This is a genomic window from Bacillus sp. PDNC022, assembly GCF_016919285.1.
Taxonomy (GTDB): domain Bacteria; phylum Bacillota; class Bacilli; order Bacillales; family Bacillaceae; genus Bacillus; species Bacillus safensis.
Genome location: NZ_CP070345.1, coordinates 2244980 through 2300407, shown reverse-complemented (window position 1 = coordinate 2300407; position 55428 = coordinate 2244980). Strand labels below are relative to the sequence as shown.

General features: G+C 41.1%; 58 protein-coding genes, 11 tRNA genes, 3 rRNA genes and 2 pseudogenes (2 of these 74 only partly in view). 54 read left to right on the top strand and 20 right to left on the bottom strand.

What is annotated here, in order from left to right; all coding sequences use genetic code 11:
- The 8 genes from JVX94_RS11955 to JVX94_RS11920 all read left to right on the top strand — a co-directional run.
- Positions 1-1753, top strand: partial view of a sigma-54-dependent Fis family transcriptional regulator gene (locus JVX94_RS11955; RefSeq protein WP_205183255.1) — the 3' portion only. Its footprint begins 95 nt before the window's first position; the window shows 1753 of its 1848 coding nt (coding positions 96-1848); the start codon falls outside the window, past its left edge; the stop codon is at positions 1751-1753.
- Between the two features lie 221 nt (positions 1754-1974).
- Positions 1975-2049, top strand: a tRNA-Asn gene (locus tag JVX94_RS11950).
- Between the two features lie 4 nt (positions 2050-2053).
- A tRNA-Ser gene (locus JVX94_RS11945) sits at positions 2054-2144 on the top strand.
- 9 nt (positions 2145-2153) lie between these two features.
- Positions 2154-2225, top strand: a tRNA-Glu gene (locus JVX94_RS11940).
- Between the two features lie 20 nt (positions 2226-2245).
- A tRNA-Gln gene (locus JVX94_RS11935) sits at positions 2246-2320 on the top strand.
- Positions 2321-2351: 31 nt separating this feature from the next.
- Positions 2352-2427 (top strand) — tRNA-Lys (locus tag JVX94_RS11930).
- Between the two features lie 7 nt (positions 2428-2434).
- Positions 2435-2517, top strand: a tRNA-Leu gene (locus JVX94_RS11925).
- Positions 2518-2566: 49 nt separating this feature from the next.
- A tRNA-Leu gene (locus JVX94_RS11920) sits at positions 2567-2650 on the top strand.
- A 361-nt stretch (positions 2651-3011) separates the two neighbouring features.
- Here the strand turns inward: JVX94_RS11920 and JVX94_RS11915 are convergent.
- Positions 3012-3518, bottom strand: coding sequence for a hypothetical protein (locus tag JVX94_RS11915; RefSeq protein WP_095407812.1), 507 nt, complete (start codon positions 3516-3518; stop codon positions 3012-3014).
- Positions 3519-3781: 263 nt separating this feature from the next.
- On the opposite strand from JVX94_RS11915, the gene JVX94_RS11910 reads away from it, so the two are divergent.
- The 5 genes and pseudogenes from JVX94_RS11910 to JVX94_RS19585 all read left to right on the top strand — a co-directional run.
- Positions 3782-4954, top strand: a complete 1173-nt coding sequence (locus tag JVX94_RS11910; RefSeq protein WP_205183252.1) for a sensor histidine kinase — start codon at positions 3782-3784, stop codon at positions 4952-4954.
- 37 nt (positions 4955-4991) lie between these two features.
- Positions 4992-5666 (top strand): response regulator transcription factor, encoded by a 675-nt coding sequence (locus JVX94_RS11905; protein WP_205183249.1) that lies wholly within the window; start codon positions 4992-4994, stop codon positions 5664-5666.
- An 820-nt stretch (positions 5667-6486) separates the two neighbouring features.
- Positions 6487-6653, top strand: a pseudogene (locus JVX94_RS11900) (hypothetical protein); the annotation flags it as partial.
- Positions 6654-6776: 123 nt separating this feature from the next.
- Complete coding sequence (locus JVX94_RS11895) at positions 6777-7322, top strand: HAD-IIIA family hydrolase (protein WP_144557642.1); 546 nt, start codon at positions 6777-6779, stop codon at positions 7320-7322.
- 277 nt (positions 7323-7599) lie between these two features.
- Positions 7600-7677: pseudogene (locus JVX94_RS19585) on the top strand (hypothetical protein); the annotation flags it as partial.
- Positions 7678-7864: 187 nt separating this feature from the next.
- Here JVX94_RS19585 and JVX94_RS11885 read toward each other — a convergent pair.
- The gene (locus JVX94_RS11885; RefSeq protein ID WP_205183244.1) at positions 7865-8428 is read right to left on the bottom strand and encodes a GNAT family N-acetyltransferase; all 564 of its coding nucleotides are present in this window, start codon (positions 8426-8428) and stop codon (positions 7865-7867) included.
- 345 nt (positions 8429-8773) lie between these two features.
- Here JVX94_RS11885 and JVX94_RS11875 point away from each other — a divergent pair, with 345 nt between their 5' ends.
- The 3 genes from JVX94_RS11875 (at position 8774) to JVX94_RS11865 (ending at position 10814) form a co-directional block, all read left to right on the top strand.
- Positions 8774-9568, top strand: a complete 795-nt coding sequence (locus JVX94_RS11875; RefSeq protein ID WP_205183242.1) for an alpha/beta fold hydrolase — start codon at positions 8774-8776, stop codon at positions 9566-9568.
- A 225-nt stretch (positions 9569-9793) separates the two neighbouring features.
- Positions 9794-10300: a GrpB family protein gene (locus tag JVX94_RS11870; protein ID WP_095407816.1), complete on the top strand. Its 507-nt coding sequence runs from the start codon at positions 9794-9796 to the stop codon at positions 10298-10300.
- 310 nt (positions 10301-10610) lie between these two features.
- Complete coding sequence (locus JVX94_RS11865; RefSeq protein ID WP_003214229.1) at positions 10611-10814, top strand: cold-shock protein; 204 nt, start codon at positions 10611-10613, stop codon at positions 10812-10814.
- 275 nt (positions 10815-11089) lie between these two features.
- Here the strand turns inward: JVX94_RS11865 and JVX94_RS11860 are convergent, their stop codons facing one another.
- Together JVX94_RS11860 and JVX94_RS11855 are read right to left on the bottom strand one after the other, a co-directional pair.
- Complete coding sequence (locus JVX94_RS11860; protein ID WP_095407817.1) at positions 11090-11551, bottom strand: CarD family transcriptional regulator; 462 nt, start codon at positions 11549-11551, stop codon at positions 11090-11092.
- Between the two features lie 331 nt (positions 11552-11882).
- Positions 11883-12932, bottom strand: a complete 1050-nt coding sequence (locus JVX94_RS11855) for an NAD(P)-dependent alcohol dehydrogenase (protein ID WP_205183239.1) — start codon at positions 12930-12932, stop codon at positions 11883-11885.
- 218 nt (positions 12933-13150) lie between these two features.
- Between JVX94_RS11855 and JVX94_RS11850 the strand changes: the two genes are divergently transcribed.
- Positions 13151-13552, top strand: coding sequence for a MerR family transcriptional regulator (locus JVX94_RS11850; RefSeq protein WP_095407819.1), 402 nt, complete (start codon positions 13151-13153; stop codon positions 13550-13552).
- Positions 13553-13595: 43 nt separating this feature from the next.
- On the opposite strand, the gene bglS is transcribed toward JVX94_RS11850, so the two are convergent.
- On the bottom strand, positions 13596-14324 hold the full coding sequence (bglS, locus tag JVX94_RS11845) for a beta-glucanase (protein WP_025093569.1): 729 nt from the start codon (positions 14322-14324) through the stop codon (positions 13596-13598).
- Positions 14325-14571: 247 nt separating this feature from the next.
- Here bglS and JVX94_RS11840 point away from each other — a divergent pair, with 247 nt between their 5' ends.
- From JVX94_RS11840 to JVX94_RS11820, 5 genes are all read left to right on the top strand, one after another.
- Positions 14572-15168, top strand: a complete 597-nt coding sequence (locus tag JVX94_RS11840) for a TetR/AcrR family transcriptional regulator (protein ID WP_223250939.1) — start codon at positions 14572-14574, stop codon at positions 15166-15168.
- A gap of 78 nt (positions 15169-15246) precedes the next feature.
- Positions 15247-16686: a DHA2 family efflux MFS transporter permease subunit gene (locus JVX94_RS11835; protein WP_205183237.1), complete on the top strand. Its 1440-nt coding sequence runs from the start codon at positions 15247-15249 to the stop codon at positions 16684-16686.
- A gap of 191 nt (positions 16687-16877) precedes the next feature.
- Positions 16878-17771: an alpha/beta hydrolase gene (locus tag JVX94_RS11830; RefSeq protein WP_205183234.1), complete on the top strand. Its 894-nt coding sequence runs from the start codon at positions 16878-16880 to the stop codon at positions 17769-17771.
- Between the two features lie 156 nt (positions 17772-17927).
- Entirely contained in the window at positions 17928-18305 is a 378-nt protein-coding gene (locus tag JVX94_RS11825; RefSeq protein ID WP_144472917.1) for an MmcQ/YjbR family DNA-binding protein, read from the top strand.
- A 112-nt stretch (positions 18306-18417) separates the two neighbouring features.
- Positions 18418-19179 carry an SDR family NAD(P)-dependent oxidoreductase gene (locus JVX94_RS11820; protein ID WP_205183232.1) on the top strand — a complete coding sequence of 254 codons (762 nt, stop codon included), beginning with the start codon at positions 18418-18420 and terminating at the stop codon, positions 19177-19179.
- 305 nt (positions 19180-19484) lie between these two features.
- On the opposite strand, the gene JVX94_RS11815 is transcribed toward JVX94_RS11820, so the two are convergent.
- From JVX94_RS11815 to JVX94_RS11805, 3 genes are read right to left on the bottom strand one after another with little or no spacing between them, the layout of a single operon-like run.
- A complete protein-coding gene (locus JVX94_RS11815) occupies positions 19485-19841 on the bottom strand; it encodes a hypothetical protein (RefSeq protein ID WP_205183230.1) in 357 nt (118 codons plus the stop codon).
- On the bottom strand, positions 19826-20683 hold the full coding sequence (locus JVX94_RS11810) for an SAR2788 family putative toxin (RefSeq protein ID WP_205183227.1): 858 nt from the start codon (positions 20681-20683) through the stop codon (positions 19826-19828). Before JVX94_RS11810 ends, JVX94_RS11815 begins: the two co-directional genes overlap by 16 nt.
- Before the next feature lie 9 nt (positions 20684-20692).
- On the bottom strand, positions 20693-21478 hold the full coding sequence (locus tag JVX94_RS11805; RefSeq protein ID WP_205183224.1) for a S8 family peptidase: 786 nt from the start codon (positions 21476-21478) through the stop codon (positions 20693-20695).
- A 268-nt stretch (positions 21479-21746) separates the two neighbouring features.
- Between JVX94_RS11805 and JVX94_RS11800 the strand changes: the two genes are divergently transcribed.
- Positions 21747-22895: a type II asparaginase gene (locus JVX94_RS11800; protein ID WP_111289868.1), complete on the top strand. Its 1149-nt coding sequence runs from the start codon at positions 21747-21749 to the stop codon at positions 22893-22895.
- Positions 22896-22931: 36 nt separating this feature from the next.
- On the opposite strand, the gene JVX94_RS11795 is transcribed toward JVX94_RS11800, so the two are convergent.
- Both JVX94_RS11795 and JVX94_RS11790 read right to left on the bottom strand, forming a co-directional pair.
- The gene (locus JVX94_RS11795; protein ID WP_205183221.1) at positions 22932-23825 is read right to left on the bottom strand and encodes an alpha/beta fold hydrolase; all 894 of its coding nucleotides are present in this window, start codon (positions 23823-23825) and stop codon (positions 22932-22934) included.
- Between the two features lie 56 nt (positions 23826-23881).
- Entirely contained in the window at positions 23882-24334 is a 453-nt protein-coding gene (locus tag JVX94_RS11790) for a MarR family winged helix-turn-helix transcriptional regulator (RefSeq protein WP_034284102.1), read from the bottom strand.
- 422 nt (positions 24335-24756) lie between these two features.
- Between JVX94_RS11790 and JVX94_RS11785 the strand changes: the two genes are divergently transcribed.
- From JVX94_RS11785 to JVX94_RS11775, 3 genes are all read left to right on the top strand, one after another.
- Positions 24757-25362, top strand: a complete 606-nt coding sequence (locus JVX94_RS11785; protein WP_095407829.1) for a TetR/AcrR family transcriptional regulator — start codon at positions 24757-24759, stop codon at positions 25360-25362.
- Between the two features lie 31 nt (positions 25363-25393).
- The gene (locus JVX94_RS11780; protein ID WP_024425416.1) at positions 25394-26596 is read left to right on the top strand and encodes an MFS transporter; all 1203 of its coding nucleotides are present in this window, start codon (positions 25394-25396) and stop codon (positions 26594-26596) included.
- A 139-nt stretch (positions 26597-26735) separates the two neighbouring features.
- Positions 26736-27521: a GNAT family N-acetyltransferase gene (locus JVX94_RS11775; protein ID WP_205183219.1), complete on the top strand. Its 786-nt coding sequence runs from the start codon at positions 26736-26738 to the stop codon at positions 27519-27521.
- Here the strand turns inward: JVX94_RS11775 and JVX94_RS11770 are convergent.
- Positions 27516-27989: a GNAT family N-acetyltransferase gene (locus tag JVX94_RS11770; RefSeq protein ID WP_205183217.1), complete on the bottom strand. Its 474-nt coding sequence runs from the start codon at positions 27987-27989 to the stop codon at positions 27516-27518. The two genes, JVX94_RS11775 and JVX94_RS11770, sit on opposite strands and share 6 nt — an antisense overlap.
- A 53-nt stretch (positions 27990-28042) precedes the next feature.
- Between JVX94_RS11770 and JVX94_RS11765 the strand changes: the two genes are divergently transcribed.
- On the top strand, positions 28043-28312 hold the full coding sequence (locus tag JVX94_RS11765; protein WP_205183215.1) for a YesK family protein: 270 nt from the start codon (positions 28043-28045) through the stop codon (positions 28310-28312).
- Here JVX94_RS11765 and JVX94_RS11760 read toward each other — a convergent pair.
- The 3 genes from JVX94_RS11760 to JVX94_RS11750 all read right to left on the bottom strand — a co-directional run bounded on the left by JVX94_RS11760 (position 28309) and on the right by JVX94_RS11750 (position 29932).
- Positions 28309-28848 carry a GNAT family N-acetyltransferase gene (locus JVX94_RS11760; protein ID WP_095407833.1) on the bottom strand — a complete coding sequence of 180 codons (540 nt, stop codon included), beginning with the start codon at positions 28846-28848 and terminating at the stop codon, positions 28309-28311. The two genes, JVX94_RS11765 and JVX94_RS11760, sit on opposite strands and share 4 nt — an antisense overlap.
- Positions 28845-29240 carry a VOC family protein gene (locus tag JVX94_RS11755; RefSeq protein WP_024425420.1) on the bottom strand — a complete coding sequence of 132 codons (396 nt, stop codon included), beginning with the start codon at positions 29238-29240 and terminating at the stop codon, positions 28845-28847. Before JVX94_RS11755 ends, JVX94_RS11760 begins: the two co-directional genes overlap by 4 nt.
- A gap of 68 nt (positions 29241-29308) precedes the next feature.
- Entirely contained in the window at positions 29309-29932 is a 624-nt protein-coding gene (locus JVX94_RS11750) for a GNAT family N-acetyltransferase (protein ID WP_205183213.1), read from the bottom strand.
- Positions 29933-30081: 149 nt separating this feature from the next.
- On the opposite strand from JVX94_RS11750, the gene JVX94_RS11745 reads away from it, so the two are divergent.
- The 6 genes from JVX94_RS11745 to JVX94_RS11720 all read left to right on the top strand — a co-directional run bounded on the left by JVX94_RS11745 (position 30082) and on the right by JVX94_RS11720 (position 34165).
- Positions 30082-30633, top strand: a complete 552-nt coding sequence (locus tag JVX94_RS11745) for a TetR/AcrR family transcriptional regulator (protein WP_095407835.1) — start codon at positions 30082-30084, stop codon at positions 30631-30633.
- 85 nt (positions 30634-30718) lie between these two features.
- A complete protein-coding gene (locus tag JVX94_RS11740; protein WP_095407836.1) occupies positions 30719-31261 on the top strand; it encodes a dihydrofolate reductase family protein in 543 nt (180 codons plus the stop codon).
- A 108-nt stretch (positions 31262-31369) separates the two neighbouring features.
- Complete coding sequence (locus tag JVX94_RS11735; RefSeq protein WP_095407837.1) at positions 31370-31843, top strand: MarR family winged helix-turn-helix transcriptional regulator; 474 nt, start codon at positions 31370-31372, stop codon at positions 31841-31843.
- The gene (locus JVX94_RS11730; protein ID WP_095407838.1) at positions 31827-32450 is read left to right on the top strand and encodes a nitroreductase family protein; all 624 of its coding nucleotides are present in this window, start codon (positions 31827-31829) and stop codon (positions 32448-32450) included. The genes JVX94_RS11735 and JVX94_RS11730 overlap by 17 nt, the downstream gene beginning before the upstream one ends.
- A gap of 17 nt (positions 32451-32467) precedes the next feature.
- Positions 32468-33520: an LLM class flavin-dependent oxidoreductase gene (locus JVX94_RS11725; protein ID WP_095407839.1), complete on the top strand. Its 1053-nt coding sequence runs from the start codon at positions 32468-32470 to the stop codon at positions 33518-33520.
- Positions 33521-33871: 351 nt separating this feature from the next.
- Positions 33872-34165, top strand: a complete 294-nt coding sequence (locus tag JVX94_RS11720; protein WP_024425427.1) for a hypothetical protein — start codon at positions 33872-33874, stop codon at positions 34163-34165.
- Between the two features lie 33 nt (positions 34166-34198).
- On the opposite strand, the gene JVX94_RS11715 is transcribed toward JVX94_RS11720, so the two are convergent.
- Positions 34199-34762 (bottom strand): helix-turn-helix domain-containing protein, encoded by a 564-nt coding sequence (locus tag JVX94_RS11715; RefSeq protein ID WP_095407841.1) that lies wholly within the window; start codon positions 34760-34762, stop codon positions 34199-34201.
- Between the two features lie 108 nt (positions 34763-34870).
- Here JVX94_RS11715 and JVX94_RS11710 point away from each other — a divergent pair, with 108 nt between their 5' ends.
- Positions 34871-35458: a LysE family transporter gene (locus tag JVX94_RS11710; protein ID WP_144472893.1), complete on the top strand. Its 588-nt coding sequence runs from the start codon at positions 34871-34873 to the stop codon at positions 35456-35458.
- Positions 35459-35462: 4 nt separating this feature from the next.
- Here JVX94_RS11710 and JVX94_RS11705 read toward each other — a convergent pair whose 3' ends face one another.
- On the bottom strand, positions 35463-36014 hold the full coding sequence (locus tag JVX94_RS11705) for a GNAT family N-acetyltransferase (RefSeq protein ID WP_205183211.1): 552 nt from the start codon (positions 36012-36014) through the stop codon (positions 35463-35465).
- Positions 36015-36140: 126 nt separating this feature from the next.
- Here JVX94_RS11705 and JVX94_RS11700 point away from each other — a divergent pair, with 126 nt between their 5' ends.
- Together JVX94_RS11700 and JVX94_RS11695 are read left to right on the top strand one after the other, a co-directional pair.
- Positions 36141-36326 carry a CsbD family protein gene (locus JVX94_RS11700; RefSeq protein ID WP_024425431.1) on the top strand — a complete coding sequence of 62 codons (186 nt, stop codon included), beginning with the start codon at positions 36141-36143 and terminating at the stop codon, positions 36324-36326.
- A gap of 148 nt (positions 36327-36474) precedes the next feature.
- Complete coding sequence (locus tag JVX94_RS11695) at positions 36475-37137, top strand: O-methyltransferase (protein WP_095407844.1); 663 nt, start codon at positions 36475-36477, stop codon at positions 37135-37137.
- 35 nt (positions 37138-37172) lie between these two features.
- On the opposite strand, the gene JVX94_RS11690 is transcribed toward JVX94_RS11695, so the two are convergent.
- A complete protein-coding gene (locus JVX94_RS11690) occupies positions 37173-37499 on the bottom strand; it encodes an AzlD domain-containing protein (protein WP_095407845.1) in 327 nt (108 codons plus the stop codon).
- Positions 37496-38221: an AzlC family ABC transporter permease gene (locus JVX94_RS11685; protein ID WP_095407846.1), complete on the bottom strand. Its 726-nt coding sequence runs from the start codon at positions 38219-38221 to the stop codon at positions 37496-37498. Before JVX94_RS11685 ends, JVX94_RS11690 begins: the two co-directional genes overlap by 4 nt.
- Before the next feature lie 297 nt (positions 38222-38518).
- Here JVX94_RS11685 and JVX94_RS11680 point away from each other — a divergent pair, with 297 nt between their 5' ends.
- Together JVX94_RS11680 and JVX94_RS11675 are read left to right on the top strand one after the other, a co-directional pair.
- Positions 38519-39394: a DMT family transporter gene (locus JVX94_RS11680; RefSeq protein ID WP_095407847.1), complete on the top strand. Its 876-nt coding sequence runs from the start codon at positions 38519-38521 to the stop codon at positions 39392-39394.
- A gap of 78 nt (positions 39395-39472) precedes the next feature.
- Positions 39473-40492, top strand: a complete 1020-nt coding sequence (locus JVX94_RS11675) for a S66 family peptidase (RefSeq protein WP_095407848.1) — start codon at positions 39473-39475, stop codon at positions 40490-40492.
- 35 nt (positions 40493-40527) lie between these two features.
- Here JVX94_RS11675 and gltP read toward each other — a convergent pair whose 3' ends face one another.
- A complete protein-coding gene (gltP, locus tag JVX94_RS11670) occupies positions 40528-41778 on the bottom strand; it encodes a glutamate-aspartate/proton symporter GltP (RefSeq protein ID WP_095407852.1) in 1251 nt (416 codons plus the stop codon).
- A 369-nt stretch (positions 41779-42147) separates the two neighbouring features.
- On the opposite strand from gltP, the gene JVX94_RS11665 reads away from it, so the two are divergent.
- From JVX94_RS11665 to tsaD, 12 genes are all read left to right on the top strand, one after another.
- Positions 42148-42224 (top strand) — tRNA-Arg (locus JVX94_RS11665).
- Positions 42225-42235: 11 nt separating this feature from the next.
- Positions 42236-42309, top strand: a tRNA-Gly gene (locus JVX94_RS11660).
- 134 nt (positions 42310-42443) lie between these two features.
- A 16S ribosomal RNA gene (locus JVX94_RS11655) occupies positions 42444-43992 on the top strand.
- Positions 43993-44174: 182 nt separating this feature from the next.
- A 23S ribosomal RNA gene (locus JVX94_RS11650) occupies positions 44175-47105 on the top strand.
- Positions 47106-47166: 61 nt separating this feature from the next.
- Positions 47167-47282 (top strand): 5S ribosomal RNA (rrf, locus tag JVX94_RS11645).
- Together the 16S, 23S and 5S rRNA genes with 4 tRNA genes alongside form the textbook arrangement of a ribosomal RNA operon.
- Before the next feature lie 18 nt (positions 47283-47300).
- Positions 47301-47377 (top strand) — tRNA-Met (locus tag JVX94_RS11640).
- 4 nt (positions 47378-47381) lie between these two features.
- Positions 47382-47458, top strand: a tRNA-Asp gene (locus JVX94_RS11635).
- Between the two features lie 272 nt (positions 47459-47730).
- Positions 47731-48708: a thiamine-phosphate kinase gene (thiL, locus tag JVX94_RS11630; protein WP_144485890.1), complete on the top strand. Its 978-nt coding sequence runs from the start codon at positions 47731-47733 to the stop codon at positions 48706-48708.
- Positions 48709-48721: 13 nt separating this feature from the next.
- Positions 48722-49198 (top strand): tRNA (adenosine(37)-N6)-threonylcarbamoyltransferase complex ATPase subunit type 1 TsaE, encoded by a 477-nt coding sequence (gene tsaE, locus JVX94_RS11625; protein WP_144485888.1) that lies wholly within the window; start codon positions 48722-48724, stop codon positions 49196-49198.
- Positions 49179-49868 (top strand): tRNA (adenosine(37)-N6)-threonylcarbamoyltransferase complex dimerization subunit type 1 TsaB, encoded by a 690-nt coding sequence (gene tsaB / locus JVX94_RS11620; protein ID WP_144485886.1) that lies wholly within the window; start codon positions 49179-49181, stop codon positions 49866-49868. The genes tsaE and tsaB overlap by 20 nt, the downstream gene beginning before the upstream one ends.
- Before the next feature lie 25 nt (positions 49869-49893).
- A complete protein-coding gene (gene rimI, locus JVX94_RS11615; RefSeq protein WP_024424460.1) occupies positions 49894-50322 on the top strand; it encodes a ribosomal protein S18-alanine N-acetyltransferase in 429 nt (142 codons plus the stop codon).
- A complete protein-coding gene (gene tsaD / locus JVX94_RS11610) occupies positions 50315-51343 on the top strand; it encodes a tRNA (adenosine(37)-N6)-threonylcarbamoyltransferase complex transferase subunit TsaD (RefSeq protein WP_144485884.1) in 1029 nt (342 codons plus the stop codon). The genes rimI and tsaD overlap by 8 nt, the downstream gene beginning before the upstream one ends.
- A gap of 270 nt (positions 51344-51613) precedes the next feature.
- Here tsaD and JVX94_RS11605 read toward each other — a convergent pair whose 3' ends face one another.
- The gene (locus tag JVX94_RS11605; RefSeq protein ID WP_144472647.1) at positions 51614-53536 is read right to left on the bottom strand and encodes an ABC-F family ATP-binding cassette domain-containing protein; all 1923 of its coding nucleotides are present in this window, start codon (positions 53534-53536) and stop codon (positions 51614-51616) included.
- A gap of 138 nt (positions 53537-53674) precedes the next feature.
- Between JVX94_RS11605 and moaC the strand changes: the two genes are divergently transcribed.
- The 4 genes in view from moaC to tatC are tightly spaced (at most 27 nt apart) and all read left to right on the top strand, a layout consistent with a single transcriptional unit that may run on beyond the window.
- Complete coding sequence (gene moaC, locus JVX94_RS11600; protein WP_041115989.1) at positions 53675-54166, top strand: cyclic pyranopterin monophosphate synthase MoaC; 492 nt, start codon at positions 53675-53677, stop codon at positions 54164-54166.
- A gap of 15 nt (positions 54167-54181) precedes the next feature.
- Positions 54182-54835 (top strand): redox-sensing transcriptional repressor Rex, encoded by a 654-nt coding sequence (locus tag JVX94_RS11595; RefSeq protein ID WP_008355687.1) that lies wholly within the window; start codon positions 54182-54184, stop codon positions 54833-54835.
- 27 nt (positions 54836-54862) lie between these two features.
- On the top strand, positions 54863-55042 hold the full coding sequence (locus JVX94_RS11590) for a twin-arginine translocase TatA/TatE family subunit (protein WP_008355689.1): 180 nt from the start codon (positions 54863-54865) through the stop codon (positions 55040-55042).
- Between the two features lie 6 nt (positions 55043-55048).
- Positions 55049-55428 carry the 5' portion of a twin-arginine translocase subunit TatC gene (gene tatC, locus JVX94_RS11585; protein WP_240193757.1) on the top strand. It continues 379 nt past the right edge of the window, so the window shows 380 of its 759 coding nt (coding positions 1-380); the start codon lies at positions 55049-55051; its stop codon lies off the right edge, out of view.

Below are 55428 nucleotides of genomic sequence, written 5' to 3'. Positions count from 1 at the left end.
ATGGCACAGATGTAAACAGGCAAATGTGAATCCGTATTTAGATAAAGGACAGTCGTTGTTAGAAAAGGAATTATTCAGTGTTCAAAAAAAGAAGTACTCACTCTTTCTAAATGCCGCTCTTCCTTACTTAAATAAAATCAGTCAGCAATTAAAAGAATCTGACATGATGGCTTTACTCATCGATGCAGATGGTTATGTGCTAAGTCTGACTGGAAGCCAAAGGACGCTGGTAGAAGCGAAAAAAATAAATTTTATGGAGGGTGCGCGCTGGACCGAAGCCGATGTGGGGACGAACGCTATTGGAACGGCACTGGTCATTGGAGAAGCTGTAGCGATCAACGGAACTGAGCATTTTTCAGTCGCTTCCCACCATTGGAGTTGTTCAGCGGCCCCTATTCGTGATGCAGATGGCACGATCATAGGAGTCATTGATATTTCCTGTATGGCGGATCAAAGTCATCCTTTTACGCTTGGAATGGCTTCAGCAGTTGCATATGCCATCGAGAGAGAAATTCAGGTCCAGCAAAAAAGGAAAGAGATGGAGCTGGTCAGTCTTTGTCTCCAGCAGGTAGAAGCGGACGAACCATATGTTGTCTGTAATGAGAAAAAGCAGATTGTTTTGGCAAGTAAGCCGATTAGAGACCGGTTTTCAGACTGGTACGGAATGGATGTTGCGCTGCTCATGGACGATACATTTGTTACACGGGACAAGCAGATCATTCAGTCAGAACAAGACGGAAAGCCGCTTGGGATGTCTTTTTCTCTTGAAGAAGCAGCGAAGAGCAATATAACCGTTTCTTTTGCTCAATTTCCCGGGGAATCTGGAACAAGTACGGCATTTCAGCAGACGCTCAGCGAATTGAAACGAGCGGCACAAACAGATGCTAATGTATATATTTGGGGAGAAACAGGTACAGGGAAAGAACTGGCCGCTCGAGCGATTCACTTAGCTAGTGAAAGACATAAAGGACCGTTTATTGCCGTGAATTGTGGAGCCATACCTGAAAGCCTGTTAGAAAGCGAACTATTTGGTTATGCTGAAGGAGCTTTTACAGGGGCAAAGCGTCATGGAGCAAAGGGGAAATTTGAACAGGCCCAAAAAGGAACGCTCTTTTTAGACGAAATTGGCGAAATCCCTTATGCGATGCAAGTGGCGCTTCTTAGGGTCATTGAAGAAAGAAAAGTCGTACCGCTCGGCGGGACACACGAAATCCCTTTGGATATTAGAATCATTACAGCGACACACCGAAATATGAACGAACTGTTGAAAGAAGGGAAAATACGTGAAGATTTGTATTACCGTCTTCATGTCTATCCAATCAACATCCCGCCGCTTAGAGAAAGAAAAGAAGACATTGTTGATTTATATCGTTATTACCAAAAGAAACACCAATGGAATGCGACATTTCCTGAATCATTTTTTCGGAAGCTAGAAGCGTACCATTGGCCTGGAAACATACGAGAACTTTTTAATCTGTTTGAACATATAAGGGTTCTGTTTCCTAAAGGAGGATGGATTGGTGAATCGCAATATGCGGCGGTATTAGAGACGATGGATCAGAAAAAGCAGAAGCTGCCTCCAGTAGAATGTACCGAGATTCCAAAAGAGCTCACGTTTAGGGAACGCATTCAAAAGCAAACAGTGATAGAAGCACTGCACAAAACAAAAGGTCATGTGTCAGAAGCAGCGAGGTCAGCAGGTGTGCCAAGAAGCACCTTTTATAAGTGGATGCGAAAGTATAAGCTGTCATGAACTCATAGGGAGCGCAGCAGCGGAGGCCTTGGTCTTTCAGTTAGAGGTCGGGGTCTTTCTGTCATGTCTAAACAGAAAACAAAAAGGAAGGAAGAAAGGCTTGACTGTTATATTAGTATATGTTAAATTATAAAAGCCGTCGCTAATGAGACAGGAATGAAACACTTAAAAATTCTTGACACATTTTTCTGGCATAGATATAATGAAACATGTCTTATTATTCCGCAGTAGCTCAGTGGTAGAGCTATCGGCTGTTAACCGATCGGTCGTAGGTTCGAGTCCTACCTGCGGAGCCATAATGGAGAAGTACTCAAGTGGCTGAAGAGGCGCCCCTGCTAAGGGTGTAGGTCGCGTAAGCGGCGCGAGGGTTCAAATCCCTCCTTCTCCGCCATTATTGTATGGCCCGTTGGTCAAGCGGTTAAGACACCGCCCTTTCACGGCGGTAACACGGGTTCGAATCCCGTACGGGTCATGTTTTGTTTTTTGATTCGTTGGGCTATAGCCAAGCGGTAAGGCAACGGACTTTGACTCCGTCATGCGTTGGTTCGAATCCAGCTAGCCCAGCCATTTTTTATATATGTTTTTCTGCATAGCAGATGAGCCATTAGCTCAGTTGGTAGAGCATCTGACTTTTAATCAGAGGGTCGAAGGTTCGAGTCCTTCATGGCTCACCATTGTCACGCGGGTGTGGCGGAATTGGCAGACGCGCTAGACTTAGGATCTAGTGTCTTTATGACGTGGGGGTTCAAGTCCCTTCACCCGCATTGTTTTTTTCAAACAGTGCACTTATGAATATATGAGCACATCATACACGCGGTCGTGGCGGAATGGCAGACGCGCTAGGTTGAGGGCCTAGTGGGTGAATAACCCGTGGAGGTTCAAGTCCTCTCGGCCGCATCAATGATACCAAAGGTTGTAGACCTTTGGTTTTTTTATTTCTAAATGAATCTGTCCACTCACCTTAAGTAAGTGGACTTTTTTTGTTTGAGATCGATATTTTTATATCATGTCCCAATTTTTCAGCCATAGCATTTTGTTTGTTAGGAAATAAGTGACCATATACGTCTATTCTTTAAAATTACTGTAGATCGAGTTGGTGCATAAATCTTTTCTCCATTTTCTCCTAACACTCTTGTATATCCAAGATATCAGCATATAAAAAAGAAGAGGCCTTTTGGGGTTAACCTCTTCTTTTCTTTTTCATTCTAGTGATAACACCAATATTACAACATGGACATCTAATTTTACATCATTTAATTTAGACACTTGTTGCAGCTTTTTTACGACTCAATTGGAGTCGAATGAAGATACCGAGAATTCTTGTTGTAAACATAGCAAGTGTAAAAAAGATAAAGGCAGGTGGTATGATATCAACATCCAATTTATGTGTGATCATGAACTCCATAAAGCGCTGTGGATTCCAATGTTCAGCATAGTTAGTTAATACAATGCGCCAACCGAGACCGATTATCCATAATAATAAATAAGGTATGCCTGCAATGGTGAAGGCTTTTCCCTCAGACCATTCTATTTTGACAGTGAAAAGAATCAATATTCCAAATAAAATGCCTGCAGCTATCATAAACCCTAATGCAACAATGTCATTTCCTGATGTGGGAATATCCTTAACGTACATTTTTATGACAATACCACATATAATAAACGGCAAAATAGCATTTCGCACCGTAAATTTCTTTCGTCCAAATTGTGTAAATAAAACAACTAAAAAGATCGTCCCCATGATTAACCACGTTTGAGTATCCAAATCAATTCCTCCGTAATATATATTTAGCCTGATTTATATAAGCTGTGTAGAATTTAATGTTAAAAAATCGACCTAAGCTCAAGCTATGAATCGTACACTTAAGACTATATCAACTATCAAAGTATCCATCTTCTATCCGTTGACTGATTTTAAAAAAGAAAAAATATATCTGTAGGTAGAGGCACAACTGGTTTGTTATTTGTTACTATAACGGAATAAACTCAAGAGATATGGAATTGATAAGAATGAGGAAGTGATAAGGTTTGCTTTTTGATGCGAATACGCGATTGATTAAGGTCATTGCAACCATTGCTTTGTTATATGTGTTGTATAAAGAATTCACGAATCAAGTATTTGAGGCTGTCATTGGATTTTCTTTAATAATACTGTTATATTTCGTCTTACTGTGGGCACGGGAGACTTGGTTGAGTGGAGTAAAATATGCTGTTATTTCACTCTTGATTTTAGCAATAGAATTAATTTTGAATAATGTATACGGCATAACTGACGCAGCTTTGTTATGGCCATTAGTTTGGATTTTGGCAACGGTTTATGATAAGTACAAGTATTTATCTTCTATTCTGGCCTTACTTACAATAGTGGTTTTTATATGCATATCTCGGCCTGTTACTTTCACAGCACCTCTTATCTTAGTAGGATTATTTATAGTGGTCTTAATTCGTAAGATTTGGAAAAATGCTTATCGAATGAAGGAATTACACCTGCAAGAAATAAACAAGGCACATCAAGAGTTAAAAGAAGCGCACGCTGAACTGCAGGAAGCTACTATGAATTCCATGAAATATGCAGCTTTAGAAGAACGTATAAGGCTTGCTCGTGAAATTCATGATGGTCTTGGCCACCAGCTCACATCCTTAATTATTCAGCTGCAGGCTCTTGAAATTATGCTGCCGGATGAACCGAAAAAGGCATCTGAAGTAACCACGCAATTACTTCAGATAGCTAGGAAAGCTATGGCTGAAGTTCGTTTTTCGGTAAGAGAATGGTCAAGTGATGAAATGGGTCTCGGGATTATCGCATTAAAAGGACTTGTATCTCAAATTCAAGGTCGCTCTCCAATAAAATTCAATTTTGTTCAGGAATCAAAAATTTCCGAATGGCCCAATGAAACCAGTATTGTACTATACCGCACACTTCAAGAATCCCTAACTAACATTTTACGTCACTCAAATGCCACATCGGTTACAATTCACCTTCAGGAAGTGAATGATGAAATTATTTTAAAGGTATCTGATAATGGAGACTATGTGAATGATGTCCCGTTGAAAGTAGGGTTCGGATTAAATGGAATGATAGAACGTTGTCAACAACATGGAGGGACGTGTACATTTACTTCGGTGAAACCGCATGGTCTTTGTATTGAGATAACGCTCCCAATAGAAAAAAGGTCACATCATGATATACATAATCCGTAAAAAATGAGTTTCATTCTTTTGTGGGAGGAAATGGGAAATGGATGAAAAAAATAAGATTCGAATCGTACTGGCTGATGATCAACCTATTGTCCGTCAGGGTTTAAAGTATATCATTGATTCACAAGCAGACATGGAAGTTGTTGGTGAAGCAGCTGATGGGAAAACAACGATAGAGATGACAAAAAACACGAATCCTGATGTGGTCCTAATGGATATTCAAATGCCAAATGGTACTGGCATAGAAGCTACTTACAACATTCTTGATTCAATGCCTTATATCAAAGTGGTGCTTCTTACAACATTCGATGTCCAAGATTATGTATTTGATGGCATTCGAGCCGGTGCTGTTGGTTATTTATTAAAGGATACCGATACGAAAGAACTTCTAGATGGTATTCGATGGGTTAACCAAGGTCAAGCGATCTACCGAACAGCAATGGCTAGTAAAGCACTTGCAAAAGCCATTAGTGAAGGTAAGAATACTGAACAAAATGATACCAAAACTTCAGACTTGCACGAACCCTTAACTGAACGCGAAACCGATGTTTTGCAGCAAATGGCTTATGGTCGGAGAAATTCAGAAATTGCGGACATTCTTCATATATCACAAGGGACAGTTAAGTCACATGTCCATCGTATTTTTCAAAAACTTGGTGTTGAAGATCGGACACAAGCTGTAGTATTTTCCATACGAAATGGGTTAGTTGAATAATTGAAAAACGTTATTTAAATCTAACATAGAAAAATGACAGCACGCTTTGAAAACGTACTCGAATTGAATTGCTATTGAATCACCATTTTAACCAAAGTTCATGAAACCAGATAGAAATTAAAGAAAATGAAGATAAAGGGTGTAATGAAAATAAGCTTTCACAATGTTGGGGCCTAGTGGGTGAATAACCCGTGGAGGTTCAAGTCTTCTTCGCCACATCAATGATACCAAGGGTTGTAGACCTTTGGTATTTTTATTTTATATAACTTCTAAATAAATCTGTCCACTCACCTTAAGTAGGTGGACTTTTTTGTTTGACATCGATATTTAAATATAATATCGTCCAATTTTTCAACCATAGCCTTTTGTTTGTTAGGAAATAAGTGACAATATATGTCTAATTGTTGTTCGAATAGAGGCATGTCCGAGTCTTTCTTTGATTGTATGATATTCTTCTCCTTGATCAATTAATAAAGCAACATGAGAGTGTCTAAGATTATTCAGTCTAATAACTTTTAAATTTTCATCTATACTACAGAAATATTTAATTTTACGTGAAACAATATCTTTTCTAGGAGGTGTATCTTATATTGAAAAATTAGTGTTTCATCTGAATGGAAAACACCTAAATCATTAAATAATTTCTCTTGTTCGTGCCTCCATTGAGCTAATAAGCTTAAAAGTTTACTGGTTATACTGATTAGCCTTATTTCTTTGTTTTAGGCTCTATTAGTACATGTTCTCCATTAATAAATGTTGAGGCTTTGTTGACATCAATTTCTTTCTTATATCTATCGTGGTCTATGTTGTCACAAGAGTCGCTGAATATCGTTACACATTTTACAAGACAAGTTATTTGCTAGGTGGTCTAATGACGAGCTTAAAAATTTATATTGAGAAGCAAAAGATAAAAGGGTGTTATTTCGTGTAGCGTCCTTTTTATCTTTCTTGGAAAGAATGAAACAAATTGAAAAGAAGGAGAGTTGAAAAGATTTTAATTGTATTAGGGGACTTTGATAATAAATATTTATGATAAACTGATGTCATCAAAATTTTCTAATTGAAATGAATCTTAACGCGGGAGCAGTTGCTAGATAATGGGGGTATAACATGAAACAGATAGAAGCAATTTTTTTAGATAGAGATGGAACAATTGGTGGTGATGAAACTATTCATTATCCCGGAGAATTCGAACTCTTTCCTTATACAGCAATTCAAATTAATAAACTAAAAAAAGATAATGTGAAAATATTCTCTTTTACAAATCAACCTGGTATATCAAGTGGATTAGCTAAAGTAGAAGATTTTAAAGAGGAATTGAAAGGTTTTGGTTTTGACGAAGTATATATATGTCCACACGGTCATAATGACGGATGCTCTTGTAGGAAGCCTGGCATAGGAATGTTAATGGAAGCTCAACAAAAACACGATTTAACTCTCGAAAATTGCGTCGTAATTGGGGACCGTTGGAGTGATATTGTTGCAGCTGATAAAGTAGGAAGTATTAAAATTTTGGTTAGAACGGGGGCTGGTGAATATTCACTTCGTGAACACTTTGATAAATTAAGTGGGATTAAAATAGATTATATAGCCAATGACCTTAATGATGCTATAAACTGGTTGTATAAAAATTCTTGTTTAAATAATCAAGTGTAATATTACCCTGCTAATGAGAGCTGTCAATACAAACAAGGTGTTTCAACATGTAGCATCTTTTTTTTGAAATAAAACAGGTTACGAGTCCTTTCATAAACAGAGTGTTGAGGTCGTTGGAATTAAGGTAAACCAGTAGAAGTGATGGTGACGGAGTTAAAACAGACCGAACTATGAAAGATGGCAAGAAACATGAAAGCTAATCAGGAGGAAAGTCTTTAGAGATCTATGAATGGAGAGTGAATCCAATTGCTCCATTAAAGAAATTGACTCGGATAAAAAAGAAAAACAAAAAGTACCTCGTGACAGGTCGAAGCTGATTGCAGTTACATTGTGGTCTTGTGTTGGGAGCCTGCTGCTAAAAACTTTCTGTCAGAGTTTATTAATGAAAACACCAGATTATGAAGAAGTAAAGGCAATAAGGACAAAGTTAGAGGGGGAGACCCACTTATCAAGACCAAAATTAAAAAACATAGCATATAATTAATATGCTATGTTTTTTCTTGTTACACTAATGCACCCATTACTTTAATTGCTACATAAGGTTATTTTATTATGGAATAAAAACAAGTGTCAGTCAGATTGCTGCCATCTGCGGATAAATCATCATTTCTTAAAGTGCCTTCAAATACAAAGCCAAGTTTTTCTGGGATAGCCCGACTTTTGAGGTTTGTTGATTCACACCTTATTTCAATTCTTCTAAATTTGATATTGTTTAATCCGAAGTCAGCTAATTTCTCCACTGCTTCTGTCATATATCCATTCCCACTAAACTTTGTATTTACCCAGTACCCAATCTCACATTTAGGAATGGTCCAGTCAATCCTCTGAAGGCTAGTTGTCCCAATGAAGTGATTGCTGTTTTTATCAAAAATAAGAAAACGGAAACTTTCCCTCTTTAAAAAATTGATATGAGCATTTCTTAAATTGATCTCTGTTTCTTCAGCAGTCTGAAGTTCTTGAGCAAATGGCAACCACGCTTTTAATTCAGAAAAGGAATCCTTTATTGCTTGGTTTACAATTTCCCCGTCTCCTGTTTGGTGTGGTGCTCGAAGAATAAGTCTTTCTGTTTCTAACTGTAAAGGAATATCTAACAGCAAAGGATTCATTTGATTTCTCCTCTCGGAATTTTATATTTTAGCGTGTATGGAGAGTATGTAGTTCAAACTGTTCGTTGTCAATTTATTGTAGCAAAAAAACTGATCAATTCATTAGAATATGGAAGAGATTTGGAACAATTTTTAATTCTTGAAAAATTGAAGCAACATAAAGCATTTCAATGTCACACATGAATATGGGGATTTGCTATGATGAATTGAAAGAATATAAACAGGTTTCACAACATTTAATCTAGTTGGAAGTTTTTGGGATATCACAACGTAGTTTCCTAACAAGCCAAACAACAAAAAATGTTGAAATTACTAGAGAAGCCCTAGGAAAGGGGAAATAAATACATGTCAATTTACCATAAAGTCATTGGAGAAGGATTCCCGATCGTGATATTGCATGGTTGGACACTTGACCATCAAGTAATGTTACATGCATTGGAACCGATATTCGAAAAACGAAGCGGTTGGAAGCGAATATACATAGATTTACCAGGTATGGGACGTTCAAAGCCACATCCATCTATTCAGAACTCTGATGATATGCTAGAGGCGGTATTGCGTCTTTTGGACGAGATCATCCCTGATGAACAGTTTATTGTTTGTGGTTATTCATATGGAGGGTACATAGCCAGAGGTATCGTTCATTCACGCCGGGAAACCGTTCGTGGATTACTGCTTGTGGCGCCAATGACTATACCAGAATTCGATGAAAGAGTCGTACCAGAGGCGACTGTTTTAAAAAGTGACAGCAGCATTATATCGCAATTGTCTTCAGAGGAGGCAGATGAATTTTGCTCCATGGCCGTTGTGCAAGGGAAAGTGGAATGGGAGCGGTTTCGAGATGAAATTTTACTTCCTTCTAAACAAACAAATCATGATTTCATCAACAATATACATCAAAATGGTTATGGTTTTACCTTCGATATTTCATCTGAACTTAAGTATCCAACGCTCATTATCACAGGGCGCCAGGACAATGTAGTCGGATATCACGATGCGTGGCGGCTCATCGAAGATTATCCAAGAGCCACTTTTGCGGTGTTTGATATGGGTGGTCACAACCTGCAGATTGAACAACCCGAAGTATTTAACTCATTAGTCCATAATTGGTTAAATCGAATTGAGTTGGAAAATGCTTAGCAAGTTTTATCTAAATGAATGTCCACTCATCTTAAGTGAGTGGACTTTTTGTTTGAGAATAATATTTTTATATAATGCAGTCCAATCATACTAATATCGTTTAAAAGGTTATATTGTTAAATCCGACGAAATGCTACACAACTATTAGTAAGATGTTCTCTACCAATGTGACGTATAATGAAAATTTCCATATAAACAACAAAATCATAAAGTAGGGTTGAGTACATGCTTGGATTACCAAGAGGGGAGGTTTTTTTAGTACCTTGGTCCATTGAATGGGTCAAAGAATTTGAAAGTGAAAAGAAACGAATAGTAGAAGTTATCGGAAAGTACATAGTGAATGTACACCATATTGGAAGTACAGCAGTAAATGGTTTGAGTGCGAAACCTATTATTGATATTGCGATTGAAATCAATCATTTTCTTGACGGAGAACAGTGCGTAACAGCTTTGCAAGGGCTTGGTTATTCTTATAGAGGGATCAATGTATTACCTGAAAGACACTATTTCAGCAAAGGAGAACCACGTACACATCAAATCCATATGTATCAAAGAGGCAATAGATATCTACTCGAACAAATAAATTTTAGGGATTACCTGAGAAGTAACGAACTAGCAAGAAGTGAGTACCAACAGCTTAAACTTAACCTATCAAATGAAAATAAAAATGACAAACACAAATATGCAGAGGGAAAAACAGATTTTGTTAAGTCGATTTTAGAGAGAATTTAGATAAAGATTCCCTTTTTGGAGCTGAAAAAACAGATTTTATGCACAAGGGGACGCGCTAAAAAGGAGAGTTTCTTCTTTTTAACCAGAAAATTCCCATCATTAAGCTCCCCCTGTCTAATTAGTGTCCCATATCATGTGTGATGTTCTTTCTAATCCAAAATTGCAATTATTTCCGATTCATGCTACAATAAGAATAATTATTTTTGTTCGGCGTAAAGGATAGCATGAAGAAAGACTTTTCGTCTTGAGGATACTTTGGGCAAGGATAGTATAATACATTGTGTGGTATACGCACGAGGAGGCAACAAACATGGAACAAGGTACAGTAAAATGGTTTAACGCAGAAAAAGGTTTTGGATTTATCGAACGTGAAGAAGGCGACGATGTATTCGTACATTTCTCAGCTATCCAAGGTGACGGATTCAAATCTTTAGACGAAGGTCAAAAAGTAACATTTGACGTAGAGCAAGGTTCTCGTGGAGCTCAAGCTGCTAACGTTCAAAAAACTGCTTAATCTTCATCCTTTTAAAACAGGTTCTCTGTAGAGAGCCTGTTTTTTTATGCTTTCACGCATTTTTTCAATAAAAAACCCTACTCAGCGTACAAGTAGGGAGATGTTACAAGGTAATCGTAAAAAAAATTCATGCTTCAAAGGTTTATCAACAGTATAGCATATTGGATTTACAATATGCGGAATTTGCCTAAATAAATTCTTTTTTTAAATAAAATGAAGGGTGGTAATGTTCTTAGAGAACGTGTATTCAAAAATGGTGAGCGTGGAAGAGATTCTTAACAAAAACTTTTTATTTGTTTTTCTGTAATCCCTTTGATGACTTCTAATTCACTTAGCAAAAATTCATGGGCATCATCCAGCATTTTCTTTTCACTAGCATTTAGTGCTTTCTCTTTCTTCATACGCATAAGATCACGCACAACTTCAGCACCATCTTGGATGTTACCCGTTTTTATTTTGTTTGTATTAATTGTATGCCGTTCTTTCCACGTCAGTAATTGATCTGATTTGCCATGCTGGAAAATGTGCATCACATTCTTTAAAGCCAGTATATCTGTAACAGGTCTTATACGTGATCCTGACATTTTCCGTGTTGGAATCATTACTTTCATATGACTGAGTGACATTTTAATCACATAATACTGCTGTTTTTCATCAGAGAATTCTTTTTCTTCTATGGCTTCAATTATACCTGCTCCGTGCATTGGATAAACAATGTTATCACCAATTTGAAACATATCATCCACCTCCATATATTGTATCTACTTTAAGGGTACCACACTTGGAGGTGAAATAATCAAATTTTTAATAATAACATGTTTATTTATTTGTTGTCAACAAATTTAGTTCTAAAAAAGAGAGTTAATTTTTTAGGAATTTTGGATGTGATTTTTTTAATTTGAACATATTCTCCTCGCTATAAGAAGAACAGGATAACCACAATTACTGCTCGGACTCCACCCTTTGTATCCGCCATCCAGTCTTTCAAACGTAAACAGCTGTTTATGAGGAAATCATGGTTAAAAAAAAAGACCAGCCATTGAGCCAGTCTTTCAAAATAGAATTCGATCATAACGTCGAAATATCAATCACAAAACGGTAACGAACATCACTTTTCAGCACACGTTCATACGCTTCATCAACTTGATTAGCATTGATGACTTCAATTTGTGGTGCGATGTTGTGAGCAGCTGCGAAATCGAGCATTTCTTGTGTTTCTTGGATGCCGCCAACGAGTGAACCGGCTATGCTGCGGCGGCCGGAAATTAATGAAAAGACGTGGAATTGATCCGGTTTAGGCGGTGCACCGACGTTCACCAAGGTTCCATCTACACGGAGTAAGGACAAATAGGCATCCACGTTAATGTTGGCAGAGACCGTATTGAGAATGAGGTCGTACTGACCGGCTAGTGTCTGAAACGTATTAGGATCACTTGTAGCAAAGTAGTCTTTTGCGCCAAATGACAGTGCTTCTTCTTTTTTATTTAAAGAGCGGCTCAACACCGTCACTTCAGCACCTAGAGCGCTCGCGAATTGAATGGCGACATGACCAAGTCCGCCCATTCCGACGATAGCAACCTTTTTGCCAGGGCCTGCCTTCCAGTGCTTTAATGGTGAATAAGTGGTAATGCCAGCACAGAGAAGAGGACTTGCGGCATCAAGGGGCAGTTGATCAGGAATGCTGACGACAAAGCGCTCTGTCACGACAATCTTTTGACTGTAGCCGCCATAAGTCGGTTCCCCGTCATAGTCACGGCTGTTATACGTTTGGACGACCCCTTTTGTGCAATACTGCTCGTCTCCATTTTGACAATATTCACAGGTGCCGCAGGAATCCACAAAGCAGCCAACGCCTACACGGTCTCCGATCTGAAATTTCGTCACATCATTACCTACAGCTGCAACGACCCCAGTAATCTCATGACCCGGAACCATCGGGAAAATGCCGCCGCCCCATTCATCAAAAGCGCTGTGGATATCTGAATGACAGATCCCGCTAAATTGAATATCAATTAAAATATCATGTGGACGAAGCGCTCTTCGTTCAATGATCGTCCGTTCAAAATTCGCTTTTGCGTGTGAAACTCTTAAAACATTTGATTGGTGCGTCTGACACATTCTTGATCATCCTTTCAAAAATAAGATTCGATTCTTTCTTCTATACTGTACTTGTTAAAGTGGACTATAAGTCAACAGAAAACCTTCTGTGATAATGAATTCAGGCTTTTACGACATTCTTGAATCAAGAATTGAGCCAAAAGCATCTTGCTTTCTTTTTCAAAATGGAGATGATGAGGAAAGGGAGATCGGAAGGTAAGAGAAAGAAGGAGGGTACAATGAAAATAGCACAAGCAGCAAAACAGCTCGATTTATCCACTGCGACACTTAGATATTACGAAAATATTGGTTTGATTAGGGAAATCAAACGTGACGATCATGGGATTCGTGATTATACAGAGGATGATCTTCAATGGATTGAATTTATCAAGTGTATGAGAAATGCAGGGCTCTCGATTGATGCGCTTAGAGAATATACAGCCTTATTTTTTGAGGATGATGATTATACGTTATCTTCGCGAAAAAACATTTTGGTCAATGAACGAGAAAGACTCGTTCAAAAACAAAAGGAAATCGAAGAGACCATTAAACGATTGGATTTCAAAATAGAAAGTTATGAAGATATTATCCACAATCATGAGAAAAAACTCGCTCATCAGCTGAAAACTCATTCTAATTAAACGAAGAAAAACCTGTGACTTGTCACAGGTTTTTTTGATAGAGTTATCTTTTTGTGTAACGCACCCAGTTATAATGTGCGTGGAGCGGTGTAACACCGTTGTAGGAGCCGAGCCATTCATCGACACCTGCACCATTCCACAGGTTCATCATAATTTTCCCTGGTGTTTGAGGAATTTGAGTGGTGGCGGTATGCTTTAATTGCCCATCGACATACCATTTGATAGAGTTTGGCTGCCAGTCAAATGCATACGTGTGATAAGAGTTCGCTGCATCGAAACCAAGGTTGACGATCTTTTCATGATTTCCTACACCATTGGTATAGTAGTTAAACTGTACCTTTGTCGTATCTTTTCCTAGAAATTCAATGTCAATCTCATCCCAAGGCGTACCATCAGTCGGTCCCGTATAAGTGAAGAAAGAAGAGACGATCCCCACATTTTTGGCTGGCTTCATGTTGACTTCATATAGCCCATAGCCGTACGTTTGAACGGAACGGTTTTCTCCGCAGTCAAACTTGTTATAGGCGGGACTTGTGAGCGATAAACGCATTTCACCTGATGAGGTCATCGACACGTTATTTGCACGCCACGTACAGTTAAACATGTTTCCATTCGAGTATCCATCGGCTTTTTGCCATAACCCCGTATTATAGTTGTTAAAAGGTTCATAAAACGATCCACCCGTTTGTGCCGAGGCACCCGCTGTAAATGTGGACAAACTCAAGACTAATCCAGTGACAAGCAACATCAACATTCGTTTCATACGGTACATATTCGCATTCTCCTCTCCTTTTATGGAAGCGCTTTCTTTATTGATCATACATGATTCTTTCAAAAGGGAAAATCGGTCTAAATAATGATAAACAGTGTGCATTATTTAATAGAATTGAAAGAAGGATCATAAGTAAAAAATAATGATTGACATTGCGGACAGTTGTCCGTAAGATAATATCGGGACAATTGTCCCAAGAAAAACCTAAAGTGTTTTGATTTAATACATAGAGATAAGTGTCATGTGGATGAAGGTAAAGAAGGTGAGCATGGTGGAAAAGGATATTGGGGAGGAAATTGAAGAGATCGCATTCTCCTTGTTTCAAGAATTTGGTGTAGAAAATGTCAGCATGCACAAAATTGCGAAAACAGCTGGTGTTGGGCAGGGCACTCTTTACCGCCGCTACGCCAATAAAAGTGATCTGTGCCTTTCTATCCTTGGGGAGAGATTTGAACAGCTGATCCCAGCTTTGCATCTTTACTTGAGCAAAATAAGTGATCAGCCGGTCCGTGAACGTTTGCGCTATGTTCTCGAAGAAATTCATCTGATCGTCGGTCACCATCTAGACTGGATTCGGATGCTCACAATTTCTGGGAATTTAGAGCAGACAAGTAAAGTGTATGAGAGTCATTACAGTCAATCACTTAGACAAATCATTCGTGATTTGCTTGAGGAAGCGAGAGAAAAGGGAGAAGCGAACATACAGGATATAGAACTGACAACGTTATGTATGTCCTCTCCAATGACGCCTGAGCTCATGTTTTATATACATGAATCTGGCTATTCAATCGAAAGAATAGCTCAATTTGCTGCAGAAAAACAGATTTTATCCGTCTTTCAATAGACATAAAAGTGGCTCATTTCTGACCACCCTGACTTCCTAAGTTCATCTAAATTCAAAAAGAAAAGGAGCCAACTTAATATGAACAAACAGAAAGCAGCAGCTTCTGAAATTCGAACGCTGCCCATTATTATTTCTTTTATCACAGCTGGATTTATTGGCCTGTTCAGTGAAACGGCATTAAACATGGCGCTGAGAAGTTTAACGTTAGACTTTGGAATTGAAGCGACGACTGCTCAGTGGCTGACAACAGGATATTTATTAACACTTGGTATTCTCGTACCGATTTCAGGACTCATTCTTCAATGGTTTACGACAAGACAGCTTTTCATTACATCGCTCGTCTTTTCGATCATCGGAACATTTATTGCGGCGGTTGCGCCGGTCTTTAGTATTTTAATGGTAGCACGTGTCGTGCAGGCAGTCGGCACAGCATTGCTTCTACCATTGATGTTTAATACGATTTTGGTCATCATTCCACCTCATAAACGAGGCAGATCGATGGGGATTATTGGTCTTGTGATCATGTTTGCACCAGCTGTCGGCCCGACCGTCTCTGGACTTATTCTGAAATCGTTGACGTGGCATTGGATTTTCTGGATTTCACTTCCTTTATTAATTGCTGCACTCGTATTTGGTTATATCTTTATGCAAAATATTACAGAACCAACAAGACCGAAAATCGACATTTTATCAATTGTGCTTTCAACCATTGGTTTCGGCGGAATTGTATATGGCTTTAGCAGTGCCGGTGAAGGCGGCGGCTGGAGCAGTATGCACGTTATTGTTGCAATCGTAGTTGGTGTCATAGGGATTCTTGTGTTCTCTTTAAGACAGTTGAACATGAAAGAACCAATGCTGAACTTAAGCCCGTTTAAATATCCGATGTTTGTCATTGGGTTACTTCTGATTTTAGTGTGTATGATGGTGATGCTGTCTGCTATGATGATTTTGCCATTGTATCTGCAAACGTCCTTGGCGCTTTCTACATTTACAGCAGGTTTAATGCTATTGCCAGGTGGAATTATCAACGGACTGCTATCCCCAATCATGGGTGGTTTATTTGATAAGTTTGGTCCAAAATGGCTTGTCATTCCAGGTCTTGTCATTGTCGCAGCGACGATGTTTGGCTTTACGAATCTAAGTGTGAATACGTCGATTGGATTCATTGTAACCCTTCATATTACATTAATGATCGGAATCGCGATGATCATGATGCCTGCTCAAACAAATGGATTGAATCAGCTGCCGCCAGAGCTATATCCGCATGGTACAGCGATTATGAATACATTGCAGCAGGTGGCAGGAGCCATTGGAACTGCAATCGGTATCTCGATTCTTTCATCAGGAGCCCGCAGCTTTATGGAAAATGTGTCTGATCCCACAAATCCGATGAATCAGCTGCTCGCCTTTACAAATGGCGTCCAGCATGCATTTATCTTTGCCGTGATCATGACCGTCATTGGGTTAATCATCGCTTTCTTCATTAAACGAGTGAAGGTAGAACAGCAAGTATCATAAGAGAAATGAAAAGCACTGTGGACATAACGCCGCAGTGCTTTTTTATTTGCCCAATGCTTGTTTCAAAGAGAGAAAAAGGGGAGATAGGTAAAAAGTGAACAAATGAAAATTGCTGCTGATTCATTAGGAGGAAAAGATGAAAAGGAAACGAATGAGTAACTAAGAAATGAATAAGATAGGAGTCTGAGATCATGAACTTAGAAGAACAAATCAAAATCGCTGCATCATTACGCCAGCCATCTGAAGGTTCATTAGCGAGTCAATCGGAACTAAAACCAGTAAATCCTCCTGAAGTGAACAAAATGGAATATGATATTCCAACAAGTGCTGGCGAAACAAAGGTGTGGGTATTTAAGCCAGTGAACACATCAAAACAGCTGCTTCCTGTTTTTGTGAATTTACATGGCGGCGGATTTATCATGGGCAGTGCTGAAATGGATAATCCATGGTGTCCAGTCATTGCAGACCGGGCGCAATGTATCGTTGTCAATGTCGAGTATCAGCTTGCACCCGAGCACCCTTTCCCAGCCGCTCTCCATGAATGCTACGATGTACTGAAGTGGCTGTATGAACACCCTGATGAACTTCAAATCGATCAGAATGCATTAGCTATTGGCGGACATAGCGCAGGAGGAAATTTGGCAACGGCTGCTTGTCTATTGAATATTCAAAGAGGAAATACACTCCCAATCGCCTATCAAGTGCTTGATTATCCGCCGCTCGATCTAGCCACTGATCCAGCACAAAAGCCAGCGTTTGAAGAAGCGATTCCAGTTGAATTGGCGAGACTCTTTAATTCCTTCTATCTGCAAGGCCAAGATCCGCAAAATCCGCTCGTTTCTCCGGTTTTTGCAGATCGTTCAACCTTAGCAAAAATGCCTCCAGCTCTCGTCATCACAGCAGAGAGGGATTCGCTGGCTGAAGAAGCCGAGCAATATGCTGCCAAGTTAAAAGAAGCTGGGGTAGACGTCACGTACAAACAATTTAAAGGTGTCCCTCACGGCTTCACGCATGCCGGAGATTTAGCCATAGCTGAAGAAGCTTGGCATCTGATGGGGGATCAATTAAAAAAGGCGTTCGAATAAGAAAAGTAAAGTGATTCAAAGCACAGGAGACAATGGGCCTGTGCTTTTATTATTTGTTTCTGAAAAAGAAAAGTGAATGTAAAAAGGATCAGATATCTTTTCTCGTTGTCGATATAATAGAAAGAATAGATAACCTCTTAAAAAGGAGCGAATGAAATGAAAAAAGAACAGCTACAGGCATTTTGTCTTTCTTTAAAAGGAACAACCCATGATTATCAACCTGAGTGGCAGGCAGATCGTTATCATATTGGCGGAAAGATGTTTGCTATGATGGGGGGAGATGCTAATCGAAAGCCTATCATCACGTTAAAATGTGATCCTCATCGTGCTGAAGAACTAAGAGAGATGCATGAAGGAATTATCCCTGGCTACTATATGAATAAGACTCATTGGAATTCCATTTACCTTGATGCAGACATTCCCTCCTCATTTGTAGAGGAGCTAATCGAACATTCCTACCAATTGGTTTTTCAAAAATTAACAAAAAAATCTCAACATGATATCCTCCAAAATGATTCAAAAGGAAGTGACTGAGGAGCTGTACTAAGTTAGACATGTTGCCTTTTGACTCTCTTCAAAATTGACTTGAGCGAAACGCTGTCGTTATAATTTAACCAGTAAGAAGACACGAATAGGGGGATATAAAATGGGCTATACAGTCATTACAGGAGCAAGCTCAGGTATTGGATATGAGGCGGCTCTTGCCTTTGCAGCACGAGGGAAAAATCTTATATTAGCTGCACGCCGGCTCGATAAACTCCAAGAATTGAAGAAAAAGATTCATGATCAATATCCCGATATCAAAGTAGTCATACAGTCAGTCGATTTAACAAACATAGAGCAAGTGTATTCATTTTATGAATCATTATCAAATTATGAGCTGGATACGTTTATAAATAATGCAGGGTTTGGTCACTTTGGCTCTATAGGAGAACAAGATTTAAGTAAAATTGGGGACATGCTTCATCTGAATATCGAAGCATTAACGATTCTATCCACCTTATTTGTTCATGATTATGAGCAAGTAGAGGGAGCGCAGCTGATTAACATTTCTTCACGAGCAGGCTATACAGTCGTCGGCAATGCTGTCACCTATTCAGCAACGAAGTTTTACGTGAGCGCCTTTACAGAAGGGCTGGCCCTAGAGTTGAAAGGAAAAGGAGCCAAATTACAGGCAAAAGTATTAGCGCCATCCGCGACAGAATCAGAATTTGCAAAGCGTTCATTGGATGTAGACGAATTTGAATATGAAGGCAATTTCAAGAAATATCATACATCAAAAGAAATGGCAGCTTGTATGCTTGAGCTTTATGACAGTGAAAAAACAGTCGGTATTGTGGACGGAAAGACATTCGAATTTGAATTGAAAGATCCGATCTTTTCACACGCTGGTACAGTTATGAAATAAAGATTCCATCACTGAGGTAGATATCCTCAGTGATTTTTTTATGGCATGATTGACTGTATGGTTTAGAGTAGGAGGGGGATTTGGTGACGTATGTAACAAGTGGAGAGGTATGTCAGTTACCCTTACCAGATTAACAGTGATCACTGCACTGAAAGATGTCTGCTGGGTCAAGCGTATTTGGATTACTGAAAACGCTAATAAATTAGATAAAAACAACCTATACATAAAATGCTTTTTTGCTGTATAAAGACATATATTAAAATATGAAAACCACTCAGAATAAAACCTGAGTGGTCTTTGTCCATTTAAATATCATTAAAATCTAATCCAAGATTCTTTTTCATTTGAATCTCTAAGTAATCTCTTTTTAAAAATTTACCGTTTCGAAATTCTGGAGAAAAGATTTTAGGATTGAACAATTCTAGTCCGTTTTCAATCCAATGTTTTCTCCAAATGATATGGGATTTTTCAACGATTTCTTGGTCTGTTAACCCTTCATGATCAAATTCATCACAATCAAAATCATCTACTCCGAACTCAAAACCACAACATGGACAAATCTCGTTACTACCTGCAAAATCGGAATAGTAAGGTCTTTCTTCTAATTCATTATAGCCACAAATTAAACAAATGTTTTTATTCATTTCTACTGGTCCTTCCAATAATTAATTCCTCTTTTAGGCTTGAAAAAAGTGATAATGACATCTTTATCTTTTTGTTTCTCTACAGATAAAAATTCATTTGTTTTTTTATTATATTTATAATAACGGTGTTTACCATTAAATTTTTTCTTGCTTTTCTTTTCTAAAATATTTTTGCTCTTACTTGCTCCTAATAGTTTGCGTGCTTTATTTAAATACTCAGATTTGGTAATGTTACCAAATTCTTTTTTGTGTTTCTTATAATGATAGTCTAGCCGTGACATACTCACTTTTTTGACTGCGTTTGAAGTAGTGGTTTTCTTACCATGTTTTTTAACAGCATTTTTAACAGCAGTTTTACCAAACTTCTTTATTGCTTGGTTAATTCCAACACGAGCAATATAGATTGCTACGATTACTAAAGGATACCATGATGCTTGAATTTGTGAGTCACTTACTGTGTACTCTTCGCCGGTTTCAATATCCACTAATAAGAGATGAGGGTCGCTTTTTTCAGCAACATCAATATCTGCTATTTCAAAATTATATTTTACAGTTTCTTTTGTGTCTTCATCAACAATTTCAGCCTCAACCATTGATAATTGTTCCGATTCTTGAGATAAAATCACTTTACTGTTGATCAATAAATTTTCGTTTTCAACACTTACTTCAAGTTCCTGTTCATTATTCGTGTTTTTAATGACCTCTGTACTATGCAATTCCCCTGTGTTTTGTAAAGTGTTAATATCATTTGAATTAATTTCATCATGTTCATTTGAATTCATAGTCGCATTAGAAATGCTAGGTCCAATAATTGAAAATATCATTACTAAACATATTACTTTAATAATATTCTTAAACATCATAAACTCCTAATTCTTATTTAATAATAGGCCATAACCATAAGTTGAATCTCGTTCGTCATTATTCAGCGGTTGAGTTTTTTGTTTTAATCTGTGAAGAATATCTTTAAAAGATAGCGAAAAGTCATCTGGTATTACCTTGGAAATATACCCTGTAGCATTTGCTGTAGCAAAAGAAGTACCGCTTAAAACTTTAACTTCAGCCAATTTTTTTATTTTCACTGTTTCTACATCTACACCAAGAGAAACAAAGTCAATTTTTCCTTTAGCTGCAAATTTATATATCTTATTTTGAGCATCAACAGCAGAAATAGAAATCACGTTATTATAACGAGCAGGATAATCACTTTTTAAACCAAATTTATTACCTGCAGCAGCTATAATTAAAATATTATGACTAACGACTTCGTCAATCTTTTTTTTAAGTTTTACATTATTCTCAGAAAGACCAAAACTCATATTGATGAGATTCACTTTGTTGTCAATACACCAATCTAATGCTTTGATTAAAGTTTCTACACTTGTGTTTCCATTCTCGTCTAAAATATTTCCATCATAAAAATCTATGTTCTCATTGTTTTTATTAATAATTTCAGCAATTGCAGAACCATGTCCGAAAGAATCCATCACTGTTTTTTTATTATCAAAGCGCTTTATAACAGAAACATCAACATGATTTACGTCAATACCGCTATCAATGACTGCTATTTTAATGTTGTGATCATTTTTAGGTATGTAAATGAAAACAATAGTGATTATTATGAACAAGAAAAGAAAAATAAACTTTATTTTCATATTCCCTCCTTTATAGTATATTCTACTCACGTAATTATTTTTTTCCATATATAAATAATTTTGTTAAGGTAAATTTAAGGTTAAATGGGTTATTTTTATAATTTATTTTTATGTTTTAAAGTAATTCATTAAAAATATAAGGAGCATTCCCAGTATTTGGTTCTAAATCTTTAGCCTCATGCCGATGAATGAAGGTATGGTATAAAGTAAAGCCTATAGAAAGAGATTTAGCCATGAAATCCATCAAATGAGGAAAAGAGATGATCCAATGAACATGACAAAATGGTTAGGTGCTGTCCTTCTTTCTGTTTTATTACTAGTGACAGCAGCCTGTGCGAACACAGGCACTCAAGAGAATACTCAAAGCGAAAAAGAAAACGTATCTAATGAAACAAAAGAGAAAAACAATGCGATTGAAACAGGGAATAAGTCCTTATCAAATATTAAGGTATTAGCCACAGGCGGGACGATTGCTGGCAGTTCAGATAGTGATACAGATACGACAGGCTATAAATCTGGTGCACTTGGCATTGATAAAGTCATTGCTTCAGTTCCGCAGCTGAAGGATATTGCAAATGTCACTGGTGAGCAGGTAGCGAATGTTGGAAGTGAAAATGTTGATGACGCTCTTCTTTTAAAATTAGCCAAACGAGTGAATGAGCTATTAAAAGATGATCAAGTTGATGGCATTGTCATCACGCATGGAACAGATACACTTGAAGAAACAGCTTACTTTTTACATTTGGTAGTCAAAAGTGATAAGCCTGTGGTGGTCGTTGGCTCAATGAGACCAGCGTCGGCTATCAGTGCAGATGGTCCGCTTAACTTGTATCATGCGGTGAAAATTGCATCAACGAAAGAAGCAAAGGGCAAAGGGGTCATGGTCACATTAAATGACCGAATTGCATCAGCTCGATTTGTTACGAAAACAAACACGACCACAACCGATGCCTTCAAGTCACTTGAGCAAGGATACATCGGAGTAGTTACTGGTGAAGTGGTGTCCTTTTATAACGAACCAACAAGAAAACATACAACTGAAAGCGATTTTGATGTATCGAAGATAAAAGAATTGCCGCAAGTCGATATTTTATACGGCTATCAAAATGATCAAAAATATATGTATGATGCTGCAGTGAAAGCAGGAGCGAAAGGGATTGTTGTAGCCGCAGCAGGAAATGGAACGATGTCAACAGAAGCCATCAAAGGAGCAGCAGATGCAGTGAAAAAAGATGTGGTTCTCGTGCGATCAAGCCGAACGGGTAATGGAATTGTCACCCACGAAAAAACGGATGATGAACATCACTTTGTGTCGTCTGATTCATTAAATCCGCAAAAAGCACGCATTCTGCTCATGCTGGCACTAACGAAGACAAAAGATCCAAATAAAGTGCAGAAGTATTATGAACAGTATTAATGAAGAAAAAGACCCGAGTAATATCGGGTCTTTTTTTTATGCATGTTCCTGATGTTCAGCACGCTCCTTTAAAGAGAGTAAAATATCTCGCCAAATATCGTCTACATCAGTAAGAAAGTGCCCTGCTTGATCTATATAATAGGTTTTGACGTCTGGAATCGCCCGAGCTATTTTTTCTATTTCTACAAATGGAGCCATTGTATCTTCTTTCCCATGCCAGACATCAACAGGAATTTGAATATCTTTCATATCGAATGCCCATGGTTTCGAGAGTAAAATGGGTTCACGAATACATTCATCTACCGATTGACGAGTCGCTTCGTGTAAATGTGTCATCATCATTTCTAACTGCTCATCGGTTTGAAGGAATTGCCGATCCCACGGATGTAAATGCTTGTTCCCGTTTTTGGCCAGCTTCTTAAATTTCTCTGGTTTGTTCTCAATCATTTTCTTCTGGGAACGATAGCTTGCTTTCAATAGCCAAGGAAACTTCTTACTAAGGAAAAAAGCCAATTTATTTTCTTTCAGCATACTTTTAGGCGGTTTCCCGTTCTGAAAAGGGGTTGTACTTGAGATCAGTGCAGCTGAAAGGACGCGATCCGGCAATTGATAGGCACAACCAGCAGCGAATGCGCCGCCTCCAGATACACCCATCACTGAAAATTGTTGAATGCCAAGATCATCTGCCACTTCCAGCACGTCTTTTGCCCAGTCTAAAATTGTACGGTCAGGTAGAGGGGTAGATAAACCAAATCCAGGTCGATCCAAACAGATGAGACGAATGCCGAGTTCTTGAGAGATTGGATCATCATCTAAAAACATCACTCTTGATCCAGGTGTCCCATGAAAAAAGAATACTGGAAACCCCTCAAGATCACCGTATTGAGTCAAACCGATGTGACGGCCATCTTGTAAATGAACGCTTTTCATATTTTCATCCCCTTAATAGTTTATCTAGCTTAAATGTCGATGAGAGAAACACCGTATTAAGGCGCTTCTTTCGCAATCTGATAGATTTTTTCGTATAGAGATAGTAATGTTTTTAAATCTTCTTTTGGAAGCTTTGCATAGTATTTTTGTATAAGGTGCAGTTGAATGTCTTCCGTATTCTTGTGATAGTCATGGCCCTTTTGAGCAAAATCAACAATGATTTCTCTTCGGTTATGTGGATTAATTTCTCGTTTGACATAGCCGAGCTGCTCTAGCTTTGATACAAGCTGGCTAGCTGCGCTCGCAGAAATCGAAAAGTAATCAGCTAATTCATTAATTGTTCTCGTTTTCGTGCGCAATAGTTCAAGTGTCAGCTCTTGTTTGGCTGATAAATCTGCATACTCATGTTTTAAAAATCGTTGATACTCTTCTACATAAATTGAGCCTAGCGCATTCGAGTATTCAATGATCTTTTTACCGTAATGAATGATTTCCTCATCCAATGACATCACCTCTCTTCTATTATAGGCAATCTTTATATTTAAGTGAAGTTAAATATAAAGGAAAGTTAAATGAATGACGGATATACTTGAAAGGGAGATCACCGGTATATCCACTTTTTCATCAAAAAGGGACAAAGAATACTTCCCATGATTCCCGCACATTCATAAAATGTCGTTGGCTTGAATTTGAACACGTAGTACGCCAAAGTAGCCATGAAAAGGTCGCAGAAGAAAAATACGTATAAGTCCTTTTTGGTGATAGCACAAATGACTGTTCTGTTAGTTTTCACATGAATCACTCCTTATGAAGTCCAATGCCTTTTTCATTGTATTATGAGGAAAATCCATTTATAATAAAAAAATAAACCAACTGGTCGGTATTATTTTGTCCGCATGAAGAAATGCAGGGTAGAAAGGGATTGTGACACATGACAAGTACACAAAGCGGGGCTGGAAAGAGTGAGAAGACGAAGCAAAAAATCGTCACCGCTTCTCGTGATTTATTTGCGAAAAAAGGATATTCAGAAACATCCGTACGCGATATTTTAGAGGCTGCTGAGGTGAGTAAAGGCAATCTCTATCATCATTTCAAAGGAAAAGAGTTTTTGTTTCTTCATATTATGGAAGAGGATCATCGTTTGATGATGGAAACGTGGCATGAGGAGAAGAAAACACAGCATCGGGCTGTCGATAAGCTCGCTGCATTTGCAGAGATGCTCAGTCAAATGGGCATTAACTACCCATTAATGAGAGCGAGTGAGGAATTTTGTGCCAGTGCTTTTACATCAGACGAAGTCATGGAGCGGCTGAACAAGATTGATGTCGATTTTGATGATGTGATGAGAGATATCTTACTTGAAGGAAACAAAGATGGCAGCTGGTCGATCCAGCATGTGGAGTCAAAAGTGAAATTATTACTTTCCGTTTTTTATGGATTAGACGTGTTATATAAAAATGACACCATGGAGCAGAAGAAAGAGTTGCAAAAAGAGGCGATCTCATTGTTTATTCACGGAATCAACCATCATGAGTAACAAGTGAGTCAGTAAAGGGGAAACAAACATCATGCAAAAACCGATTCGTGAGCAAAAAGCAGTACTCGTGATTTTATTAAGTAATATATTTATTGCGTTTTTAGGCATCGGTCTCATTATTCCTGTCATGCCGTTATTCATGAATGTCATGCATCTAACAGGGAGTACGATGGGATACCTTGTGGCGGCGTTTGCCGTTGCTCAGCTCATCGCATCACCTATTGCAGGGAGATGGGTAGACCGCTACGGAAGAAAGATTATGATTGTGTCTGGGCTGTTTCTATTCGCGTTATCAGAACTTGTTTTTGGTCTTGGTACACACGTGTATGTTCTGTATTTTGCAAGGCTTCTAGGCGGTATTAGTGCAGCATTTATTATGCCGGCTGTCACGGCGTATGTCGCAGATATTACGACCGTTCAAGAAAGATCAAAGGCGATGGGCTATGTCTCTGCGGCCATTAGTACCGGCTTTATCATTGGCCCGGGAATTGGCGGATTTATCGCAGAATACGGCGTACGCCTGCCATTCTTCTTTGCGGCAGGGATTGCGTTTATTGCCGTCATTTCGTCTATGTTTATGTTGAAGGAGCCTTTAACAAAAGAAGAGCGAGAGAAGCAAATGAATGAAGTGAAAGAATCGACTTTCTTTAAAGATTTGAAAAAATCAATTCATCCAAGCTACCTCATCGCCTTTATCATTGTGTTTGTCCTCGCATTTGGACTATCTGCATATGAAACAGTCTTTAGCTTGTTCACAAATCATAAGTTTGGATTTGGTCCAAAAGATATTGCCGTCATCATTACCGTCAGCTCGATTGTGGCAGTCATCATCCAAGTACTTGTGTTTGGTAAACTGGTAAATGCCCTAGGAGAAAAAAGAGTCATTCAGCTATGTCTGATTATCGGGGCTGTCCTTGCTTTCGTTTCAACCGTTGTTTCAGGCTTTTTGGTTGTCTTGATTGTCACATGTGTCATTTTCCTTGCGTTTGATTTATTGCGTCCAGCATTAACGACCTTCTTATCCAAAATCGCTGGCAACCAGCAAGGATTTGTAGCAGGGATGAACTCTACCTACACAAGCCTAGGTACGATTTTCGGACCGGCACTTGGCGGCATTTTATTCGATCAAAATATTCATTTCCCATTTTTATTCGCAGGTGTTGTCTTATTTCTTGGATTAGGCTTAACCCTGATTTGGAAGGGGAAGGTGACAGAAGAAGCATCAGCAGAATAATATCATCCAGAGTATAAGAGACCTTTTAAATGAGGTCTCTTTTTTTAAATGGCGCCTTTGATGCAAAATCCCTTTTTTGGCAAAGAATTCTCTATGTCAGCTGCTTTTTCTTTATAATGGAAGGATAGGGGGGAGCATCGTGCATCTATTGAGGCAGCAAAAGGCACCATTAATGAAAAAAGGAATTAGACAGATTGATCCGGCATATCCAGTGTTTGTAGATGCGGTCATGGATGGCGTCATACAAGGACATCTTTATGTCGATGATGAAGTGCATCCGCTTGTTTATTTTCTCGAAGCTTCATGCGGCATTTATTATGTTGCAGGAAGAAGTGAAGCGGAGCTGTTACGCTGCTCAGCCTTCATTGTGGATGTGTACGAAAGGCAGAAAAGACAAAGCGGCCGATTTACCATATTTTCAGCAAATCCATTAACAGATGCGTTGTTGAAAAAATGCCTTGGGTCACATCTGAATGAGATGGAAAGACATGCGTACGTTTATCCACAGGCACATTCTCATGTCACTTCGCCTCATCCAGGTTATAGAGTAGAGCGGACAAATGAGCAGGTGATGACTGCAAGCAGGGCTTTTCCTCCTAGCTATTATGAAGCCTATTGGGGAGAAACAGCTTGCTTTCTATCAAAGGGAATCGGGATTGCCATTTTAGATAGAGAGAACGTGGTAAGTGAATGCGTCTCTATTTTTTCAAGTAAGGATCGTGCGGAGATAGATATTTGGACAGATGAGACTTATCGAGGAAAAGGTTTGGCACTGCTGGCAGCTCAGCATATGATCAGCATCTGTCTTGAAAAAAAGAGGACACCGCATTGGGATTGCGATGTCCATCACCTTGCTTCAATCAAACTGGCAGAGAAGTTAGGCTTTCAGAGGATCAAAACCTATCGATTGTTTTATGACTCATGATGAGAAGGTCTTGAGATACCAAGCATCCATTGCAGAATGCTCGGAGCCTTCAAGCGGTTCTGAAAGAAGAGAAAAGCCATATCGCTGATAAAGGCCTGTAGCCGCTGTTAATTCCCGGCGGGTTTCTAAATAACACGCTTCGTAGTATGTAGAGGCATATTCCAGCGCCGTATCCATCAGTTTTTTGCCCGCACCTTTTCCTTGTGCTTTTGGATTTAAATAGAGCTTTTGTAATTCACATACGCCATTTGTAAATGGAGCAATCCCTACACCACCCACAATCTCACCCTGCTCTTCAGCAATCCAATAGGCTGCATGAGTCAATGATTGATAGTATTCGAAAAGCTGGTCAAGTTGGGGATCAGTATAGGCAGTTCCTTCAATCGCCAAATTCGCTGATTCTAGTGACTGGCGGATAATCGCTGCGATATACGGATTGTCTTTTTGCTCAATGGGTCTAATGTTCATTTGAAATACCTCCGTTGTTATGGGATCAAAAAAGAGAATAGGAGTTGACATACATGTTCTGGCTGCAAACCGCCTTTTTTACAATCGTTGTCCTGTGGCTCTCATGGTGGGCGGGGAAAAGACGCCGGCAGCGCCATGCGGGGTTCATTGTCCCTATATGCTTGATTTTATTTGGTTTGGTTTTATTGATTGTCAGTTTCTTTATTGGCAGATGGGAAGGCATGGCGCTTAGTCTATCAAGCGTCTCTATCGTTCTCTCTTCCATCATTTGTTTGATTATCGTCACTGGGATTCAATTTTTAAAAAAAGATGACCCTTCTTAAGCGGGAGCATCTGTATTCATCATGTGGTTATATTCTTCACGAAGGATGCCCATGATGATGACATCTGAGTATGTACCGTTGAAATAGAGCGCTTGGCGTCTTTTTCCTTCATATTGAAATCCGGCTTTCTCATAGCTTCGAAAGGCCCTTGGATTGTGGGAAAAGACTTCGAGCTCAAGACGGTTGAGTTCTAATGTGTTAAAGGCAAATGCTTGAACCATCCGAACAGCTTCAGTGCCATAGCCTTTTTGAAAATGCTCCGGCCCGTGAAGCGCAATGCGGAAGCTTGCCGTATGATTGATTGGATCAATGTCCACAATTGCCGCATCCCCAATCATCTCTTTCGTGTCTAGCAGACAAATGGCGAAATCTCGTCTGCTGTCATCTTGCAAAAAGCGGGTATAGGCGGAGCGAATTTCTTCTAGTGTGAACGTTTTGCGTGTGCCAGTCATATGAAGTGTTTCTGCATGCTGGCATCCTCTTTGAATACCAGGATAATCTTGCTCTTCAATCGGTCTCAAAAATATACGAGTCATGACGGATCACCCTCCTCTATATATCGAGAGATTTCAATTAAATTCAGATCAGGATCACGAATATAAACAGATTCAATTGGACCTAATGTACCGGTGCGTCTGACCGGCCCCTCTTCAATGGGGACTACTTGCTTCCGGAGGTGCAGCAGCAAACTGTCCATGTCTAAATCGGTGATAAAGCACAAATCATGAGATCCAGGAAGAGGATGAGCCGCTTTTGGCTCAAATTCATGACCAGCTTCATGAAGGTTGATCTTCTGTAAACCAAAACGAAGCGCTTTACGGCCTTCACCAAAAGTTTCTTCCTTCATCCCTAATACGTTTGTATAAAAGCGAATGGTGTCCTCCATATGTTGTACAGTCAACACGATATGATCAAGTCGTCGTATCATCAGTCTCTCCTCCAAGTATGATCGTTGATTGAACTGACTCTATTATATCATCACCTGAAGGGGATACCTTATTTAATCACGGTTTTATAGCTCCAGCTTTTCAAGGACATGTCCTTTCCGCGCAATACCCTTTCATCAAACTCCATCCAGCCATTTTTTCGGTAGAACTGACGATTGGCCTCATTGTGTGTAATCAGTGTGAACAGTCCGCCGCCTTGCCGGGCGATAAAGGGGAAAAGACCTTGCTTTAACATGCGGCTTCCGAGTTTTTTTCCTTGCTCGTCTTTTGCCACGACAAGTGCTTCTAAATACCAGTAAGGCTGCTTTAAGGAAGAACACGCTCTTTTCGCCTCCTTTAAAACACGGAACACATGCTGAATCGCCGATATACCGCCAGTGAAGAGCAGCTTCAACCCACCTGATAACACATAATCCATGACGCCTGGTTCAGGAAGACGCGGATGCTTTAAAAGGGCAGCAGACACCACTTTCTCGTTCTCAACCCCAACAAAACAGATTTGATGCTGAAAATACACTTTTGTATTGACCAAATGCAGTTGACGGGCGAAAGCAGACCGCTTTGAGACTTTTTCACATAATAAGTCAAAAAATGAATAGTCCTGAAACGAATCATCTAACAACTCTGCCACTTGAGGCAGTTCATCCTCTCTAGCAAGTCTGAAATGAAACATATGATAGTCCTCCTTTATTGAACACATATAGATTATTGAACATGTGTTGATTATAATAAGAAGTAAACCAATCGAACATCGGCAATGAACGAGATCCTGTTCATAAATAGACATTCGGCGCCTGATTGTTCAACAATGGAGGGGATTTCATGAAGGACAGACGAACAATTAAAACAAAAAGAGCCATTCGGGAAAGCTTTCTTGCGCTGTTAAAGGAAAAGGAAGTGCAGCAGATTACGGTATCAGAGCTATCAAGGAAAGCGGATTTAGGCAGGGGAACCTTTTATTTGCACTATCAAGATGTGTTTGATTTATATGAACAGCTTGAGAAAGAACTATTCGATCAGCTCGGGGGGTTATATGATGAAACCTTTCCAAGTCAGGACCCTCTTGATATGCTTTCCTTTTTAAACAAAACGACTGAGTACTTGAAAGAGAATCAATATATGTTGACGTTATTTGTAAAACCAAATGGCCCAACGACCAATCAATTCAAAGCATTTTTCAAAGAAAAAATCATGAAAGAGTGGCAGCTTGATCAGCGGCCGATTACAGAGAATGAGCAAATAGAGGCATCTTTTGTCGTGTCTGGTGTCGTGGGTGTACTCGAGGAATGGATTCATGAAGAAATGACCATTGATGCCGGCAAACTCGCACATAAATTATACGAGCTTCTCGTCAAGGTGGAACAGGAATCGTAAAAAGGGAGAAAGTTATGTAGCCTTTGTGTTTCCTTTTTGATAAAATAGAATATATGTTCCTATTTGAAGTAAGGGAGTGGTGGGATTGAGTGAGAAAAGGAAGCTGCTTTTTTATGGGGCGATGAGTATCGATGGATATTTAGCGAGAGAGGATCATCGGCTAGATTGGCTAATAGGGACAGAGGGCGAAGAAGAAACGAGCTATGACACCTTTTATGCGTCAGTCGATACGCTGATCATGGGGCGCAATACATATGAACAAGTTCTTCAGCTGTCACCAGATGAGTTTCCCTATGAAGGAAAGACATGTTATATCATGTCACGTACGTTACAAGAGAGTTTGGAAGGAACGCATATCATTCGCGAAGATATCTTATCATTTGTAAAAAAATTAAAGAATGAAACAGGCCGGCATATTTGGATTGTCGGTGGCGGGGGACTGCTTCAATCTTGCATACAAGCAAGATTGGTTGATGAGCTTTTTCTTCAAATCGTACCTGTCATGATTGGAAGAGGAATTCCTCTATTTTCGCCAGCGGATTTGGAATCTAGGTTCTCATTACAGGCAGTACAACAATATAAACAAATTGCTGAAATGCATTTTATCTTAAAAGAAGAGGATCACTGAACCAAGGTGGTCTTTTTTTTATGACATAAACTCGTTGACAAGAAAATATCCTAGTGTTAGGATAAATTTATCCTAGTTTTAGGATTTCTTGAAAAAGGAGTAGTTGCCATGGTGCAGCATGATCATGAATTAGATTTAAGGCTATTCCGCGTGTGGATGAAAGCCTATCAAGCCCTTTTTACAAATATCCAAAAAGACATTGAACGTTATGATATCGGATTTGAAAACTTTCAAATCCTTGAATTGCTCTACAGTAAAGGGCCTCAGCCTGTTCAAAAAATTAGCGATATCCTGTCAATCCCAAGTGGAAGCATGACATATGTCGTGAACAAACTAGAAAAACAAGAACTGGTGAAAAGGCAATGTGCGCCTTCAGATAAGAGGGTATTCCACGTACGGCTGACGGAAAAAGGGAAGCAATTGTTTGACAACATTTTCCCTAAACACACAGATGTCATTTCGCAAAATCTATCCTTTATTGAAAAAGAAGAAAAAGAACAGCTCATTGAATTACTAAAAAAAATCGGTTTAGGTGCAAAACAACTTCGCGAAAAGGGGAAACAAGATGACACTCAGCTTTGATACATTGGTACGTGAAAGACGATCCGCATCAAATTTTTTGCCAAATATCTCGATTTCGAGACAAGAGCTTAACAGCATATTTGAAGAGGTCAAGCTGGCACCATCTGCTTTTAACTTACAGCATACACAATATGTTGTCGTTCAAACAGAAGAGCTGAAAGAACAAGTAAGAGAAGCGGCATTTGGACAATATAAAGTGCACTCTGCTTCAGCAGCGATCATCGTACTCGGAGATCCAAATGCTTATGAGCACGCAGGGAACATATATGAAGGCCTGAAAATGCTAGGCATTTTAAATACGCAGCAATATGAAGAAATGGTCAGAGAGACCGTGAGTTTTTATGAGCAGAGAGGAGCAGATTTCCAGAAGGAAGAGGCGATCCGCAATGCTTCCTTATCTGCCATGCTGTTTATGCTTGCCGCTAAAAATAAAGGCTGGGATACTTGCCCGATGATCGGTTTTGATCCCGAAGCAATGAAAAAGGTATTAAACATTCAATCAGATTTGGTTCCTGTGTTAATGATTACACTCGGAAAAGAAAAAGTAGAGAGCAGACAAGCAAGAGGCTACAGAAAGCCAGTTTCTGAATTTGTGACATATTTATAAGATAGGGGGTTCCAATCATGGAACTAGGAATTAGTACATTTGTCGAAACAACACCTGATTTTCAGACAGGAAAAACAGTCAGTCACGCACAGCGTATTCGAGAAGTAGTAGAAGAAATTATTTTAGCAGATCAAGTCGGTCTCGATGTATTTGGCGTAGGTGAGCATCATCGTGAGGATTTCGCCGCATCGAATCCAGCTGTCGTCTTAGCGGCTGCGGCAACACAAACAAAAAATATTCGTCTAACAAGTGCAGTGACAGTCCTTTCATCAGCAGATCCTGTTCGTGTATTTCAGGATTTTGCAACCTTAGACGGACTATCAAACGGACGTGCGGAAATTATGGCAGGCCGTGGTTCATTTATTGAATCATTCCCGCTCTTTGGCTATGACCTGGACGACTATGAAGAATTATTTGAAGAAAAGCTTGATTTGCTGCTGAAATTACAGCAGTCAGAGCGTGTCACATGGAGCGGAAAGCATCGCCCAGCCATTCAGGATGTTGGGGTGTACCCAAGACCTGTTCAAGATCCGCTTCCAATCTGGATCGGCAGTGGAGGAAACCGTGAATCGGTCGTACGTGCTGGATTACTAGGGTTACCGCTTGTACTCGCAATCATTGGCGGAAGTCCTAGACAGTTCGCACCGCTCGTTCAGCTGTACAAGCAAGCGGCAGTGCACGCTGGACATGACCCTGAAAAATTAACTGTAGCATCACATTCTCATGGATTTGTTGCGGCAGAAACAGACCTGGCAGCAGATCAATTCTTCCCATCTACACAGCATGTGATGAATACATTAGCGAGAGAGCGAGGCTGGGGGCCTTATACTCGTTCTACGTTTGATTCAGCGAGAACTTTAGAAGGCGCGCTGTATGTAGGAGATCCAGATACCGTGGCAGAGAAAGTCATCCACCTTAGAAAAAATGTAGGAATTACTCGTTTTATGCTTCATGTACCGGTTGGTTCAATGCCGCATGATCAAGTGCTAAAAGCCATAGAGCTATTTGGAAAAGAAGTGGCTCCTAAAGTAAGAGAAGAGGTTGCCCGCTGGGAAGCAGAGCAAAAATAAATAAAAAGGCCGATCAAGTGAATAACTTTTGATCGGTCTTTTCTTATGCTTAAATATCAATGACACATGGTTTTACTGTAGGACATTTGGCAGCAGAAGCAATTGGTGTGATCGCTAAGGTGAAGAGGAAAACAAGTTGAAAACAGATGAGCCATTTTTTCATGAAATCACCTCCGTTTACAATTGTTTGACTAGATTGAGAAGAGGATAAAAGCATAGAAGTATGTAACACTCTCTATCCAGCATAAGACAATGATATCATAATTTTCAAAAAAATGAAAAAAGTAACTTACAAAAGTTCTAAATTATGGTATAGTTTATACGTTCAACAAAAAAGGGAGGGATTTTTTTATGAAAAAGGTCATGTCTTCTGTTTTGGTTGGAGCAATTGTCTTAACGGGTGCTGGAGTCACAACTGCTCCAGTGGAAGCAAAGGAGCAAACAAACAGTGAAATAACGGCTCAGGCCAGTCGAACGGTTTCAGTAACAAGAACATATACGACATCAAACATCCCAGAAAGTATTGTTTATGCAGAGGATGGCTGGGTCGGGATTTTAAAACAAACCTCTATTGAAGAATTAGGATTAGGAAAATATAGAGTCACATTTACTGGAACTGTTGTACGCGATCCAGGATTTAATTAAATAAAATGCAAAGCTGACAGGTGGACAAGCCTGTCAGCTTTTTTCATGTGGATAATAAAGAATCATTTGCATCCGGACCATTTGTTCTCCGGTTTGTTTATACGTGTGCGTCCGGTCCGCTTTAAAACGAATAGAGTCTCCGGCTTTTAAGGTGTATTGTTCATCACCAATGGATAAATCAAGGACTCCCTCAAAAACAGTGATCAATTCCTCTGTTCCTCCAATGTGTTCACTCGCACGCAGCGACCCGCCTCGATCAATTTCTACTCGGTACATTTCAAATTTCCCCCGGTCATCGAAAGGGAAAGTCGTGTACACACGATATCGGCCGTCGTCCTCAGTTAAAACCTGTGCATCTTCCTTACGTACTACCTTGATTTCAGGCTGCGGTGCGTGAATGAGTTCACTAAAAGATACTTTTAATCCGTTGGCGATTTTCCACAAAGTCGTGATGGTAGGGGTTGATTCTCCTCTTTCAATTTGTCCAATCATGGTCTTGCTGACACCAGTTAATTCTGCCATCTTTTCGAGGCTTAATTTTTTTTGATCTCTAAGAAGCCTCACATTTTTCGAAATAATGGATTGTACGTCTTCCATGAAAAAACTCCTTTCTCTATTTACTTTATAAAGATCAAACGTTACAATAAAACGCATCGGACGCAATAAAGTAATTAAAGTCTATATAACGTATAAGGGGGCGGCATCTTGATTGTATCTATGTTGATCTATGCTTTTGTTAGCAGCTTTACCCCAGGGCCAAATAACATCATGGCCATGGTCTTTACGAATAAATATGGGGTCAAGCAAACATTTCGATTTTGTTTAGGAGTTGGTATCGGATTTCTCGTTATTTTGTGTTTGAGCTGTTTCTTTAATCTTATTCTTTATCAAGTGATGCCGAAAATAGGCTGGGTCATGGCGTTCATCGGAGCTGCATACATGATTTATTTAGCGGTCAAAATCATAAAAAGTAAAGGCGGGGATGACGAAACACTTGATCGCTACAATCATTTTATCCCTGGTATGCTTCTGCAATTTATCAACCCAAAAGCGATCTTGTATGGATTGACTGTAATTTCAACATTTGTTTTGCCATATGGACAATCTAATATGCAGTATGTCATATGGACGCTAATTCTCGCACTCATTGGTTTTCTCGGTACATTCAGCTGGAGCTTATTTGGCTCTTTGTATAAGCGTTTTTTGACTGCTTACGAAAAACCGTTCCAGTATGTGATGGGGCTGCTTCTGATATACAGTGCGATTTCAATGATATGGGGCTATGTGATGTAAGTAGTCAGGAGCTTGGCCGCTGTCTGCCCATCACAACAGTATCATAATATAATCCGTCACTCAGCTGTTTATCGTTTTTTAATACACCTTCAATCAGAAAGCCGTGGTTCTCATATAATCGAATGGCTTTTTGGTTGGTTTCCAGCACTTGAAGTGACATCTTCTGAATACCCTGCTGATCTGCCCAGTCGATTGAAGCGGCTAAAAGCTCTTTCCCGATGTGGTAGCCCCAAGCATCCTTTTGTATGGCGACGCCAAATGTCACTTTGTGAGCAGAGCGCTTGAGTGAATGGCCCTCGCATCTTGAAAAACCGACAACCTCTCCTTCAATAGCAGCGACCAAAAATAAATGCCGGCTTTGCTTGCTATCCTCTTGAATCAAAGCCTCAAATGCTTTTTCATCAAGAAAGGCTTCGCCTCGTTCACGGTCTAAATATTCTGTTTCACCATCAATTTTCAGTCTGAGAGCTGATAACTGTTTGGCATCGGAAGCTGAAGCAGATCGAATATGATAGATCAACCCACGAACTGTGAATATTTTTTCAGAGATGATCATGAAATAGAACACCAACCCTTCTTTCTAATATGTCTATCATACCTGAAACGTGTACATCGCACACTCAGATGTTTTGTATCTTTCAAAAAGGCTAAATGAATAGTATCAAACGTGGAGGTGGAACAAATGAGTAAAGAAAAAGGACATATGGATAAAGCGAAAGGAAAAACAAATCAAGTCAAAGGTCAAGTCAAAGAAAAGCTTGGTGAAGCAACCGATCATCAAAACCTGAAAGCAGAAGGGAAAAAGGATCAAGCAAAAGGAAAGCTTCAAGATAAAAAAGGGGATGTCAAAAATAAGCTGAACCAGTAGAACCGAAACCAGTGCGTTGCTTCATGTATTCCTCAATACATGTCTTTCATCAAAAAAATGAATAGATGTGTGAAAAGAATTGATTATACGCTCTCACGATCATCATGTAGACTTGAGAGAGAAGACATAATCAAGGGAGATGGATGAAATGGAGCAAGTGTGGGGAAAAGTTGACGAGTATATCACAGACAAGTTGATCCCTAAAGATGATGTATTGGAGCAAGCTCTTACTCATAATAAGCAAGCGGGTCTGCCAGAAATTGATGTGTCGCCAGCCCAAGGAAAATTGCTTTATTTATTAGCAAAAACGAAGAATGCAAAGCGCATTTTAGAAATCGGGACACTCGGTGGATACAGTACCATTTGGCTGGCACGTGCTCTCGAAGAGGATGGAGAACTCATCACACTAGAGGCTGTCAGCCACCATGTACAGATCGCACAGCAAAACATCAGCAGAGCTGGCTTATCAGAACGGGTGAGCATTTTGGAAGGAAAGGCATTAGATACGTTATCTCAATTAAAAGAGAAGGCTGCGCTTCCATTCGATTTCATTTTCATTGATGCAGATAAACCGAACAATCCGAAATATCTGAAGTGGGCGTTAGATTTCTCGAAAAAGGGCACAGTCATTATTGCAGACAATGTCGTCAGAAATGGAGCCGTCCTTCATGACTCTGATGAGGATGAACGAGTACAAGGAACTCGTGAATTTTTCGATTTACTCAAACGAGAGCCGAGAATAGAGGCAACAGCGATTCAAACTGTTGGTGAAAAAGGTTATGATGGATTTGTATACGGAATCGTAAAATGAACAAAGCTTAACCACATACGGTTAAGCTTTTTCTTTTAGAAAAACCATCTAGCAGTGCCCATCAGCATGACGCCGACAAGAACAGTAAGTGACAAGCTTTTTGTCCAAACAGCAATGAGTACAGTAGGAGTCAAGACAGCAAGATACATCCAATGGATAGTGACGCCTGTGCCTGTTGTTGTATGGATGAAGAGATGCTCTGCAATCAAAGCTGTAAAGATACAAATAGGAATAAACGATAACCATTTCAGCACCACTTCAGGAAGCTGAATACTCCGTACAAATATAAAGGGTATAACCCTTGGAATGACGGTGACGATCATACAACCAACAATGAGCCATAACATAAAGCTGCTAATCATTTATCTGTCACCACCCCAATGGTTGCGACAAGTACAGTTGCTATGAGAACAGCCACGTGTGATGGAACAAAATGAAGCAAAACAAACATCGCAACGACCATATATAAAACAAGCGACAGGCGATGAGTTAACTTATTTTTGGGTACTGTCTGTAACGAAAGGACTAGCAGTGCAGCAAACATCGCTGATAAAGCAAAATCAAGACCAAGCGCTTCAGGATTTGAAATCCAGTGTCCAAAAATACCGCCAAGTATGCAGGCTGCAATCCAGCATAAATACGCTGTTATGTTCAATCCGTGCATCCACCTGTTATTCAGCTTTCCTTGCTGCGCTAATTTATTCATCGCTACACCGAAGGATTCATCAGTCAGCAAAAGACCGAACCCAATATTTTGTTTCACAGAGTAGCGTGTAAAATGAGGAGCAAGCGTCAGGCTGAGCAATAAATGACGCAGATTCACAATAAATGTGGTGAAAATAATAGCGGAAAGGGGACTACCCGTAACAAGCAGTGCACAGATAATAAACTGTGAAGCACCTGCGTAAATAAAGATTGATAGAAGCGCAATGTCCCATAAGCTCAACTGTGCGCTAATTCCAACAATTCCAAAGGCAAACCCAATACTCATATAACCAAGCAGGGTTGGCACACAATCTTTTATTCCCTCGAGAAATGGTGTATGTTCCGTGTTGGGAATATGTCTTCTAGCTTCAATATCCAACGACCTCTACTCCTTTTTTGCGCGACCACCTATAGTTTTACTTACTATATGAAAACGAATTCAGCATGTCAATACCCGTTTATCTTCTATTATATGAAGAAAGATGGTGACAAAAAAGGATTGAAGTCAACCAGGATTTGTTATAAAGTAATCTGAAAATAAAAACAAATGAGGTGACGACAATGCAATGGAAGCCTTTATTTGAACATGATGTACCAAACACCCTCCGTCCATAACGGAGAGTGATCTCCGTTTGTGGATATGGCGATCAATATATCCAGTAACGGAGGGGAAAAGATGAATGAAAAATATATAGGCGCCCTTTACCTAGCAATCGCTGCAAGTATTTGGGGCGGCATGTACGTTGTTGTCAAAGTAACAGTAGCGGTGGTTCCACCGCTTGAGCTTGTATGGATGAGATATGCTATAGCAGGAATCGTGCTGGTGTGCACCATTTGGCGGTTGGGCTATTCCTTTCGATTAGATAAAAAAGATATCCCGCTTGTTGTCATGATCGGATTGATCGGAAATTTCCTATCAATTGTGACCCAAGAAATCGGCACCATGTATACGTCGGCACAAATGGGGGCTGTTATCACATCTGCGACCCCTGCTTTTATGGTGCTGTTTGCTTTCTTTCTATTAAAAGAAGCCATGACTGTTCGAAAATGCGCATCCATCCTACTTGCTACAGCAGGTGTATGGCTCATGATTGGACCAGTCGCAGTGCACTCAGATGAATTTGTTGGCGGTCTCTCACTTGTCATCGCTGCTTTTACATGGGCGCTTATGTCTGTTTTGCTTAAACGGGTTCCAGGAAAGTACCCTCAAGTCGTGACGACCACATATGCGATCATCATTGCATTCATTGTCTTAACACCACCTGCTTTATTTCGTTTACCTCATCTAGATGTGGAGCAGATGGCAAGGCCAGAGATTTGGGGCGGTATTCTCTATCTAGGCATCATCTCAACAGCTCTAGCATTCTTTTTGTGGAATAGAGGGCTTCAATTGATGGATGCCTCGAGCGGCGGTCTGTTCTTTTTCTTTCAACCGATCGTAGGGGCAGCTCTTGGCTGGCTGCTTTTAGGTGAAGAGATGGGAATACGCTCATTCATTGGGATTCTATGTATCTTTGCAGGAGTCTATACTGTACTGCGTCAAAAGGAATAAGAAGAGATGTCCCTTATAAAAGGGGCATTTTCTTTAAAATGGATAGGTTAAGAGAGATAGAGATTGGAGGGAAGCAGAATGATACAATTTCCGCATTTGCAAAAAGGACAAACAATTGGCGTCACAGCACCTTCCTCAGGTGTACAGCCAACTTTGCATGACATGTTTCAGCTTTCATGTGAACGAATGAAAAATAGAGGCTATGATGTCATATGTGGAGAGACGGTCTGGCAGCAGGAAAAGGCAAAATCTGCCCCTGCGATAGAACGAGCAAACGAACTTCAGTACATGATGACATGTGATGAGATTGACCACATCATCCCGCCATGGGGAGGACAGCTGCTTATGGAAGTGTTAGAGCACCTTGATTTCTCATCCATGCAAAAAAAGTGGATTTTAGGTTACTCAGATACGAGTGCACTCCTGCTGGCGCTCACATTAAAAACTGGCATTGCCACAGCGCATGGACCGAACTTAGTCGATCTAAGAGGAGAAGAGCTGGATCAAACGACTGCCATGTGGGAGCGAACACTTTCCGCAAAAGGGGAGACGGAGATAACCCAGTTTTCTTCATCTATGTATCAAAAGGAATGGCAGCATGACAACCCGAGTAAACATGTCTTTCATTTAACAGAACCTACCGCTTGGCATACGGTTGATCAACAAGAAAAGATGGTAAAGGGCAGACTGCTGGGTGGCTGCATTGATATTATACGTCACTTAGCAGGGACACCTTTTGGAGACGTCAAAGCTTTTCAGGAAACATTCATAAAAGGCGAACCAATTCTCTGGTATTTCGAAAACTGCGCATTAAATGCTGCAAGCGTGAAGAGATCGCTTGTTCAATTAAAACTAGCAGGGTGGTTTGATCACTGTTCAGGTATGATGTTTGGGCGAAGTGCAGTAGATGTGCCTGTTGAAGGGTATCAGTATCAGGATGTATATGAAGAATTACAAAAGGAACTACAAATCCCCATTTTTTACGATATAGATTGTGGGCATGTCCCGCCGCAAATGACGCTGATTAATGGGGCATATGCAGAAGTACAGCTGCAGCCTCAAGGAAAAGCCGTACTAAAGCAAACATTTTTAGCATAAAAAAGGAAAGGGGTCGCCCTTTCCTTCATATAACATTACATCCCTTTTGTTTCTTCACCTGCTTTAGGAACTTCCCATGCTGACTCACGGAATACTTTTTCCCATTTAGATACGACAATACATGCAACGGCATGCCCTGGAACATTCACGCCAGTTCGTGCCATATCCATAATTCGGTCAACACCGGCTATGATGGCAACGCCTTCTGCGGGAAGACCGACTGCATGAGCGGTAGCCAAAAGAACAACGAGTGAACCGGATGGCACAGCTGCAATACCTTTACTCGTTAACACAAGAACAAGCATCATCAAAAGCTGCTGTGACAGACTCATGTCGACACCAAACGCTTGTGCAAGGAAGACACAGGCAACCGATAAATATAAACTTGATCCATCGCAATTGAGAGAAAGACCAGATGGAATCACGAAGGAAACGATTCTTTTTGGACACCCGTATTTCTCCATTCGTTCCATCAATTGAGGAAGGACAGTTTCAGTGCTCGTAGTAGAGAAGGCAACAAGGAACAAATCCCAAATCATTTTTAATACTTCGAAGTAGTTAAAACGGAAGATCAGTGCGACCAGAGGGAATAAAGCAAAGAGAATAATGAATAATCCTAAAAATACAGTCCCGACAAGCTTCATCATTGGGATTAATAAAACAATGCCATATTGGCCGACAGAAGCAGCCATTAATGCAAGAACCCCAATAGGTGCTGTTACCATCACCATCTGTGTGAGCTTAAACATGATTTGTGCCACTGATTCAAAGAAGGTGAGAACAGGAGCAGAAGCTTTACCGATGCCGCTTGCTGCTACACCAAATAAGATGGCGAAGAAAATGACAGCAAGTAAATCATTCTGAGCCATAACATCGACGATATTGGTTGGAATGATATCTAATACCATTTGTTTAAAGTCAACGACTTTCTCCGTATAACCATCTAATTCCCCAATATCTTTCTTAGCTAATTTAGAGAAATCGAGGCCAACGCCAGGCTTTAGCCCATTTGCCAATAATAGCCCGATCCCAAGAACGATGGTTGTGATGACCTCAAACCAAATGATCGTCTTTAATCCAAGGCTGCCCATTTTCTTCATGCCGCCGCTGCCGGCTGCACCAATTACAATGGTTGAGAAAACGATTGGAACAACGATCATTTTAATCAGCCTGATGAATCCATCTCCGATTGGCCGCAGTGCCATTCCGAAATCGGGGAAGAAATGGCCGATAAGAGCTCCTATCACCAAAGCGATCATGATTTGAAAAGCGACGAACTTTTTCATCATCTCCTACCTCCTTTAAATGAATGGAAAAATATTAAGAATTTTCCAATAAATAAAAATTCTATGTGGCCATGTTTTGTCCTCCTTTGTATTTAGAAAGATTTTATTTAAGAATCATTGGAATTATGAAGAAAGAGAAGAAAATAGGGCTATTACATGTCTATTTATCTAAGAAAAAATCATTTTAAAAAAACATGAAACTTTTTTAGAAAAATGTATTGACCCTTTTGTATGATCCATGGTATATTTTTATTCGTCGCTGATGACGTATTTGAAACACAGACGTTCACACACATGCGGCAAACAAATTTTAAAAAGATGTTGACTTAAGAAAAACGATATGTTAAGATAATTAAGTCGCCTGATTAAGCGCCCGTAGCTCAATTGGATAGAGCGTTTGACTACGGATCAAAAGGTTAGGGGTTCGACTCCTCTCGGGCGCGCCAATACAAATCACGCGGGTGTAGTTTAGTGGTAAAACCTCAGCCTTCCAAGCTGATGTCGTGAGTTCGATTCTCATCACCCGCTCCATTTTTGAACATGATCTTTGAAAACTAAACAAGACAAAACGTACCTGTTAATTCGAGTTTTTATAAAAAAATCCTATGATACTTCATAGGTAGTCAGTCAAACGCTGACGAAAAACAAAACTTCGGTTTTGTACTTTTTCGGAGAGTTTGATCCTGGCTCAGGACGAACGCTGGCGGCGTGCCTAATACATGCAAGTCGAGCGGACAGAAGGGAGCTTGCTCCCGGATGTTAGCGGCGGACGGGTGAGTAACACGTGGGTAACCTGCCTGTAAGACTGGGATAACTCCGGGAAACCGGAGCTAATACCGGATAGTTCCTTGAACCGCATGGTTCAAGGATGAAAGACGGTTTCGGCTGTCACTTACAGATGGACCCGCGGCGCATTAGCTAGTTGGTGGGGTAATGGCTCACCAAGGCGACGATGCGTAGCCGACCTGAGAGGGTGATCGGCCACACTGGGACTGAGACACGGCCCAGACTCCTACGGGAGGCAGCAGTAGGGAATCTTCCGCAATGGACGAAAGTCTGACGGAGCAACGCCGCGTGAGTGATGAAGGTTTTCGGATCGTAAAGCTCTGTTGTTAGGGAAGAACAAGTGCGAGAGTAACTGCTCGCACCTTGACGGTACCTAACCAGAAAGCCACGGCTAACTACGTGCCAGCAGCCGCGGTAATACGTAGGTGGCAAGCGTTGTCCGGAATTATTGGGCGTAAAGGGCTCGCAGGCGGTTTCTTAAGTCTGATGTGAAAGCCCCCGGCTCAACCGGGGAGGGTCATTGGAAACTGGGAAACTTGAGTGCAGAAGAGGAGAGTGGAATTCCACGTGTAGCGGTGAAATGCGTAGAGATGTGGAGGAACACCAGTGGCGAAGGCGACTCTCTGGTCTGTAACTGACGCTGAGGAGCGAAAGCGTGGGGAGCGAACAGGATTAGATACCCTGGTAGTCCACGCCGTAAACGATGAGTGCTAAGTGTTAGGGGGTTTCCGCCCCTTAGTGCTGCAGCTAACGCATTAAGCACTCCGCCTGGGGAGTACGGTCGCAAGACTGAAACTCAAAGGAATTGACGGGGGCCCGCACAAGCGGTGGAGCATGTGGTTTAATTCGAAGCAACGCGAAGAACCTTACCAGGTCTTGACATCCTCTGACAACCCTAGAGATAGGGCTTTCCCTTCGGGGACAGAGTGACAGGTGGTGCATGGTTGTCGTCAGCTCGTGTCGTGAGATGTTGGGTTAAGTCCCGCAACGAGCGCAACCCTTGATCTTAGTTGCCAGCATTCAGTTGGGCACTCTAAGGTGACTGCCGGTGACAAACCGGAGGAAGGTGGGGATGACGTCAAATCATCATGCCCCTTATGACCTGGGCTACACACGTGCTACAATGGACAGAACAAAGGGCTGCAAGACCGCAAGGTTTAGCCAATCCCATAAATCTGTTCTCAGTTCGGATCGCAGTCTGCAACTCGACTGCGTGAAGCTGGAATCGCTAGTAATCGCGGATCAGCATGCCGCGGTGAATACGTTCCCGGGCCTTGTACACACCGCCCGTCACACCACGAGAGTTTGCAACACCCGAAGTCGGTGAGGTAACCTTTATGGAGCCAGCCGCCGAAGGTGGGGCAGATGATTGGGGTGAAGTCGTAACAAGGTAGCCGTATCGGAAGGTGCGGCTGGATCACCTCCTTTCTAAGGATATATGGAGCAGCGTACGTTTTCGTCTTGTTTAGTTTTGAAGGATCATTCCTTCAAAACATGTCTCTAGCGAGACAGGATTGTTCTTTGAAAACTAGATAACAATAAGTAATACATTCACATTGAATGCAATGCAAAGTTCATCACACATAGTGATTCTTTCTAAAGTAAGAAATGGTTAAGTTAGAAAGGGCGCACGGTGGATGCCTTGGCACTAGGAGCCGATGAAGGACGGGACGAACACCGATATGCTTCGGGGAGCTGTAAGCAAGCTTTGATCCGGAGATTTCCGAATGGGGAAACCCACTGCTCGTAATGGAGTAGTATCCATACTTGAATACATAGAGTATGAGAAGGCATACCCGGGGAACTGAAACATCTAAGTACCCGGAGGAAGAGAAAGCAAATGCGATTCCCTGAGTAGCGGCGAGCGAAACGGGAACAGCCCAAACCAAGAGGCTTGCCTCTTGGGGTTGTAGGACACTCTATACGGAGTTACAAAGGAATGATATAAGCGAAGAGGTCTGGAAAGGCCCGCCAAAGAAGGTAACAGCCCTGTAACTGAAATGTCATTCTCTCCAGAGTGGATCCTGAGTACGGCGGAACACGTGAAATTCCGTCGGAATCCGGGAGGACCATCTCCCAAGGCTAAATACTCCCTAGTGACCGATAGTGAACCAGTACCGTGAGGGAAAGGTGAAAAGCACCCCGGAAGGGGAGTGAAATAGATCCTGAAACCGTGTGCCTACAAGTAGTCAGAGCCCGTTAACGGGTGATGGCGTGCCTTTTGTAGAATGAACCGGCGAGTTACGATCCCGTGCAAGGTTAAGCAGAAGATGCGGAGCCGCAGCGAAAGCGAGTCTGAATAGGGCGCATGAGTACGTGGTCGTAGACCCGAAACCAGGTGATCTACCCATGTCCAGGGTGAAGTTCAGGTAACACTGAATGGAGGCCCGAACCCACGCACGTTGAAAAGTGCGGGGATGAGGTGTGGGTAGGGGTGAAATGCCAATCGAACCTGGAGATAGCTGGTTCTCTCCGAAATAGCTTTAGGGCTAGCCTCAAGGTAAGAGTCTCGGAGGTAGAGCACTGATTGGACTAGGGGCCCCTACCGGGTTACCGAATTCAGTCAAACTCCGAATGCCGATGACTTATCCTTGGGAGTCAGACTGCGAGTGATAAGATCCGTAGTCGAAAGGGAAACAGCCCAGACCGCCAGCTAAGGTCCCAAAGTATACGTTAAGTGGAAAAGGATGTGGAGTTGCTTAGACAACCAGGATGTTGGCTTAGAAGCAGCCACCATTTAAAGAGTGCGTAATAGCTCACTGGTCGAGTGACTCTGCGCCGAAAATGTACCGGGGCTAAACGTATCACCGAAGCTGCGGACTGTTCTTACGAACAGTGGTAGGAGAGCGTTCTAAGGGCTGTGAAGCCAGACCGGAAGGACTGGTGGAGCGCTTAGAAGTGAGAATGCCGGTATGAGTAGCGAAAGACGGGTGAGAATCCCGTCCACCGAATGCCTAAGGTTTCCTGAGGAAGGCTCGTCCGCTCAGGGTTAGTCGGGACCTAAGCCGAGGCCGAAAGGCGTAGGCGATGGACAACAGGTTGATATTCCTGTACCACCTCCTCACCATTTGAGCAATGGGGGGACGCAGGAGGATAGGGTAAGCGCGGTATTGGATATCCGCGTCCAAGCAGTTAGGCTGGGAAATAGGCAAATCCGTTTCCCGTAAAGGCTGAGCTGTGATGGCGAGCGAAATTTAGTAGCGAAGTTCCTGATTCCACACTGCCAAGAAAAGCCTCTAGCGAGGTGAGAGGTGCCCGTACCGCAAACCGACACAGGTAGGCGAGGAGAGAATCCTAAGGTGATCGAGAGAACTCTCGTTAAGGAACTCGGCAAAATGACCCCGTAACTTCGGGAGAAGGGGTGCTTCTTAGGGTGTTAAAGCCCCGAGAAGCCGCAGTGAATAGGCCCAGGCGACTGTTTAGCAAAAACACAGGTCTCTGCGAAGCCGTAAGGCGAAGTATAGGGGCTGACGCCTGCCCGGTGCTGGAAGGTTAAGAGGAGCGCTTAGCGTAAGCGAAGGTGCGAATTGAAGCCCCAGTAAACGGCGGCCGTAACTATAACGGTCCTAAGGTAGCGAAATTCCTTGTCGGGTAAGTTCCGACCCGCACGAAAGGCGCAACGATCTGGGCACTGTCTCAACGAGAGACTCGGTGAAATTATAGTACCTGTGAAGATGCAGGTTACCCGCGACAGGACGGAAAGACCCCGTGGAGCTTTACTGCAGCCTGATATTGAATGTTGGTACAGCTTGTACAGGATAGGTAGGAGCCTTGGAAACCGGAGCGCTAGCTTCGGTGGAGGCATCGGTGGGATACTACCCTGGCTGTATTGACCTTCTAACCCGCTGCCCTTATCGGGCAGGGAGACAGTGTCAGGTGGGCAGTTTGACTGGGGCGGTCGCCTCCTAAAATGTAACGGAGGCGCCCAAAGGTTCCCTCAGAATGGTTGGAAATCATTCGCAGAGTGTAAAGGCACAAGGGAGCTTGACTGCGAGACCTACAAGTCGAGCAGGGACGAAAGTCGGGCTTAGTGATCCGGTGGTTCCGCATGGAAGGGCCATCGCTCAACGGATAAAAGCTACCCCGGGGATAACAGGCTTATCTCCCCCAAGAGTCCACATCGACGGGGAGGTTTGGCACCTCGATGTCGGCTCATCGCATCCTGGGGCTGTAGTCGGTCCCAAGGGTTGGGCTGTTCGCCCATTAAAGCGGTACGCGAGCTGGGTTCAGAACGTCGTGAGACAGTTCGGTCCCTATCCGTCGCGGGCGCAGGAAATTTGAGAGGAGCTGTCCTTAGTACGAGAGGACCGGGATGGACGCACCGCTGGTGTACCAGTTGTTCTGCCAAGGGCATCGCTGGGTAGCTATGTGCGGACGGGATAAGTGCTGAAAGCATCTAAGCATGAAGCCCCCCTCAAGATGAGATTTCCCATTCCGCAAGGAAGTAAGATCCCTGAAAGATGATCAGGTTGATAGGTCTGAGGTGGAAGCGTGGTGACACGTGGAGCTGACAGATACTAATAGATCGAGGACTTAACCTATATTCTAATGTGAAGCATGAACATTGTTATCTAGTTTTGAGAGAACATTCTCTCCATCAGGTTTGGTGGCGATAGCGAAGAGGTCACACCCGTTCCCATACCGAACACGGAAGTTAAGCTCTTCAGCGCCGATGGTAGTTGGGGGTTTCCCCCTGTGAGAGTAGGACGCCGCCAAGCTTGTTATATTTATATCGTCGCGGGGTGGAGCAGTTCGGTAGCTCGTCGGGCTCATAACCCGAAGGTCGCAGGTTCAAATCCTGCCCCCGCAACCAAAATGGTCCGGTAGTTCAGTTGGTTAGAATGCCTGCCTGTCACGCAGGAGGTCGCGGGTTCGAGTCCCGTCCGGACCGCCATTTTTATGACTTGTAAACGAAAACGTATAGTTTCGTTTTTTTTTATGTCTTTTTCTTTCTACAAGTACCCAAGATGCAATGAAATGATTTGTGTTTGGCTACACTATAAGAAAGAAAAGATAGATTATTTCAATTCAGCCTGGTTTTTTCATACCAGGCTTTCTTTATATCATTTTTGTTGGAATTGAGACTTATATTCGCTACACTAATACTAACTGTGTTTGACATCATGTCTACTTAACCAATTGATTGTAAGAAGGGGCTGTCTTTTTATGGATGAATTTGATCTTATTCGCCGAATCACACCAAAAGATACATATCAGCGCTCTTTGATCATGGGCATCGGTGATGATGCAAGTGTTTATCAACCTCATTCACATTGTGAAGAGGTCGTTTGTGTTGATACAATGGTGGAGCATGTTCATTTTCGTTTTGACTTTTCCACACCATTTGAAGTTGGCTTTAAGGCACTGGCAGTCAATGTTAGTGATATCGCTGCAATGGGAGGGACCCCAAAGTATTATCTTGTTTCAATTGCGATCCCGCCTCATGGTGATGAGACAATCGTTACGGACCTTTATGAGGGAATGAAAGCGTTGGCTGACTCCTATCATATGGATTTGATTGGTGGAGATACAGTGGCTACCCGCAGTGACTTTGTCATTACCGTGACAGTCATTGGTGAGGTTTCCAAGGGAACAGCTTGTTATCGTCACAGTGCTCAGACTGGAGACATCGTCTTTGTCACAGGTGAACTCGGTTCATCAGCTGCTGGGTTATCAATCTTAATGAACGAAGCAGCCCCTTCTAAGGCGGTCGATGCTGATTTTTTTCTTAAGCGTCATAAAATGCCTCAGCCTCATATTGCTGCTGGACACATTTGTTCAAGTTTCCCGCGGGTCACCTTGAATGATGTGAGTGATGGATTAGCGAGTGAGTTAAATGAGATAGCCGAAGCGAGCTGTGTGATGATCGAGATAGAAGCTGATAAGCTTCCAATTCATCCAGATTTACCGATCCTGCGCAAAGACTGGCTTGAATGGGTGTTATTTGGGGGAGAAGACTTTGTTTTAACTGGTACAATACCAGAATCTGATTGGGAAAGCTTTGAATCGCAATGTCAAAAAGAAGGCATTCAGATCACACGTATTGGACAAGTCAAAGATGATCAAGCAGCCAGTGTTATGTTAAAAGACAATGATCAACAAACAATGTTAATGAAAAAAGGATATAATCATTTTAAGAAATGAGGTGACATCAACGGTGAAATTAACATGGACGACAAAAGGTGCGGATGAGACGAAACGAATTGCCGCTGCTTTGGCCAAACTTGTGATGCCAGGCGATGTATTGACATTAGAAGGAGATTTAGGCGCAGGCAAAACCACTTTTTCAAAAGGTTTTGCGGAAGGCTTAGGAATTACCCGTATCGTCAACAGCCCTACCTTTACAATTATTAAAGAATATACTGATGGCAGACTGCCACTTTATCATATGGACGTGTACCGCATGGAAGATGCGGAGGAAGAGATCGGACTCGAAGAATATTTTGAGGGTGAAGGTGTATGCTTGGTTGAATGGGCACATCTTATTGAACCTCAATTGCCTTCTTCCTATTTAAAAATTGAAATGCTGAGAACAGAACGTGAAGAAGAACGGCATCTCACGTTTGATGCAAAAGGGGAGCGTTATGAGACCCTTTGTAAGGAGATGAAAGAATTTGACCATATTGGCCATTGATACATCAAACCATACACTAGGAATTGCTCTTGTAAGAAATTTCACTGTAATTGGCGAGAGCATCACGTATTTAAAAAAGAACCATTCCGTCCGAGCGATGCCCACTGTTGAAGCATTGATGAAAGAATGTGGTGTATCACCAAGCGAACTAAGTAAAATCGTTGTGGCAAAAGGACCTGGTTCTTACACTGGCGTCAGAATCGGGGTCACCATAGCAAAAACACTTGCGTGGACGCTGTCTATCCCGATATCGGCTGTTTCGAGTTTAGAAACACTTGCGGCAAATGGCCAATATTTTGATGGGTATATCTCACCTCTATTTGATGCGAGAAGAGGACAAGTTTATACCGGACTATATACGTTTGAAAAAGGTAAGATCAAAGAGGTCGAACCAGATCAAAATATCCTGCTCGCGGATTGGCTTCATGAACTGAAGCAGACAGGAAAGCCTGTTCTATTTCTTGGACAAGATGTGCACCTTCATGAAGAGAGCATTCGCTCCATTTTAGGAGAAACGGCTGTACTGGCAGAGGGGACATTTCATAACCCAAGACCTTCAGTGCTTGCATTTTTAGGCGCAGATCGTCCTGCTGAAGATGTCCATCAGCTTGTTCCTAACTATATTCGTTTGGCAGAAGCGGAAGTGAAATGGCTTGAAGGACAAAAATAATCTTAACATAGCAGAGATTCGACAAATGACAGTAGCAGACATTCCAGAGGTGTATACGATTGAAGTGCATTCGTTTACAGCACCCTGGAAAAAGGAATCGTTTGTCTATGAGATTCTTCATAACCAATACAGCCATTATTTTCTCATTGAAGAAGATAAGCAGCCTGTTGGATATTGCGGGGTCTGGATTGTCATGGACGATGCACAAATTACGAACATTGCGATTCTCCCTGAGCATAGAGGAAAAGGATACGGGGAAGCATTGCTTCGATATGTCATGGAATTTTGCAAAGAAAAAAAGACAGATCATCTTTCTTTAGAGGTGCGGGTTTCGAATACACCAGCACAATCCCTCTATGAAAAGCTCGGTTTCAGACCAGCTTCTATTCGAAAGAATTATTATACGGATAATGGAGAAGATGCATTAGTCATGTGGGTGAATATAAATGAGTGAACAAACAGATCGATTTATATTAGGTATAGAAACAAGCTGCGATGAAACAGCTGCGTCCATTGTGAAAAATGGAAAAGAAATCGTGGCAAATGTGGTTGCCTCGCAAATAGACAGTCATAAACGATTTGGCGGTGTTGTACCCGAAATTGCTTCGAGGCATCACGTGGAGCAAGTTACCATCGTATTAGAAGAAGTGATGGCACAGGCGGGTATGACTTTTAAGGATTTAGATGCGATTGCTGTCACAGAAGGACCTGGCCTCGTCGGTGCCCTGCTGATTGGTGTCAATGCAGCAAAGGCACTGAGCTTTGCCCATCAAATTCCTCTTGTCGGTGTTCATCATATTGCAGGGCATATTTATGCAAACCAGCTTGTTGATGAATTGGAGTTTCCATGTTTAGCTCTTGTTGTCTCCGGTGGGCATACTGAGCTTGTTTTAATGAAGGAGCATGGATCTTTTGAGGTCATCGGAGAAACTTTAGATGATGCAGCTGGAGAAGCGTACGATAAAGTGGCCCGGACGATGGGTCTCCCGTACCCAGGCGGACCTCACATTGATCGGTTAGCGCATGAAGGGGAACCGACAATTAAGCTTCCTCGTGCATGGCTTGAAGAAGGATCCTATCACTTTAGCTTTAGTGGTTTAAAATCAGCTGTGATCAATACCTTACACAATGCGTCACAAAAGGGAGAAACGATTGCCCCAGAGGATTTGGCAGCAAGTTTTCAAGCAAGCGTCATTGAAGTGCTTGTTGGGAAAACATTGAAAGCAGCTGAAGCCTATGGTGCGAAGCAAGTTGTTCTAGCTGGAGGAGTTGCTGCCAATAAAGGACTAAGAGAAGCTTTAACATCAGCATTCACGAATCTGCCAGACGTGAAGGTCATTATTCCGCCATTATCCCTTTGCACAGACAATGCAGCCATGATCGCTGCTGCTGGAACCGTTGCATTTGAAAAAGGAATAAGAGGCGATATGGCGATGAATGGCCAGCCAGGATTGCCGCTAATCTCATATGAATGAAAACTCCTGTGGATATACAGGGGTTTTTATTTTTTATGAAAGCGATTTATTCACATGAAAACGTTATATATCCACAATTGTTAGAAAATTTTGTTTTAAATTGAAGAGGATGTGTATAAATACGATCTTTTTTGTGGATATGTGATTAAAACTCTGTGGATAAAGTGGATAAGTCCAAAGTATTTAAGAATAATCAAGAAGTTATTGTGGGTATCGTTGTGGATAATAAATTTTCATTGAAAGAAAAAAGAGTACCCTTTAGGGCACTCTTTAAGATTCTGACAGCTCTTCCCACTCTGCAAAAAGTGATTCCAGCTCTTGATTGAGCGTATCATTTTCTGTTTGAATGGCTTGGACCTTCTCGTGATCTTGAAAAATATCAGGATCACATAGCAGCTCTTCATTTTCACCAAGTTTGTCTTCGACGACAGCAATGCGTTCTTCAATTTCTTCGATTCTGCGCTGCTTTTGTCTTTCTTTCTTTTTCAGTTCTTTTTCTTCCGCATAAGAAAGCTTTGCCTTTTCTGCTGGCTGTGCAGCTTGTTTTTTAAGCGGCTCATTTTCTTGAAGTGCTTCCAGCTCTAGTTGTTCATTTTTCTTTTCAAGGTAGTAATCATAATCACCGAGATATTCTCTTGTTTCTGTAGGCGACAGCTCGAATACTTTCGTAGCGAGACGATTGATAAAATAACGATCATGCGAAACAAATAAGATGGTTCCTGGATAATCAATCAGTGCATTCTCTAAAATTTCCTTACTATCTAAGTCAAGATGGTTTGTCGGCTCATCGAGAATAAGGAAATTGGCTTTTTGGAGCATCAGCTTTGCCAGTGCAAGGCGTGCTTTTTCTCCACCGCTTAATGCATGGACAGGCTTTAGAACGTCATCACCGGAAAAGAGGAAGTTTCCTAAACATGTCCGAATTTCTTTTTCATTCATATGAGGATAGTCATCCCAAAGTTCATTTAGCACTTTTTTCGAAGATGTCAGTTTAGCTTGCTCTTGGTCATAGTAGCCAATCGTGACATGAGATCCAAAAGTGATATCGCCTTTTACGGGTGTTAATGTGTTCGTTAACGTCTTTAAAAGGGTTGATTTCCCGATCCCGTTAGGACCAATGAGTGCCACACTATCCTCGCGTTTAATCTGAAAAGAAAGAGAGGATAGGAGCGGTGTTTTTTCATCATAACTAATATCGAGATCATGTACCTTCAAAACATCATTGCCGCTTTGTCTCGTAATATCAAAATGAAAGTTTGCGGATTTTTCATCTCCTAAAGGCTTATCTAAACGATCCATCCGTTCGAGCTGCTTGCGTCTGCTTTGAGCGCGCTTTGTGGTTGAAGCTCTTGCCAGGTTGCGATCCACGAAATCCTGAAGCTTTGAGATCTCTTCTTGCTGCTTTTCGTAGAGTTTCATATCACGCTCGAGCTGCTCTGCTTTCAGTTCAAGATACTTACTATAGTTCCCTGCAAACTTTTTCATTGAAGTTCTTGAGACTTCATAGACGTGGTTTACGACTTTGTCTAAGAAATAGCGGTCATGGGACACGATAAGAATAGCGCCTGTATAATTTTGCAAATACTGCTCCAGCCATGATAAGGTATCAATATCTAAATGGTTGGTCGGCTCATCCAGAATTAAGAGTTCTGGTTTCATTAACAAGAGCTTTCCAAGCGCTAGACGGGTTTTCTGGCCGCCGCTTAAGGATTGGACGGTTGTCTCATCTTCAAAATGACTAAAGCCGAGTCCATGAAGAATGGAGCGGACATCTGCTTCATATTGATAGCCGCCTTGATCTTTAAATTCCTGCTGAAGCCTGTCATAGGTTTTCATAAGGGCATCCAGCTCAGAACCTGTGGAGGAAGCCATTTTCTCCTCAATGGTTCTCATCTCTTGTTCCATCTCTTTTAAATGATCAAAAACCGATAATAATTCGTCTTTTAACGTACGTGTAGACGTCACATCGGTGTGCTGTGCTAAATAGCCGATCGATAGGTCTTTTGGTTTGATGATCTCACCTTGCTCGTAAGACATTTGACCGGCAATGATTTTCAAAAGCGTGGATTTGCCTGCGCCGTTTCGACCTACAATGGCAATTCGATCCCTTGCTTTGACTTCCAATTTTATATTCGTTAAAACGGTATCAGCGCCAAACGATTTGGACAGCTGATTCACTTGTAGAATCATCATGTAACTTCACCTCTGCTATAATATGTTAAGTGTAGCTTATCAGCAGTAAACCGGCAAATGTTACATACAATCGCCATATTCAAATGAAAGACAGATAGGAAAAAATAGTGTATCATTTGAGTGAGGGAGCGTTGAAAGATGAGTCAATTTAGCCACTTTAACGAACAGGGAAGAGCAAAGATGGTCGACATTAGTGACAAATCGTCTACAGTGAGAACCGCCGTAGCTGTTTCAAGTGTTCGTATGATAAAAGAAGTGTTTCATAAAATAGAGCAGCGTGAAATTGGAAAAGGGGATGTGCTGTCTGTCGCACAGGTTGCTGGCATCATGGCAGCAAAGCAAACATCTACCATCATTCCAATGTGTCATCCGCTTGCACTAAAAGGCGTGGATATCTCCTTTAATTGGGAGGAAGACGGAAATGCGCACATCCTGAACATACAAGTACAGGTAAAAACAAAAGGAAGTACGGGTGTGGAGATGGAAGCGCTCACTTCTGCTTCAGTATGTGCACTGACCGTTTACGACATGTGCAAAGCGATTGATAAAGGCATGATCATCGGTCCTACCTATCTAATTGAAAAGACAGGCGGGAAAAATGGTGATTTTCACAGAGCATCTGATATTTAAGTTGGAGGACCTTATATGAATATAGATCAGTCAAAAATTCCACAAGCGACAGCCAAACGTTTGCCGCTATATTACCGTTTTTTAAAAAATCTGCATGCATCAGGAAAACAAAGGGTGTCATCGGCAGAGCTTAGTGATGCAGTCAAAGTGGATTCTGCCACCATTCGCCGAGATTTTTCGTACTTTGGTGCACTTGGGAAGAAAGGGTATGGCTATAATGTCGATTATCTCTTGACCTTCTTCAGAAAGACCCTTGACCAAGATGAAATGACCAATGTCATGCTCATCGGTGTCGGGAATTTAGGAACTGCTTTTTTACACTATAATTTCATAAAAAATAATAATACAAAAATTTCAATGGCTTTTGACGTCAATGAGAGTAAAATAGGAAGTGAGATAGGCGGCGTGCCTGTCTATGATTTGGATAAGCTTGAAGAGCATGTTCAAGAGGTAGGAGATATCCCTGTTGCGATTTTGACAGTACCTGCCGTAGCAGCTCAATCCATTACAGATCGTTTGATTGCCCTTGGCATCAAAGGAATCCTTAACTTTACGCCGGCTCGATTGAATGTGCCGGAACACATTCGAATTCATCATATAGATTTGGCGGTTGAACTTCAGTCTCTTGTGTATTTCTTAAAGCATTATTCTGTTACGCAGGAGGATTGACGAAAAGGGGTAAAGGGGGTGGAGCAAATGGGTCCGATCGGTCCTGGGAGTTTGATTCTGATTGCGATTGTAGCGCTCATTATTTTTGGGCCGAAAAAGCTTCCTGAATTAGGAAGAGCAGCAGGAGATACATTACGTGAATTCAAAAATGCCACAAAAGGCTTAGCTGATGATCAGGAAGAAAAAAAGAAAAAAGAAGATCAGTAGAATAGGATGAGCTTCATGAATGTCAAAGATATGCCGCTTATGGAGCATATTGTGGAACTGCGAAAACGTTTAGTGGTCATTGCGATGTTTTTTGTCACCTTTATGGTGGCTGGTTTTTTTCTCGCTAAGCCGGTCATTGTGTATTTACAAAATACCGATGAAGCGGCAACACTCACGCTGAACGCATTTAAGCTTACAGATCCTCTGTACGTGTTTATGCAGTTCGCATTTGTCATTGCTTTGGTTTTGACGTGTCCCGTTATTTTATATCAGCTATGGGCGTTTGTGAGCCCTGGCTTATATGATAAAGAAAGAAAGGTGACACTTGCTTATATTCCGATTGCACTGCTGTTATTTTTGAGCGGTGTGGCTTTCTCTTATTTTAT

Bases quoted from the DNA above. Each gene is read 5' to 3' on its own strand.
- tsaD (WP_144485884.1), top strand. From the start codon at position 50,315: ATGAGTGAACAAACAGATCGATTTATATTAGGTATAGAAACAAGCTGC.
- JVX94_RS11735 (WP_095407837.1), top strand. From the start codon at position 31,370: ATGGTGCAGCATGATCATGAATTAGATTTAAGGCTATTCCGCGTGTGG.
- JVX94_RS11720 (WP_024425427.1), top strand. From the start codon at position 33,872: ATGAAAAAGGTCATGTCTTCTGTTTTGGTTGGAGCAATTGTCTTAACG.
- JVX94_RS11840 (WP_223250939.1), top strand. From the start codon at position 14,572: ATGAAGGTAAAGAAGGTGAGCATGGTGGAAAAGGATATTGGGGAGGAA.
- JVX94_RS11895 (WP_144557642.1), top strand. From the start codon at position 6,777: ATGAAACAGATAGAAGCAATTTTTTTAGATAGAGATGGAACAATTGGT.
- JVX94_RS11850 (WP_095407819.1), top strand. From the start codon at position 13,151: ATGAAAATAGCACAAGCAGCAAAACAGCTCGATTTATCCACTGCGACA.
- gltP (WP_095407852.1), bottom strand. From the start codon at position 41,778: ATGAAAAAGTTCGTCGCTTTTCAAATCATGATCGCTTTGGTGATAGGA.
- JVX94_RS11825 (WP_144472917.1), top strand. From the start codon at position 17,928: ATGAAAAAAGAACAGCTACAGGCATTTTGTCTTTCTTTAAAAGGAACA.
- JVX94_RS11795 (WP_205183221.1), bottom strand. From the start codon at position 23,825: ATGAAAAGCGTTCATTTACAAGATGGCCGTCACATCGGTTTGACTCAA.
- JVX94_RS11590 (WP_008355689.1), top strand. From the start codon at position 54,863: ATGGGTCCGATCGGTCCTGGGAGTTTGATTCTGATTGCGATTGTAGCG.
- bglS (WP_025093569.1), bottom strand. From the start codon at position 14,324: ATGTACCGTATGAAACGAATGTTGATGTTGCTTGTCACTGGATTAGTC.
- JVX94_RS11730 (WP_095407838.1), top strand. From the start codon at position 31,827: ATGACACTCAGCTTTGATACATTGGTACGTGAAAGACGATCCGCATCA.
- JVX94_RS11780 (WP_024425416.1), top strand. From the start codon at position 25,394: ATGCAAAAACCGATTCGTGAGCAAAAAGCAGTACTCGTGATTTTATTA.
- JVX94_RS11905 (WP_205183249.1), top strand. From the start codon at position 4,992: ATGGATGAAAAAAATAAGATTCGAATCGTACTGGCTGATGATCAACCT.
- JVX94_RS11800 (WP_111289868.1), top strand. From the start codon at position 21,747: ATGAACATGACAAAATGGTTAGGTGCTGTCCTTCTTTCTGTTTTATTA.
- JVX94_RS11595 (WP_008355687.1), top strand. From the start codon at position 54,182: ATGAATATAGATCAGTCAAAAATTCCACAAGCGACAGCCAAACGTTTG.
- JVX94_RS11790 (WP_034284102.1), bottom strand. From the start codon at position 24,334: ATGTCATTGGATGAGGAAATCATTCATTACGGTAAAAAGATCATTGAA.
- moaC (WP_041115989.1), top strand. From the start codon at position 53,675: ATGAGTCAATTTAGCCACTTTAACGAACAGGGAAGAGCAAAGATGGTC.
- thiL (WP_144485890.1), top strand. From the start codon at position 47,731: ATGGATGAATTTGATCTTATTCGCCGAATCACACCAAAAGATACATAT.
- JVX94_RS11755 (WP_024425420.1), bottom strand. From the start codon at position 29,240: ATGATACGACGACTTGATCATATCGTGTTGACTGTACAACATATGGAG.
- JVX94_RS11885 (WP_205183244.1), bottom strand. From the start codon at position 8,428: ATGAATCCTTTGCTGTTAGATATTCCTTTACAGTTAGAAACAGAAAGA.
- JVX94_RS11805 (WP_205183224.1), bottom strand. From the start codon at position 21,478: ATGAAAATAAAGTTTATTTTTCTTTTCTTGTTCATAATAATCACTATT.
- JVX94_RS11870 (WP_095407816.1), top strand. From the start codon at position 9,794: ATGCTTGGATTACCAAGAGGGGAGGTTTTTTTAGTACCTTGGTCCATT.
- JVX94_RS11700 (WP_024425431.1), top strand. From the start codon at position 36,141: ATGAGTAAAGAAAAAGGACATATGGATAAAGCGAAAGGAAAAACAAAT.
- JVX94_RS11760 (WP_095407833.1), bottom strand. From the start codon at position 28,848: ATGACTCGTATATTTTTGAGACCGATTGAAGAGCAAGATTATCCTGGT.
- JVX94_RS11695 (WP_095407844.1), top strand. From the start codon at position 36,475: ATGGAGCAAGTGTGGGGAAAAGTTGACGAGTATATCACAGACAAGTTG.
- JVX94_RS11830 (WP_205183234.1), top strand. From the start codon at position 16,878: ATGAACTTAGAAGAACAAATCAAAATCGCTGCATCATTACGCCAGCCA.
- JVX94_RS11725 (WP_095407839.1), top strand. From the start codon at position 32,468: ATGGAACTAGGAATTAGTACATTTGTCGAAACAACACCTGATTTTCAG.
- JVX94_RS11785 (WP_095407829.1), top strand. From the start codon at position 24,757: ATGACAAGTACACAAAGCGGGGCTGGAAAGAGTGAGAAGACGAAGCAA.
- JVX94_RS11675 (WP_095407848.1), top strand. From the start codon at position 39,473: ATGATACAATTTCCGCATTTGCAAAAAGGACAAACAATTGGCGTCACA.
- JVX94_RS11750 (WP_205183213.1), bottom strand. From the start codon at position 29,932: ATGTTTCATTTCAGACTTGCTAGAGAGGATGAACTGCCTCAAGTGGCA.
- JVX94_RS11810 (WP_205183227.1), bottom strand. From the start codon at position 20,683: ATGTTTAAGAATATTATTAAAGTAATATGTTTAGTAATGATATTTTCA.
- JVX94_RS11855 (WP_205183239.1), bottom strand. From the start codon at position 12,932: ATGTGTCAGACGCACCAATCAAATGTTTTAAGAGTTTCACACGCAAAA.
- JVX94_RS11745 (WP_095407835.1), top strand. From the start codon at position 30,082: ATGAAGGACAGACGAACAATTAAAACAAAAAGAGCCATTCGGGAAAGC.
- JVX94_RS11705 (WP_205183211.1), bottom strand. From the start codon at position 36,014: ATGATCATCTCTGAAAAAATATTCACAGTTCGTGGGTTGATCTATCAT.
- JVX94_RS11860 (WP_095407817.1), bottom strand. From the start codon at position 11,551: ATGTTTCAAATTGGTGATAACATTGTTTATCCAATGCACGGAGCAGGT.
- JVX94_RS11770 (WP_205183217.1), bottom strand. From the start codon at position 27,989: ATGAACATTAGACCCATTGAGCAAAAAGACAATCCGTATATCGCAGCG.
- JVX94_RS11690 (WP_095407845.1), bottom strand. From the start codon at position 37,499: ATGATTAGCAGCTTTATGTTATGGCTCATTGTTGGTTGTATGATCGTC.
- JVX94_RS11680 (WP_095407847.1), top strand. From the start codon at position 38,519: ATGAATGAAAAATATATAGGCGCCCTTTACCTAGCAATCGCTGCAAGT.
- JVX94_RS11865 (WP_003214229.1), top strand. From the start codon at position 10,611: ATGGAACAAGGTACAGTAAAATGGTTTAACGCAGAAAAAGGTTTTGGA.
- JVX94_RS11875 (WP_205183242.1), top strand. From the start codon at position 8,774: ATGTCAATTTACCATAAAGTCATTGGAGAAGGATTCCCGATCGTGATA.
- JVX94_RS11715 (WP_095407841.1), bottom strand. From the start codon at position 34,762: ATGGAAGACGTACAATCCATTATTTCGAAAAATGTGAGGCTTCTTAGA.
- JVX94_RS11765 (WP_205183215.1), top strand. From the start codon at position 28,043: ATGTTCTGGCTGCAAACCGCCTTTTTTACAATCGTTGTCCTGTGGCTC.
- JVX94_RS11820 (WP_205183232.1), top strand. From the start codon at position 18,418: ATGGGCTATACAGTCATTACAGGAGCAAGCTCAGGTATTGGATATGAG.
- rimI (WP_024424460.1), top strand. From the start codon at position 49,894: ATGACAGTAGCAGACATTCCAGAGGTGTATACGATTGAAGTGCATTCG.
- JVX94_RS11835 (WP_205183237.1), top strand. From the start codon at position 15,247: ATGAACAAACAGAAAGCAGCAGCTTCTGAAATTCGAACGCTGCCCATT.
- JVX94_RS11605 (WP_144472647.1), bottom strand. From the start codon at position 53,536: ATGATGATTCTACAAGTGAATCAGCTGTCCAAATCGTTTGGCGCTGAT.